The 57,325-nt window shown below is 58.7% G+C and carries 52 protein-coding genes and 1 pseudogene (1 of these 53 cut by a window edge); 33 read left to right on the forward strand and 20 right to left on the reverse strand.

Features of this window, described 5'->3' with window-relative positions:
* Positions 1–106 precede the first annotated feature (106 nt).
* The 7 genes from HWY30_RS02855 to HWY30_RS02885 all read left to right on the forward strand — a co-directional run bounded on the left by HWY30_RS02855 (position 107) and on the right by HWY30_RS02885 (position 6,700).
* Entirely contained in the window at positions 107–499 is a 393-nt protein-coding gene (locus HWY30_RS02855; protein ID WP_244144763.1) for a zinc-binding dehydrogenase, read from the forward strand.
* Positions 500–644: 145 nt separating this feature from the next.
* The gene (locus tag HWY30_RS41405) at positions 645–794 is read left to right on the forward strand and encodes an aldehyde dehydrogenase family protein (RefSeq protein WP_244144776.1); all 150 of its coding nucleotides are present in this window, start codon (positions 645–647) and stop codon (positions 792–794) included.
* A 511-nt stretch (positions 795–1,305) separates the two neighbouring features.
* Positions 1,306–2,688: an MmgE/PrpD family protein gene (locus tag HWY30_RS02865; protein ID WP_090812219.1), complete on the forward strand. Its 1,383-nt coding sequence runs from the start codon at positions 1,306–1,308 to the stop codon at positions 2,686–2,688.
* A gap of 270 nt (positions 2,689–2,958) precedes the next feature.
* The gene (locus HWY30_RS02870; protein ID WP_090812220.1) at positions 2,959–3,801 is read left to right on the forward strand and encodes a hypothetical protein; all 843 of its coding nucleotides are present in this window, start codon (positions 2,959–2,961) and stop codon (positions 3,799–3,801) included.
* 89 nt (positions 3,802–3,890) lie between these two features.
* Entirely contained in the window at positions 3,891–4,550 is a 660-nt protein-coding gene (locus HWY30_RS02875) for an aspartate/glutamate racemase family protein (RefSeq protein ID WP_090812221.1), read from the forward strand.
* A gap of 220 nt (positions 4,551–4,770) precedes the next feature.
* A complete protein-coding gene (locus HWY30_RS02880; protein WP_090812222.1) occupies positions 4,771–5,568 on the forward strand; it encodes an HpcH/HpaI aldolase family protein in 798 nt (265 codons plus the stop codon).
* Between the two features lie 166 nt (positions 5,569–5,734).
* A complete protein-coding gene (locus HWY30_RS02885) occupies positions 5,735–6,700 on the forward strand; it encodes a 2-hydroxyacid dehydrogenase (protein WP_090812223.1) in 966 nt (321 codons plus the stop codon).
* A 118-nt stretch (positions 6,701–6,818) separates the two neighbouring features.
* Here HWY30_RS02885 and HWY30_RS02890 read toward each other — a convergent pair whose 3' ends face one another.
* Together HWY30_RS02890 and HWY30_RS02895 are read right to left on the reverse strand one after the other, a co-directional pair.
* Positions 6,819–7,748: a LysR substrate-binding domain-containing protein gene (locus HWY30_RS02890; RefSeq protein ID WP_090812224.1), complete on the reverse strand. Its 930-nt coding sequence runs from the start codon at positions 7,746–7,748 to the stop codon at positions 6,819–6,821.
* Positions 7,749–8,113: 365 nt separating this feature from the next.
* Positions 8,114–8,263 carry a hypothetical protein gene (locus tag HWY30_RS02895; protein ID WP_167368830.1) on the reverse strand — a complete coding sequence of 50 codons (150 nt, stop codon included), beginning with the start codon at positions 8,261–8,263 and terminating at the stop codon, positions 8,114–8,116.
* Positions 8,264–8,580: 317 nt separating this feature from the next.
* Here HWY30_RS02895 and HWY30_RS02900 point away from each other — a divergent pair, with 317 nt between their 5' ends.
* A complete protein-coding gene (locus tag HWY30_RS02900) occupies positions 8,581–10,020 on the forward strand; it encodes an aldehyde dehydrogenase family protein (RefSeq protein WP_090812226.1) in 1,440 nt (479 codons plus the stop codon).
* Positions 10,021–10,278: 258 nt separating this feature from the next.
* Here HWY30_RS02900 and otnI read toward each other — a convergent pair whose 3' ends face one another.
* From otnI to HWY30_RS02950, 10 genes are all read right to left on the reverse strand, one after another.
* Complete coding sequence (gene otnI, locus HWY30_RS02905) at positions 10,279–11,067, reverse strand: 2-oxo-tetronate isomerase (protein WP_090812597.1); 789 nt, start codon at positions 11,065–11,067, stop codon at positions 10,279–10,281.
* 35 nt (positions 11,068–11,102) lie between these two features.
* Positions 11,103–11,744: a 3-oxo-tetronate 4-phosphate decarboxylase gene (otnC, locus tag HWY30_RS02910; protein WP_090812227.1), complete on the reverse strand. Its 642-nt coding sequence runs from the start codon at positions 11,742–11,744 to the stop codon at positions 11,103–11,105.
* Entirely contained in the window at positions 11,744–13,036 is a 1,293-nt protein-coding gene (otnK, locus tag HWY30_RS02915; RefSeq protein WP_090812228.1) for a 3-oxo-tetronate kinase, read from the reverse strand. Before otnK ends, otnC begins: the two co-directional genes overlap by 1 nt.
* Before the next feature lie 469 nt (positions 13,037–13,505).
* Complete coding sequence (locus HWY30_RS02920; protein WP_090812229.1) at positions 13,506–14,387, reverse strand: NAD(P)-binding domain-containing protein; 882 nt, start codon at positions 14,385–14,387, stop codon at positions 13,506–13,508.
* Positions 14,384–15,301, reverse strand: a complete 918-nt coding sequence (locus HWY30_RS02925; protein WP_090812230.1) for an NAD(P)-dependent oxidoreductase — start codon at positions 15,299–15,301, stop codon at positions 14,384–14,386. Before HWY30_RS02925 ends, HWY30_RS02920 begins: the two co-directional genes overlap by 4 nt.
* A gap of 389 nt (positions 15,302–15,690) precedes the next feature.
* Positions 15,691–17,172, reverse strand: a complete 1,482-nt coding sequence (locus tag HWY30_RS02930) for an aldehyde dehydrogenase (RefSeq protein WP_090812231.1) — start codon at positions 17,170–17,172, stop codon at positions 15,691–15,693.
* Positions 17,173–17,825: 653 nt separating this feature from the next.
* On the reverse strand, positions 17,826–18,878 hold the full coding sequence (locus HWY30_RS02935; protein ID WP_090812232.1) for an NAD(P)-dependent alcohol dehydrogenase: 1,053 nt from the start codon (positions 18,876–18,878) through the stop codon (positions 17,826–17,828).
* A 418-nt stretch (positions 18,879–19,296) separates the two neighbouring features.
* Positions 19,297–20,073, reverse strand: coding sequence for a glucose 1-dehydrogenase (locus HWY30_RS02940; protein ID WP_090812233.1), 777 nt, complete (start codon positions 20,071–20,073; stop codon positions 19,297–19,299).
* A 218-nt stretch (positions 20,074–20,291) separates the two neighbouring features.
* Positions 20,292–21,122 carry an SMP-30/gluconolactonase/LRE family protein gene (locus tag HWY30_RS02945; protein ID WP_090812234.1) on the reverse strand — a complete coding sequence of 277 codons (831 nt, stop codon included), beginning with the start codon at positions 21,120–21,122 and terminating at the stop codon, positions 20,292–20,294.
* 315 nt (positions 21,123–21,437) lie between these two features.
* Positions 21,438–21,728 carry a putative quinol monooxygenase gene (locus HWY30_RS02950; protein ID WP_090812235.1) on the reverse strand — a complete coding sequence of 97 codons (291 nt, stop codon included), beginning with the start codon at positions 21,726–21,728 and terminating at the stop codon, positions 21,438–21,440.
* A 353-nt stretch (positions 21,729–22,081) separates the two neighbouring features.
* On the opposite strand from HWY30_RS02950, the gene HWY30_RS02955 reads away from it, so the two are divergent.
* The 8 genes from HWY30_RS02955 (at position 22,082) to HWY30_RS02990 (ending at position 32,148) form a co-directional block, all read left to right on the forward strand.
* Positions 22,082–23,755, forward strand: a complete 1,674-nt coding sequence (locus tag HWY30_RS02955) for a GMC family oxidoreductase (protein WP_090812236.1) — start codon at positions 22,082–22,084, stop codon at positions 23,753–23,755.
* Positions 23,756–23,845: 90 nt separating this feature from the next.
* Positions 23,846–25,324: an NAD-dependent succinate-semialdehyde dehydrogenase gene (locus tag HWY30_RS02960; RefSeq protein WP_090812598.1), complete on the forward strand. Its 1,479-nt coding sequence runs from the start codon at positions 23,846–23,848 to the stop codon at positions 25,322–25,324.
* Positions 25,325–25,400: 76 nt separating this feature from the next.
* On the forward strand, positions 25,401–26,369 hold the full coding sequence (locus HWY30_RS02965) for a sugar ABC transporter substrate-binding protein (protein ID WP_090812237.1): 969 nt from the start codon (positions 25,401–25,403) through the stop codon (positions 26,367–26,369).
* A gap of 145 nt (positions 26,370–26,514) precedes the next feature.
* Positions 26,515–27,483 (forward strand): sugar ABC transporter substrate-binding protein, encoded by a 969-nt coding sequence (locus tag HWY30_RS02970; RefSeq protein ID WP_090812599.1) that lies wholly within the window; start codon positions 26,515–26,517, stop codon positions 27,481–27,483.
* Positions 27,484–27,519: 36 nt separating this feature from the next.
* Entirely contained in the window at positions 27,520–29,055 is a 1,536-nt protein-coding gene (locus tag HWY30_RS02975) for a sugar ABC transporter ATP-binding protein (RefSeq protein ID WP_090812238.1), read from the forward strand.
* Between the two features lie 11 nt (positions 29,056–29,066).
* A complete protein-coding gene (locus HWY30_RS02980; protein WP_244144764.1) occupies positions 29,067–30,308 on the forward strand; it encodes an ABC transporter permease in 1,242 nt (413 codons plus the stop codon).
* 167 nt (positions 30,309–30,475) lie between these two features.
* Positions 30,476–30,679 (forward strand): hypothetical protein, encoded by a 204-nt coding sequence (locus HWY30_RS02985; protein WP_090812600.1) that lies wholly within the window; start codon positions 30,476–30,478, stop codon positions 30,677–30,679.
* A 143-nt stretch (positions 30,680–30,822) separates the two neighbouring features.
* Positions 30,823–32,148, forward strand: coding sequence for an MFS transporter (locus HWY30_RS02990; RefSeq protein WP_090812240.1), 1,326 nt, complete (start codon positions 30,823–30,825; stop codon positions 32,146–32,148).
* 133 nt (positions 32,149–32,281) lie between these two features.
* Here the strand turns inward: HWY30_RS02990 and HWY30_RS02995 are convergent, their stop codons facing one another.
* Both HWY30_RS02995 and HWY30_RS03000 read right to left on the reverse strand, forming a co-directional pair.
* Positions 32,282–33,160: an amidohydrolase family protein gene (locus HWY30_RS02995; protein WP_090812241.1), complete on the reverse strand. Its 879-nt coding sequence runs from the start codon at positions 33,158–33,160 to the stop codon at positions 32,282–32,284.
* Between the two features lie 252 nt (positions 33,161–33,412).
* Positions 33,413–34,330 carry a LysR family transcriptional regulator gene (locus tag HWY30_RS03000; protein WP_090812242.1) on the reverse strand — a complete coding sequence of 306 codons (918 nt, stop codon included), beginning with the start codon at positions 34,328–34,330 and terminating at the stop codon, positions 33,413–33,415.
* A 169-nt stretch (positions 34,331–34,499) separates the two neighbouring features.
* Here HWY30_RS03000 and HWY30_RS03005 point away from each other — a divergent pair, with 169 nt between their 5' ends.
* Together HWY30_RS03005 and HWY30_RS03010 are read left to right on the forward strand one after the other, a co-directional pair.
* Positions 34,500–35,885 (forward strand): MmgE/PrpD family protein, encoded by a 1,386-nt coding sequence (locus HWY30_RS03005; RefSeq protein ID WP_090812243.1) that lies wholly within the window; start codon positions 34,500–34,502, stop codon positions 35,883–35,885.
* Positions 35,886–35,990: 105 nt separating this feature from the next.
* Positions 35,991–36,755 (forward strand): SDR family NAD(P)-dependent oxidoreductase, encoded by a 765-nt coding sequence (locus HWY30_RS03010; protein WP_090812244.1) that lies wholly within the window; start codon positions 35,991–35,993, stop codon positions 36,753–36,755.
* Positions 36,756–36,958: 203 nt separating this feature from the next.
* Here HWY30_RS03010 and HWY30_RS03015 read toward each other — a convergent pair whose 3' ends face one another.
* The 4 genes and pseudogenes from HWY30_RS03015 to HWY30_RS03035 form a co-directional block, all read right to left on the reverse strand.
* Positions 36,959–38,401: an arabinose transporter gene (locus HWY30_RS03015; protein ID WP_244144765.1), complete on the reverse strand. Its 1,443-nt coding sequence runs from the start codon at positions 38,399–38,401 to the stop codon at positions 36,959–36,961.
* Positions 38,402–38,522: 121 nt separating this feature from the next.
* Positions 38,523–39,221 (reverse strand): carboxymuconolactone decarboxylase family protein, encoded by a 699-nt coding sequence (locus HWY30_RS03025; protein WP_244144766.1) that lies wholly within the window; start codon positions 39,219–39,221, stop codon positions 38,523–38,525.
* Positions 39,222–39,312: 91 nt separating this feature from the next.
* Positions 39,313–39,711, reverse strand: a pseudogene (locus HWY30_RS03030) ((R)-mandelonitrile lyase).
* Positions 39,712–39,794: 83 nt separating this feature from the next.
* Entirely contained in the window at positions 39,795–40,205 is a 411-nt protein-coding gene (locus tag HWY30_RS03035; protein WP_090812246.1) for a (R)-mandelonitrile lyase, read from the reverse strand.
* A 124-nt stretch (positions 40,206–40,329) separates the two neighbouring features.
* Between HWY30_RS03035 and HWY30_RS03040 the strand changes: the two genes are divergently transcribed.
* The 3 genes from HWY30_RS03040 (at position 40,330) to HWY30_RS03050 (ending at position 43,112) form a co-directional block, all read left to right on the forward strand.
* Positions 40,330–41,232 (forward strand): LysR family transcriptional regulator, encoded by a 903-nt coding sequence (locus HWY30_RS03040; protein WP_090812247.1) that lies wholly within the window; start codon positions 40,330–40,332, stop codon positions 41,230–41,232.
* A 677-nt stretch (positions 41,233–41,909) separates the two neighbouring features.
* A complete protein-coding gene (locus HWY30_RS03045; RefSeq protein ID WP_090812248.1) occupies positions 41,910–42,188 on the forward strand; it encodes an HU family DNA-binding protein in 279 nt (92 codons plus the stop codon).
* Positions 42,189–42,404: 216 nt separating this feature from the next.
* The gene (locus HWY30_RS03050; RefSeq protein ID WP_425199355.1) at positions 42,405–43,112 is read left to right on the forward strand and encodes an IS6 family transposase; all 708 of its coding nucleotides are present in this window, start codon (positions 42,405–42,407) and stop codon (positions 43,110–43,112) included.
* Between the two features lie 201 nt (positions 43,113–43,313).
* On the opposite strand, the gene HWY30_RS03055 is transcribed toward HWY30_RS03050, so the two are convergent.
* On the reverse strand, positions 43,314–44,228 hold the full coding sequence (locus HWY30_RS03055; RefSeq protein ID WP_090812250.1) for a LysR family transcriptional regulator: 915 nt from the start codon (positions 44,226–44,228) through the stop codon (positions 43,314–43,316).
* A 160-nt stretch (positions 44,229–44,388) separates the two neighbouring features.
* Between HWY30_RS03055 and HWY30_RS03060 the strand changes: the two genes are divergently transcribed.
* The 12 genes from HWY30_RS03060 (at position 44,389) to HWY30_RS03115 (ending at position 56,449) form a co-directional block, all read left to right on the forward strand.
* Positions 44,389–44,769, forward strand: coding sequence for a nuclear transport factor 2 family protein (locus tag HWY30_RS03060; RefSeq protein WP_090812251.1), 381 nt, complete (start codon positions 44,389–44,391; stop codon positions 44,767–44,769).
* Between the two features lie 28 nt (positions 44,770–44,797).
* Complete coding sequence (locus HWY30_RS03065) at positions 44,798–45,889, forward strand: mandelate racemase/muconate lactonizing enzyme family protein (protein ID WP_090812252.1); 1,092 nt, start codon at positions 44,798–44,800, stop codon at positions 45,887–45,889.
* A 40-nt stretch (positions 45,890–45,929) separates the two neighbouring features.
* Positions 45,930–47,219 carry an MFS transporter gene (locus HWY30_RS03070; RefSeq protein ID WP_090812253.1) on the forward strand — a complete coding sequence of 430 codons (1,290 nt, stop codon included), beginning with the start codon at positions 45,930–45,932 and terminating at the stop codon, positions 47,217–47,219.
* 559 nt (positions 47,220–47,778) lie between these two features.
* Positions 47,779–49,221 (forward strand): ABC transporter substrate-binding protein, encoded by a 1,443-nt coding sequence (locus HWY30_RS03075; protein ID WP_143037336.1) that lies wholly within the window; start codon positions 47,779–47,781, stop codon positions 49,219–49,221.
* Positions 49,222–49,232: 11 nt separating this feature from the next.
* Positions 49,233–50,114, forward strand: a complete 882-nt coding sequence (locus HWY30_RS03080; RefSeq protein ID WP_167368831.1) for an ABC transporter permease — start codon at positions 49,233–49,235, stop codon at positions 50,112–50,114.
* Position 50,115: 1 nt separating this feature from the next.
* Positions 50,116–50,913: an ABC transporter ATP-binding protein gene (locus tag HWY30_RS03085; protein WP_090812256.1), complete on the forward strand. Its 798-nt coding sequence runs from the start codon at positions 50,116–50,118 to the stop codon at positions 50,911–50,913.
* Positions 50,910–51,782, forward strand: a complete 873-nt coding sequence (locus HWY30_RS03090; protein ID WP_090812257.1) for an ABC transporter permease — start codon at positions 50,910–50,912, stop codon at positions 51,780–51,782. The genes HWY30_RS03085 and HWY30_RS03090 overlap by 4 nt, the downstream gene beginning before the upstream one ends.
* 39 nt (positions 51,783–51,821) lie before the next feature.
* Positions 51,822–52,172 (forward strand): RidA family protein, encoded by a 351-nt coding sequence (locus tag HWY30_RS03095; protein ID WP_090812258.1) that lies wholly within the window; start codon positions 51,822–51,824, stop codon positions 52,170–52,172.
* A gap of 366 nt (positions 52,173–52,538) precedes the next feature.
* Entirely contained in the window at positions 52,539–53,990 is a 1,452-nt protein-coding gene (gene hydA, locus HWY30_RS03100) for a dihydropyrimidinase (RefSeq protein ID WP_090812602.1), read from the forward strand.
* Positions 53,991–54,042: 52 nt separating this feature from the next.
* The gene (locus HWY30_RS03105) at positions 54,043–55,020 is read left to right on the forward strand and encodes a fumarylacetoacetate hydrolase family protein (protein WP_090812259.1); all 978 of its coding nucleotides are present in this window, start codon (positions 54,043–54,045) and stop codon (positions 55,018–55,020) included.
* A gap of 30 nt (positions 55,021–55,050) precedes the next feature.
* Positions 55,051–55,272 (forward strand): hypothetical protein, encoded by a 222-nt coding sequence (locus tag HWY30_RS03110; RefSeq protein ID WP_143037337.1) that lies wholly within the window; start codon positions 55,051–55,053, stop codon positions 55,270–55,272.
* Between the two features lie 58 nt (positions 55,273–55,330).
* The gene (locus HWY30_RS03115; RefSeq protein ID WP_090812260.1) at positions 55,331–56,449 is read left to right on the forward strand and encodes a porin; all 1,119 of its coding nucleotides are present in this window, start codon (positions 55,331–55,333) and stop codon (positions 56,447–56,449) included.
* On the opposite strand, the gene HWY30_RS03120 is transcribed toward HWY30_RS03115, so the two are convergent.
* On the reverse strand, positions 56,446–57,325 hold the 3' portion of the coding sequence (locus tag HWY30_RS03120) for an IclR family transcriptional regulator (RefSeq protein WP_090812261.1). It continues 47 nt past the right edge of the window; the window shows 880 of its 927 coding nt (coding positions 48–927); its start codon lies beyond the right edge, outside the window; the stop codon is at positions 56,446–56,448. The genes HWY30_RS03115 and HWY30_RS03120 overlap by 4 nt on opposite strands.

The raw sequence follows: 57,325 nt of genomic DNA on the forward strand, positions 1-57,325 counted from the left end.
GATATCGAGATACCAGTCGCTTTTCACAACGATGTTCCTGGCTTCGCACGATTACCAACGGTCATCGTAGTTCTTCCGTTCGCAATGGACGGAAACGCGCAACCAGTTGGCGGTTATCGATCCTCGCGACGGCCGGGTTACCGACGCCATTCGTGAAATCACACGCGGTAAAGGCGCAAGTGTCGCGCTTGAGACGTCCGGCGCGGCGGCGGCGAACCGGGATGCTCTCGATTCGGTAAGCCCGTGGGGCACGGTGTGCCTCGTCGGAATCGGCTGCGAATTCACTTTCTCATTGGCTAAGTATTTGCGGACTCAATTGCGCATCCTGACATCGTGGACCATGTCGATTCAGGGACAGCGAGCTTGTGCCGACTTCGTTGTGGACCGGGGAATTAATCTGGACGCGCTGTTCACAGACCGCTGGCGATTAGACCAGGCGGAAGAGGCCTACCAAGCCTTTAACCAACAAAGCGGCGGCAAGGGCGTGTTCTTGATGTAGTGCGTGACCGCGCCCGAAGCTAGGAGTCGTTGCTGAAAGAACAGGATAGAAGGAAACACATGAGTACTGCGCCTATAGAAGCGGTCAAACGCTAACCGAAGTTGGGCCAGCTTATTGCAGGTCAGATGAAATACGATGGCGGTCGATCGACCATGGAGCGCTCGCCGCGGCGAGCGCGGGCTTTGATAACTGGCGTAAAACTTCGGCTTTCGAGCGCAGCAAACTCTTGCGCAGGGTCGCGGAGCGCATGCGCGAGAAAGCTGACGAACTCGCTGAATTGTTGGTCTTTGCATAGGCGTTGCAGTGGCTGCCACGTCGCTGCAACTGGCGCACTGGCGTCTACGCGCCGAATCCCGCCGCCCTCACATACGGCCGCGCGAGGTTGCGTGCCGGTGTTTCGGCTGGACGAAACCCGCTCGAGTCCCGGTCGGGGAAATGTACCGTAGTGTCGCGTGGCTCTATGTCGGGTCAATTGCGAGGCGTAGCGGGACGTCCAGGCAGATCAACGCACCGTACGTCTTTTCCCGAATCTCTGACGACCATTTTGCCGGATATTGAGCTGCGGTACGTTAGCGAAACTTACCATCCTGTAGATGAAAACGAACTGTACTTAAGCGGGCCCCACGCGCAAAATTAATAACACGTAAGGATGCAGGGAGAGGGAAGGCTGGGCAACAGGCCGGCAAGCAGAGCTCGCTTTCAGTCCCACTTCCGGCTCTTTCTAGCTGTGAGCGATACCCCAACTGATGGCCGCACACCGACTTTAAAGCATATCCGCTGCATCGATTCTTTCCGAGCAATTCTTTATGAACGACGACGTGGACCTCTGCCATCACTTTGCTAGGTTTGTAGCCAATACTCGCTATGAGGATCTGCCCGAAGACGCTATCGAGGGCGCAAAAAAGACGATTCTCGATACCTTGGGCGTGACGTTGGCTGCCAGCGGCATGGAGCCGGCAGTGCGCGCGTTGGTCGAGTTGCTGCAGCAAAGCGGTGGAACCGAAGAGAGCACGGTCCTCGGTTTCGGCGGCAAGTTGCCGGCGATCTCAGCAGCTTTCGCTAACGGCTCCATGGCTCACTGCCTGGACTTTGACGACCAGACTCCGTGGGGCGCCCACGCGGCCAGTTCAATTGTCCCGTCTGTCTTTGCAATCGCCGAGCGCATGGGTGGGGTGTCGGGGCGCAGGCTCATCACGGCGGTAGCCATTGGCCAGGACCTCTTTGCGCGGCTGCGTTGCAATGTTGGCTGGAACCAGAACTGGAATCTGTCGTCGATGATCGGCGCATTTTCCGCAACGGCATCTGCGGCCTACATCCTTGAACTATCCGCCGAGCAGACTGCTCACGCGCTCGGTATTGCGAGCCAGCAGTCGTGCGGAACGATGGAAGTCATCTTTGCCACGGGCAGTGACCTGCGGGGAATGTACGCCGGGTTCACTGCGAAAGGTGCCGTGATTGCAGCTCTGCTCGCGCAGAAGGGTATCACTGGCATCAACACGCTGTTCGAAGGAAAGGCCGGGATCTTCAATGTCTATTTTGGCGGAAAGTACGACCGCGAGAAGATGCTTGATGGTTTGGGCGAGCGGTTCCTGGGAGGCACGACGCTGTATAAGGCATGGCCGGCAGTCGGGAATTCTCATACCTATATCCACGCGACCATCGAGTTGATGAAGGAAAAGGGGATCGTGGCGAAGGACATCGAGACGATCCGAACCTTCGTTGGGGATTTCACGTACACCATGTGCACGCCGCTCGAAGTTCGCCGCGCGCCAAGCACGCTTGTCGACGCAAAGATGAGCTTGCCATTCATCGTTGGCATCGCCGCTAGCAAGGGAAAGATGGGCATCGCGGATTTCAGTGAAACGGCCCTGAAGGATCCCGACGTGCTGGCAATGGCGGCGAAGGTTGTGCCAATGCGAGACCCGGATCAGAACTGGACGTTCAAGCTGCCCGACGGTCGAATCGAGATCGTTACACGAGATGGCCGGGTGTTTGAACGGCTTGGGGACAAGGTTCCCGGTAGCTCCGAGGCGCCGCTTACCTGGGAACAGCTCTCCGAGAAGTTCGTCAGTTGCGCTTCCGTTGCGAAAGTTCCGCGGTCCAAGGCCGGCATCAGGAAGGCTCAGGAGTTGGTGCGGCAATTAGAGAATGTCGGTGATGCCACCGACGTACTTCGAGCACTTAGTTAGGAGATTGGGTGGACTGCCCCGCAGAACGACTGCCTGTGGGCAGAATACTAAAGCGAAGGTGACGTGAGATGTGATGCATCGCTGCGAAAAGCGCTCGTCGAGTGAGCTGATGTGATCGCTTCAATGCAAGTATCAGTCAACGAAATCGCAAGATATCTTTCCCAAACCTATAGGATGGCGAACGACGTTCGCCTATGGATTGTTTTATATAGCGCCGGTGGGCGCATCTCGCAATAAAGCGCGGACAGATAGTGATCTAAGGAGAGTCAGATGCGAGTTTCAGAGGCTTCGTCGACGGATTTTGGCAGAATTGGCAGCAACATGCGAGAAGGTGTTCTCGAACAAAAATTTCTTCTGCAGGGCAAGCCCGGTTCTCCGAATAATTACCTCATAAACGTGGGTCGCACGGGTGCAGGCGGCTGGACGGCGCCGAGTCACCGCCACAATTTTGATCAGGTTCGCTACGTGATCAAAGGCAGCTTTCCCTACGGGGAAGGAAAGAGCATGCCCGAAGGTTGGGTCGGCTACTTCCCCGAGAGCGTGTACTACGGACCGCAAGACCGCCCCGAAGGGCTGGAGATGATGGTCTGCCAGTTTGGTGGTGCGGCCGGCTACGGCTTCGCAAGCGTGGAAGAGCGTGAGGCGGCAAACCAGGCACTGAAGAGCAAAGGTGAATTCAAGGATGGCATCTTCACCTGGTACGACGAGTCGGGCAAGAAACATAACCAGGACGGCTTCGAGGCTTGTTTCGAAGCAGTGATGGGGCGCAAGCTGGAATACGCCAAGCCTCGCTACGCTGATCTCATACTTATGAACCCGGCCAACTACGCCTGGATTCCCGAAGATACGCGGGGAGTTTTTTCAAAATGGCTCGGCTCGTTCACGGAACGCAACACACGGATCGGCTTCGTGAAGATTGAAGCCGGAGCGTCGTTCCCCGCCGGGATGCAGTCGTCGATTGAACTGCTTTTCCTGAGCAAGGGGAAGATCGACTTCGAAGGCAACGCTTACGGCCTTCACAGTGCATTCGAATTCGAGGCGAACGAAGGTCCGGTGCCGCTCAAAGCGGTGGAGGAGACCGAGTTCTTCCGTCTGGTGCTTCCGAAGTTCTGATGCCGATCCAGGGCGCGCGGCTGGGCCGCACGCTCAACAGAAACTCGTGTTGTCGCCAATATCCTCCCTTCTACCCAGAGTCGAAAGCTATGACTACGATTGCGGTGATTCATACTGGACCGGTCACGGTCCAGCCGATTAAAGAGCAAATCAGCGAGCAAATTCCTGATGCGCGTGTTATCAACATCATGGACGATAGCCTGCTCAACGATGTCCGCGCAGCTGGGCATCTCACGCCTGAAGTTGCGAGCAGGATCCATTCGTACATGGCCAATGCGCAAGCGATGCGCGTTGACATCATCCTGAACGCCTGTTCTTCCGTGGGTGAAGCTGTGGACTCGGTTCGCGACTTCGTCAGTACGCCGATCGTGAAGATCGATGAAGCGATGGCAGAAGAGGCAAGTTCGATCGGTCGTCGCGTGGGTGTCGTGGCAACTGTCTCGACGACGCTCGAACCCACTGTTCGGCTGATTAAACAAAAGGCGGTAGAGCTCGGCCGCACGGTGGAGGTCACCGAGCGGATTGCGGAGGGCGCCTTCGAGGCTTTGCTCAGCGGAAACACCGCGCAACACGATGAGATCGTCAAGAGCACTATCTCGAACCTGGCAGAGCAGGTCGACGTAGTCGTTCTGGCTCAAGTTTCGATGGCGCGACTCGTTCCGTTATTGAAGGGCGTACGGGTTCCGGTGCTTGCCAGCCCACGCAGGGGAGTTGCAGCTCTGAAACGTGCGCTCGGTAAAGCGCGTTAATTGCGAGCACGGAAGATACTCGGAAGTAGTCGATTCGTATCTGGTTTAGAGCCAGTCCTACGTTTCAAATGGCTGGAGTTCTGATCGAACGCAGTTGGTGTTATCGGGCACACTGAAAGGCGACGGCGGATAGCGAGCGTTTGATGCAGTTCTCCGCTCCATTAAGTGCGAACTGGTTTTGTAGTCGATTTTTTTTTGTGTCAGAGAATGAGGAGACGAAATGAAAGTAGCCGCGCGGGATTTGGTTCGCAACGTCGTTAAGGAAAAGCTGGCGCGCGATGAAGTAGCTCTTTCCATGACCGTTAGATTGGTCAGAACGGCCGAGATTGTCACCATCGCAAAGACGGCAGGGTTCGATACGTTTTACATCGACCTGGAGCACAGCTCCCTGTCGATCGAGACCGCCAGTCAAATTTGCATGGCGGCGATGAACGCGGGCATCGCACCGTTTGTTCGGTTACCGAATCTCGCTTCGGACGTCATTGCCCGGATCCTGGACGGTGGCGCGCTCGGCGTGATTGCGCCGCATGTTGAGTCTGCTGAGCAAGCGAAGCATGTCGTCCGTGCGGCGAAATTCCCGCCGTTGGGCGAACGCTCGCATGGTGGTGTGCTGCCGCATATGGGTTTCCGTTCCTTCCCGACTTCCGAAGTCGGCGAAGCCGTGAATGCGGCGACCATGGTTGTCATCATGATCGAGACGAAGGAGGCGCTTGCCGCAGTCGACGAGATTGCCGCGATTGACGGCGTCGACCTTCTTTTCATCGGGACCAATGATCTGTGCGCATCGCTGGGCATCCCAGGCCAGTTTGAGCACGAGATGGTCCGCGACGCCTACGCGAAAGGCATGGCTGCCTGCCGTAAGTATGGCAAGCATCTCGGTGTCGGCGGTCTCAATGCCCATCCGAAACTCGTCGCCGAGTTCGTTGAAATGGGTGCTCGATACGTCTCCACCGGCACGGACATTTCGTTCCTGGTGAGCGGAGCGAGCGCCAAGGCAGCGGTGATGCGCGACCTCTGAGCGCCGATCCTCACGGCCGCGAGACGGAAGGCCGGCGAGCGGTCGTGCTTGCAAGTGGTTCCGGCCGCGTCTCGTGCCCTTTAGATCGAGTCTGTCTACGAGCGCACGCATGCGTTTTCGTTGGTCGCGCAACCTGCAGCGCTGCCATATCTCGAGGATATTTCCAATGAAGAAAGTCGTAGTTTACAAGCCACTGCCCGAGGAAACGATTGAATACCTGCGCTCTCACGCAGAAGTCACGATCGTCGACCCGAAGCAGCCGGGCGTGCTGATTGAAGCGCTCAAAGACGCGGATGGGGCGATCGGAACCGGCGTAAAGATGAACGCCGAAACTCTCGATGGTGCCCCCCGTCTCAAGGTGCTCTCGACCGTATCGGTTGGCTTCGATGCCTTCGACGTCAATTATTTGAATGGACGTGGCATCCTGCTGACCCATACCCCGGATGTTCTCACCGAATCCACCGCCGATACGGCATTTTCGCTGGTTCTTCTTACGGCGCGGCGCCTTGCGGAACTCGCGGCCTATGTGAAGGCCGGCAAGTGGACGAAGAAGATCGGTGAGGACCTGTTTGGCGTGGACGTGCACCATAAGACGCTGGGCATTGTCGGACTCGGCCGTATCGGAACATCGGTGGCTCGACGCGCTTCTTTGGGCTTTCAGATGAACGTTCTGTACGTCGATCAAGGCGTCAACGAGCGCGCCGAGCGCGAGTATGGGGCGAAGAAGGTCGGCGTGGACGAACTCCTCGAATCGTCCGACTTCGTTCTGCTGCAAGCGCCGTTGACCAAAGAGACGCGAAACCTGATCAGCACGCCCCAACTGAAGGCGATGAAACGCAGCGCATTCCTCATCAATGCGTCGCGTGGACCGATCGTCGACGAACCGGCGCTCGTCGAGGCGCTGAAAGACGGCACGATCGCGGGCGCTGGACTTGATGTGTACGTGGACGAGCCACTGTCGGTTGATTCACCGCTGCTGAAGATGGACAACGTCGTGACGTTGCCTCACATTGGTTCAGCGACACACGAAACCCGGCATGCGATGAACAGAAATGCTGCGGAAAATCTTATCGGTGCGCTGAACGGCACCTTGAAAGCGAATATGGTGAACCCGGAAGTATTGAAGCGCTGACGCACCGAACGTTCGCCGGGCCAGGCAGGTATTTGCCCGTCCCGGCGAACATCGACGCAGCAGCGAAAAGTTGCTGCCTCTGAGACGTCAGCCGCCCCTCGGAGGTCCGTCAGTCGGACTACTTTGACAGGTTCTTTACGATGTCTATCATCTTGTCGAGGACAGGATCGTTCTGTCTGCTCGGCCACCCGAAGATGAACTGGGTCGAATAGTTGAGATTTGTTAGCGGGACAATCGTCAAATCCGTCGGATATGCGAAGTTCTTGCCCATGACTGCGAGTCCGATGCCCATGCCAACCGAGATGAGGTTGAGCTGGGACGCGATGGTGCTGACCTCTTGCACGATATTCGGCTCAAATCCCGCTGCCTGGCAGAAGGAATAAAGCTGTCCGTAGCTGAGACTGCTGCTGGACTTGGGCACCACGACGAACCACTCGCCGGCCAGATCTTCCAGCGTGACTGATTTCCTGCGCGCCAATCGGTGATCGTTCGGAACGGCGACACCCAGATTGCCCGTTTGAATGCATATCGAATCCAGAACGATGCCTTCGCGCTCCATGTTGATTTCGGTGCGCCGCTTTCCTGGATGCGGACTTGGTCCCAGGTGCATGAAGCCGGCATCAATCTTTCCCTCAGCGAGAGCTTTCGGCTGTAGCGAGGTCGACATTTCAACGAGTGAAAGGCTGACTTCTGGGTAGGTCTCGCGGAACTGTTTGACCGCCGCCCGGAAGATTGAATGCATCAAAGTCAGAGAACCATAGCCGATTCGGAGTGTTCCGGTCATGCCGTGTCCGACGCGTTTGGTAAGGACTATCGCTTCGTTCAAATCGTCCATAACGCGTACGAGTTGAGGTAGCAGCGTGCGTCCAGCGGCCGTAAGCTTGACTGTATGCGAGACCCGTTCAAAAAGCAGTGTTCCGAGCTCTCCTTCGAGATCGGCGATGATCTGCGATATCGCCGGGCGCGTGATGTGCAGACGCACAGCCGCACGGCCGAAATGCTCTTCCTCCGCCGCAGCGATGAAGTAGCGAAGATGTCGAAGTTCCATCCTTCGGGTGTCTCCTCTCAACAGCTGCCGAACGCGTAAGCTGTCCGGCCTATAGCGTATTCCGACGCTAATTTGTCTATCATTGTATCGTCGGTTAGCGACGCTTACCAATTCACCATAATAGCTGACTTGACCCAACGGCGGTGCGATTTCAAACTTGTATCATCGTCGCTACCGATGCTGAGACACGAAACTGGATCCTTCAGGGGAAACCGAAAATGTTTTCTGTTCGCGTCCCGGGCCGGCTTCGTTCAACGGACGGCAGCGTTGTAAGGATATTCACGAATTCTCGACCGGATAGGGCGGCGCCTATCAAGCGGTTGTAACTCGTAGCGCGGGAGACATCAGTGAGCCTTTCAGGAAGATCATTGCGCACCCTTGTTGATAAATGGATTGGAGCGACCGACGGCATACGCGTTACTCAGTTTAGCCATGGTCGCGGCGAGCAATGCAGGTTTGTGCGTGTCGAAGGTGCGTCGGCCGAGTCCCTCATAGCGCTCATCTTCTTTCGCCACGATGACGGCAGCTGGTGTGTCTTTCCACCCGAGCGCAGGCGGCCTGCGATGAATCTGGGCGTTTGAGCGCGAATAGCGCGCTCAATCAATCGGAAGAGGCACAGGAGACCCCGTCGACGGTTGCGCAGCGGCGCGGGCACACGGGGCGACTGAGCAGGTTGATGGCGCGCAGGAACCGTGACAGCCCTCGTCAGTACCCGTGAGAGAGACGTCGCACGCGCGGTCCGCTCGGACGCGCGGCGGCAAACAGATTTTGTTTTCGGTCAAATAGAAGCGCTCAGCGAAATATGGGCCGATTGAATTAACAGGAGACTGATATGCGATCGTACGAAAAGTGTTACATAAACGGAGAATGGGTTTCTCCTCTTAGTCGCAAGGATTGGACGTTGGTCAACCCGGCTACCGAGGAGCCGTTCGCGACCGTTGCGCTGGCAGGAGCCGACGACGTCGACCTGGCTGTAAAGGCTGCACGGGCTGCCTTCAAGTCTTTCAGCAAAACGTCGCGGGCAGAGCGCATCGATTTGCTGGAACGGATCATTGACCGCTTTGTTAGCTGTGAAAACGAGCTCGCAGAAGTCGTAACGCTCGAACTAGGCACACCTGTCTCGCAGAAGATTCATGTCCCCGCAGCGCTTGGATCCTTCAAGCAGGCGTTGGCCACCCTCAGGGAATACGAGTTCGAGTACCGCCTCGGACCTAACACTGTTCGTCGCGAGCCGATCGGTGTTTGCGGACTCATCACTGCGTGGAACTGGCCGCTTCAGCTTCTTGCAACCAAGCTCGCTTATGCTCTGGCGGCCGGTTGTACGGTGGTCCTGAAGCCGAGCGAATTCACGCCCCTCAGTGCGATTCACCTCACAGAGGTGCTTCATGACGCGGGCGTGCCCAAGGGTGTCTTCAACCTGGTGCTGGGTGACGGTCCAATTGTGGGCAATGCGATCAGCAAGCATATGGACATCGATATGGTCTCGTTCACTGGTTCGACGAGAGCCGGTGTGTTGATCGCTCAGGCGGCAGCTCCGTCGGTCAAGCGCGTTGCTCAGGAGTTGGGCGGGAAATCCGCGAACGTGATTCTTGATGACGCAGACCTCAAGGCCGCAGCGAAATGGAACGTGGCTCGCGCTTTTTCGAACAGCGGTCAATCTTGCCACGCGCCGACGCGGATCCTGGTACATGAGAGCCAGGTCGAAGAAGTGTTGGCATTGCTCGAGCAGGAAGCGAAGGCGGTCAAAGTGGGAAATCCACTCGACGCGGAGGTGACCATGGGCCCCGTGGTCAACAAGCTGCAGTTCGACCGAGTGCAGGAATACATTGAGATCGGCATTGGAGAGGGTGCCACCGTCCGCGTTGGCGGCGTCGGTCGACCGCAAGGACTGGAGCGTGGCTACTTCGTCAAGCCGACCATCTTCTCTAATGTGACGCCGAACATGCGCATCGCACAGGAAGAGATTTTCGGTCCAGTGCTCGCCGTTATTCCGTATCGCACCGAAGAAGAAGCCATTGAAATTGCAAATGGAACGCCTTACGGCCTGGGCGCGTATGTCTTCTCGTCGAACCGGGAACGGGGCGTGTCTGTCGGTTCCCAGCTTCAGGCAGGCCGTGTCTTCCTGAACGGTGCTGTGAGCAACACCGAGGCGCCGATGGGCGGGTACAAGCGCTCGGGAAATGGACGCGAGATGGGTGTCTTCGGCTTGGAGGAATACCTGGAGACGAAGGCGATGATTGGCTTTGATGAGGAGAAAGCGACTGCGGGGTGATTTGAGTTTCCAGCCGGCTAAGCTGCTTACCGTTGAGCGGGCCGGCTGTTCATCCAGGCTGTCGCCCTGTGCTGAAACACGCGGTATTTCGCCACCGTGGCTCCGTCGCACTGCTTGTGAGCGCGACCGGTCTAGCACCAACTTTGCCCAAATGTTTGTGTTGCATGCGTTAGGTCCACTTCGGTAATTTCGTGCCGTCTCGGGGGCGACGCGCAAACCGCCCCTGAATCCGGCTGTTCATGCGGCTGGCTACGTGCGTTACAGGTACGGCTTGAGCCAGTCGAGCCCTTCGGACGTGGCCGCCTTCGGCCGATATTCGCAGCCGATCCAGCCGTCGTAACCGAGCGAATCAATCAGGTCGAACAGATACGGATAGTTCAGCTCGCCGATATCAGGCTCGTGCCGCTCCGGCACGCCTGCAATCTGAATGTGTCCGATGCCCGCGTTCGGGCGCTTCATGTCGCGCTTCAGCTTGACCGCGACATCGCCTTCAACAACCTGGCAGTGGTAGATATCAAACTGCACCTTCAGATTCGGCGCGCCGATTTCATCGCAGATGGTCTGGGCGTCGTCCTGACGGTTCAGGAAGAACCCGGGAATATCGCGGGTGTTGATTGGTTCTATCACGACGGTGATGCCCGGGCCTTGCGCTTTCTTGGCAGCGTATTCGAGGTTTCTCAGATAGACGGCGCGATGCGCGTCCCTTGATTGGTCGGGCGCGATGAGGCCGGCCATCACGTGCAACTTGTTGTTGCCCAGGATAGCGGCGTACTCGAGCGCCTTTTGCACGCTTTGCCTGAATTCTTCCTCGCGGCCTGGCAGAGAGGCGATGCCGCGCTCGCCCGCTGCCCAATCGCCGGGCGGGGCGTTGAAAAGCGCTTGGACCAACCCGTTGTCGGTCAGTCGTTCTTTGATGTCTTTGGCTGCAAAGTCGTACGGAAACAGGAATTCGACCGCTTTGAAGCCGTCTTTTGCAGCGGCGGCAAAGCGGTCCAAGAACGGGTGTGCCGTGTACATCATCGTCAGATTGGCGGCAAAGCGTGGCATGACCATTTTCTCCTTTGAGGCGTTCTGCCGCGTGCTTACCAGCGCGCGCCGAATGTCTTGCGTAAGTCATCTATCGCCTCGTCCGGCAAAGGCTCGGGCCTCGGCATCGTCGAGAGATAGAGTTGCGCCGTCTCTTCGAGTTCTTCCAGCGCATAGCTCGCCTGCGATACCGTCTTTTCCCACACTACCGGTCCGAGCCGTTCCAGCAGCACGGCGCGCACCTTCGACGCCAGTGCCGCCACTTCCTCCGCGACGGCGGGATCGCCCGGTCGGCGATAGCGGATCAGCGGCACATGGCCGACCTTCATCACGTAGTACGGCGTGATAGGCGGCAGCACGTCGCTGCTCTTCCACGCGCCAGCAAGCGTCAGCGCGACGAGATGCGTCGAATGGGTATGCACGACGCCGTGCGCATCCGGGTCGTTCTCGTAGATGCGCCGGTGCAGCGCAAGCGTCTTTGACGGGCGTCCGCCCGACACGTGGTTGCCCGGCAGGTCGACCTTCGCGATGTCATTCGGGTCGAGACGGCCCAGGCACGTGTCGGTCGGCGTGATGAGCCAGCCGTCGTTGAGCCGCGCGCTGATGTTGCCCGCGCTGCCGACCGTACACCGGCGCTCGTAAAGGTTCTTGCCAATGACACAAATCTCCTCGCGGATCCGGCTTTCGTGCCACGCCATTACTTCCCCCCGTTAAGCGCCTTCAGCGCCTTGGCGAAGAAATCGACCGTTCCGAAATTGCCGGACTTCAGCGCCAGTCCAAGCGGAAATCCGTCCTCGGCGCCGATAGATTGCGTCGCCGGTACGCCGGGGTCTATCTGCGGCCCGATGCGCAGCGAGCGCACATTGAGCGCCTGCACGACGGCGCCTGACGTCTCGCCGCCAGCAACGACGAATTTGCGCACGCCGACATCGCGCAGGTTGCGTGCGATAGAGGCGAGTGCGTCCTCCACGAGGTGTCCCGCTTTCTCAGCGCCCAGTTCCTTCTGCACTGCCTTCACCTCGTCGGGCGACGACGTGGCGTAAATCAGCACGGTTCGATCGTGGCTGCGCGCGAATTCAACGGCGTTCTCGACGACCGGTTCGCCGCGAGACAACGCAATCGGGTCGATGCGGAAGCTCGGCCTTGAGGCGCGCCACTCTGTCACCTGTGCGTTGGTGGCCTTGGACGTGCTGCCCGCTAGCACGACCGACTTGCCCTCGATTTTCGGCAGGTCGTCGGCGTGTCCCGCGTACACGAGCAGATCCGCCGAGTGGAAGTTCTGCGGCAGACCGAGCGCGATGCCCGAGCCGCCTGTGACCAGCGTGAGATCGCGGCACGCTTTACCCAGCGTGTACAGATCGGCGTCGGACATGGCGTCGGCGATGGCAAGCCGTACGCCACCTTCCTTCAATTCCTCGATGCGTGCGCGGATTGCATCGGCGCCCTTGGCGATGGTGTCGTAGCGGATCAAGCCGACCTTCGATTTCGTCTGACGCTGCAGCACGCTCACGAGGTTGGGATCGGTCATTGGCGTGAGCGGATGGTTCTCCATGCCCGATTTGTTCAGCAGCACGTCACCGACGAACAGGTTGCCGCGAAAGATCGTACGGCCGTTCTCGGGAAACGCAGGGCAGGCGATTGCGAAATCGTCCTCGCGTCTGGAAGATAAGGCGTCGAGCAGCGCATCCGCGACCGGGCCGATGTTGCCTTTGTCCGTGGAATCGTACGTCGAGCAATACTTGAAGAAGAACTGGCGGCAGCCCTGCGCACGTAGCCATTCAAGCGCCTTCAGCGACTGGCGCACAGCGTCATCGGCGGGAATCGTGCGTGACTTCAGCGCGACGACGAGCGCATCGGCGTCGATGGACGTGCCCGCAGCGGGCACGCCGATGGTCTGAACCGTGCGCATGCCGCCGCGCACGAGCATGCTGGCGAGATCGGTCGCGCCGGTGAAATCGTCTGCAATGCAGCCGAGGAGTGCCTGCGCCATTACTTCGCTCCCTTCGGGACCTTATTCCCGGAAAAATTTATAGACCGCACAGCTGCGCCGGCCGCCGTGGCCAGCGGCGAGCTTGCATCACGAATAGCTGATGCGCCGCTGCTGACAGCAGCAATCGTGTCGTGACCCGCGAGCTAGCTGAAGCACGCGCCCTGCGTTTCGCTCGAGCGCGTACATCCGGTTCGCACAGCACGCGGGAGGGCTCGCAACGCCGGCATTGACGGCGTGAGAGTTCGAGATAGGGTTCGCAGGCAGCTTTGGCACGATCCGTCTTGTCTGCCACGCGATGTTCTCGTTCGGATAACAAATTCAGAGGTGTGGTGCTACCGGACGGTCGCGGCGACGTCTTAAAGTGTCTCGTTGACACAGGAGCCGGTGTCACAATCTGTTTGACCGCGCGAGGTTCGGAGCGTGCGCGCAGCCGGTTTTCTCTACTAGGTTGCCGATGTCGACTGCATCATTAACCCGCACCCGGTGCCGGCAAACCCGAATCAATCTCCCAGATCCCGGCCAGTCTATCGACAGTGACCGACTCGCCAAGCCGATTCGAAGCAGCATCCAGGGTGGAGCGCGCCATTGTTGCGATGAGCATCGGTGCTCCATAACGCATAGCTACCACCGATGCCTTCGTCAGGTCGTTTGCCCAGCTGCCCAGGGTGACATTGGCCGTTCGCTCGTTCGCTGCGAGAGCCGGAAGAACCCGTGCGGACGCGCTGTTGTAACCGGAACTCTTGTTCAATACAATCGCCATGTCAGCAATCGTGAGCCCGTTCCTGGCACCCATCGCAGCGCATTCATAGGTAATGAGACGGTTACACGCAGCAATTGCCGCAACGACCAGGCGCATGGCGTGACCGCTACCTGCGTCGCCGCAGGGGATGACTTTCGGGCAGACCGCTTCAAGAATGCTTCGCACGGAGTCGAGGACGGTTGCCGACCCTCCGAAGAAGATGGCCGATGCCTCCGAAACTGCTGCGGTGTCTTCCGTGTGTAGAGGCGCATCGACGAGAGTGATTCCGACTTCACTCAACTGCTTGGCAAGCGACCTGGTATCGTCCGGATCGCCTTGGCCCATGTCGATAAGGATTCGTTTGTCTGCGGTGCCTGCCTCGAGCCAATCCGGCCTTCGAAGCATCGCCTCTCGCACCTCATCGGAGCCTGAACACAGGACGATGATGTCCGCGCCTTTAGCCAGACTGGTAGCGTTATTTACCTGTTCTGCGCCATCGCAATGCAGAGAGCCGTTGTCGGTGTCGAGAATGCGAACAGAGTGCGATCTCGCCAATTGGCGAGCTACAAACGAGGCGGTCTCACCGCTTCCTGCCAGTCCAATCGTAGTCATTTTGCCTCCCGGAACTCTGCGTTTGTCGCCGCATCGACAAACTTTGTGTCGGCCATCGACTCGATGACGCCAATCATTTGCTCGAGTTGCGCCTCCTTACCTAGCGAATTCAATCCGATCTGCAGGATCGACCGCGCCACGCCCCCGATCGGCATCGGGACCCGCTGCTCTGCGGCCAATCCGATTGCTTGATGGATGTCTTTGACCTGGAGCGCGAGCCAGAACTTAGTGGACTGGCGACCTTGGGCGATAGCGGGCAACATGCCTTGGGAGGTGTAATTTCGTGCCGTCGTGGCGTTAATCGCCTCCGTCATAACTTCGAGGGGAAGACCGAATTTCCGTCCCATCGCGACAACTTCAAGTGTTGCAAGACGGCAGCTGACATTCATCATGTTGTTCACAGTCTTCATCGTCTGACCGTTACCGACCCGTTCTCCGCAATGGAAGACGTTCGGACTGATCGACTGCAAGACCGGCAAAGCCCTCTGAAAAGCTTCCTTAGGACCGGATGCAATAATGGAGATCGTTCCCGCAATTGCCGTGGCCATCGCTCCGGAGACAGGAGCGTCAAACAACAGAACTCCCTTCTCCTCAAGCTGTCGGGCGAACCCTCTGGTCTCCGCTGGAACACCGCTAGTTTGGTCGACGACTATCTTGCCGGACGAAAGCCCTTGCGCCACACCGTTCGGGCCAAAGAGCACCGCTTCAACGTCCGAGCTTCTGGGCAGACAAAGCAACACCACATCGCTGTTACGCGCGAGTTCCGCAGGTGTCGCCGCCGCTGTCGCGCCGAGTTCGACGAAGGCATCCACAGCCTTTTGATTCAGGTCGAACACGCTCAATGGAAACTTGCCGATCAGATGACGGGCGAGCGCGCCACCCATGGCGCCCAACCCGATATACCCGACTCGCATGTATCTCCTCCTTGCTTCTACTGCCGATGCTGTCCTCGGCGGACTGTCGCACCAAAAAGCGACGTTACGCTATCGTGCGCTTTGCAGCGGTGTACGTCGAGTCGCATTTTCTCCGCATACCGGTAAGCCGCACTTACCAGGGCAGCGTGCAGGGCCCTTTGTCGAGATTGGCGCCGCCTTCTAAAGGCGTCCGAGTCGCGTGAGCGCAGCGGCAGGAGTCTGGCGCCCGTTGCAACCTGTCGCTGTTCTGGGCGTGACGGGAGGCATAGTTGCCATATAACGCGTCGGACAGGTGCCATACAGGGGGCAGAAAAAAGCCCGCAGAACTGCGGGCCAACCTAAAGACGGGACGATTCATCGATGATGGTCGGCTCTCAGACGTTAGCCTTCTAACGCTGAAGAAATGGATTGACTGGCGGCTTCTCGGACGTCGAAAGAAAGACACTTTTCGTTTCGAGAAACTCGTGAACGGCTTCTACCCCGTTCTCACGGCCGAGGCCCGACATTTTCATCCCGCCGAACGGCATCATGAAGCTGTATGCCCGATATGTATTGACCCAGACGGTTCCGGCTTTGAGCGCCTTCGTCATGCGCATCGCTCGACCGATACTCCCGGTCCAGACGCCAGCTACCAGACCGTATATGACGCCATTGCCCAATTCGACAGCGTGTTGCTCGTCGTCAAAGCCGATGATAGAGAGCACGGGACCAAAGACTTCCTCTTGCGCGATGCGCATGGCATTAGTCACATCAGTGAAGATAGTGGGCTCAACGAATTGGCCCCCCGTTAGTCCGGGGCCAACGGCCGGCTTGCCGCCGAGGATACAACGAGCGCCGTCGGCTCTTGCGATTTCAATATAGTCCAGCACTTTGGCGTATTGCGAGGGCGTAGTGATTGGGCCCACGTTCGTCGTCGGCTGCATCGGGTCGCCAAGCCGCACGTCTCGCGCAAGGGCGACCAGTCGCTCAGTGAAGTTCTCCTTGATTGAGTTCTGCACGAGAAGCCGGGAGCCGGCAATGCACATCTGGCCCGCGGCCCCAAAAATTCCTGATACGACGCCGACCGCTGCAGAGTCAAGATCCGCATCCTGGAAAACGATATTCGGCGACTTGCCTCCCAATTCCATCGCGACGCGCTTCATCCCCCGCGCTGCAGTTTCATAAATTCGTGCGCCGGTAACGTCTGACCCGGTGAAGGTGATTTTGGCGACGTCCTTGTGCTCGACCAGCGCAGCGCCGACTTCGTTGCCATAGCCCGTGACGACATTCAAAACCCCGTCGGGGAGTCCCGCTTCCCTGGTGAGAGCCGCAAATTCGAGCGAGCTTGCTGACGCGAACTCCGAAGGCTTGACAACGACCGTGCACCCGGCTGCCAGCGCGGGAGCGCACTTCAGAGACAGGAATTGAAGTGGGGAATTCCACGCTGTCAGCGCTGCTACCACGCCCACCGGCTCATGCGTGGTGAAAGCGAAGACGTCCGCTTTTTCCACCGGCATGACCGCGCCTTCAATCTTGTCGGCCAGTCCGCCGTAGTAGTACCAGTACTCAGGGATCGTCTTGAGTTGACCCTGCATTTCCGTGAGGACTTTGCCGTTGTCCCGGGTCTCTATCTCGGCCAGGTTGCTGGCATTCTGAACGACGAGGTCGCCGATGCGCCGCATCACCTTGCCGCGCTCGGTGGCAGTCATCTTGCCCCACGGACCATCGTCCATTGCGCGCTTGGCAGCCTCGACTGCGCGTGCCGAATCTTCGGCGGTACTGCGGGGAATTCGTGCCCACGACTCGCCGGTGTACGGATTGACAGTGTCGATCCACTCGCCTTTCGCCGGGTCTTCGGGTTTCCCGTCGATCCAGAGTTGATACTTCTTCATCCGTCTATCTCCATGGGTCAGCTTTCGCATCAGACGCCGCCCCACCTGGTCACAGCGCGGACGGAACCCATGGAGTTCGGTGGGTACGCGGCGAACTGGTCTTGCTGGGCGTCGGATGTACGAGTTTGGCGATGCACGTATGAACGTGCTTTGTGAGGAACGCGTCGCTATTGGGATTTTCTACAGGACTTGCGCCAGAGTCGAGTCGGATTTGCTTCTCGAAAGGAAAGTTGGGCTAACCGATATCGGGACGCTGCAGAACGAACTAAGTATCAGTACCGCGCGGCTCGCTGCCCCAATGCCGGGAGGCGACGTTGAGGCATTCCTGCTGCAATCTACTGCGCTTTTCTCACCCGCGAGGCGGAAGCCGTCTGCCGCTACTTATCACCATAACGGAGAGAACGAGACGAGCGGCGCAGCCGATAAATCCCGCCCCGATCGAGTAGCGGCCGGGCAGCGTACTGACTGGCTCAGTTCCCACCATTGGATAGCTGAATCGACGCAACCATCAAGCTGCCGTTGCCCTCCGGCTTGCCCGATACACCGTTCGAAAGCCAGGTTGGCCGCCATTGCACGGGAGCGCATCGTTGTTTCCCCCCGTGGGACAGGTATGACATCCGGGTTCTGCCCCGATACTTCCGAGCAATGGAAGCCTACGCCGGCACTTTGAGTGAAGCCATGTCAATCACGAAGCGATAGCGCACATCGGCTCGCTTCATCCGTTCCCATGCTTCGTTAATCTGGTCCATGCGAATCATCTCGCAGTCCGGGAGGATGTTCTTGCGCCCGCAGAAGTCGAGCATCTCCTGAGTTTCCGGGATGCCCCCAATTGGCGAGCCAGCGATGCGTCGACGACCGACAATGAGCGGAACCGTGGTCGGTTCGGCAAGCGGGCCCACCTGACCGACCAGAACGATAGTGCCGTCTACGTCGAGCAGCGGCAGGTACGGATTCAGGTCATGACGAACCGGAATGGTGTCGATGATAAGGTCGAAACTGGATGCGGCTTTTTCCATTGCTTCGTTGTCGGTGGAGAGCAGAAGCGCGTCGGCTCCAAGTTTCCTGGCATCGGCGGCCTTGTCAGGCGTGCGGCTCACGACCGTCACGGTCGCACCGAGAGCCGACGCGAGCTTGACCGCCATATGTCCGAGGCCGCCCAGACCGATGACGCCGACCCGGCTGCCGGGACCGACCGTCCATGTGCGCAAGGGGGAGTACGTAGTGATGCCCGCGCAGAGCAGTGGGGCGACGCGGGATAGATCAAGGCTGTCAGGCACGCGAAGCACGAAGTCCTCGCGGACCACGACATGTTTCGAATAACCTCCCTTCGTCGGCTCATTCGTAACGCGATCGAATCCGCAGTATGTTTGCGTATTTCCTTCACGACACAGCTGCTCCAGGCCCTTGCGGCATTGGTCACAAGTCATGCAGCTATCCACCATACAGCCGACCGCGACGTGGTCACCAACCTTGTAGCGCTTGGCCTGCGGCGCCACATCAATGACGCGGCCTACAATCTCGTGACCCGGCACCAGCGGATAGTTGGACCAGCCCCAGTCGTTACGAGCCTGATGCAGGTCCGAGTGACAGACTCCACAGTAGAGGATCTCAATAGCAACATCGTTGAAGCGCAGTTCGCGTCGTTCGAAGTCGTAGGGTTCGAGAGGCGATTTCGGGGTTTGAACAGCGTAGCCTCGGGTCTTCATCTTGAATCCTCTTGAGAAGAATGAGAGAAAGCAGAATCGTGCAGCAATTGGCTTGCGTGCGGATATGGACGTCTAGCACTTCGAGGACGTGGCGTCGTTCGCGGACGCCGACCGTTCGAATGCCGGAATAGCAGGTTGTATGAAAAGACCAGAGGAATTAAGCGTGACCTGGCGCATAGTCCTATGACCTGTGCTCACGATTCCCAAGCAACCCACGAGATAGCGCTGAACAGCAAGCCGCTCTCCCTTGGGCGCAGGCCTCTCGGGCCGCCAGTGATGGGAACTCGAGACAAAGAGCGCAGCATAGCGGATTGACGCATCAGCGCGTTTTGTCCCGTGGCGAAGTAGGTGGCCGCGCACGTCAAGGGAGGCATCGTTCACGCAGGACGTCGATGGCGCGTGCGCGGTGGTTTGACGCTTACAGGCCCGCTGTCTGTCCGCCATCGATCACGACAGCGTGGCCAATTGCAAATCCGGCTACGTCGGAGCACAGCCAGAGGACCGTGTTGGCAATCTCCTCCGGCCGGCCGAGGCGACCGATCGGCTCTTGCGCGATCATCCGCTTGCGGTTTTCCTCGGTACCCTGGGTGAAACGACCGATCATCGGCGTATCGATGATGCCCGGACACACAGCATTGATGCGGACGCCGTCCTTCCCATACTCAAGAGCGGCGGACTTCGTCAGGCCGATAACGCCATGCTTGGCGGCACAGTAGGCACCCTGACCACGGATGCCAACAACGCCCGCGCCAGAGGACGTGTTCACGATTGAACCACCGCCGTTCTTGAGCATAATCGGAATCTGATACTTCATGCAGTAAAAGACCCCGCCGAGATTGACGCGCAGATTGCGTTCGAACACCTCGTCACTAATGTCGGCTGTGTAGGCGAGCGGTTGCTCGATGCCCGCGTTGTTGAAAGCGAAGTCGAGTCGACCGAACTTATCGATGGTCGCGGCAAGAGCCGCCTGAACATCTTCCGGCTTCGAGACGTCGCATCTCACAGGAAGTGCGCGCACGCCTTGCTGCTCGACCATCCGTGCAGTCGCGTTGGCACCTTCTTCCGACAGGTCCACCACGACGACATCCGCACCCTCCTGCGCGAAAGCTAACGCCGTTGCTTGCCCGATCCCGTTTGCTGCACCGGTAACGAAAGCCACTTTGCCTTCATAGTTCCACTTGCGATGAGTCGTCATTGATTCCTATCTCCATTAAGTTGCGCGCCTGGAAAGGCAGGCAATGTTCTCCAGAACTTGTGCTAAACGAGCTGTCGCATTACGCCGACAGGTTCGGCCGAGAGGCACTGAGACCGGTGCTCAATGCGAACTCGGAAACGTTGCGGTCATTCACGGCGCTGGTTGAGGCGCTGAGCGAATCGCTATATTTTCCAAACTTTCGGCCCGAGCGCTGTACTCTAGTCGGCTAATTCGGCCTTGTAGATAGCACTGCGTGGCTGTCGCGCTTGCAGTTGTTCATCTGTTCCAAGGTACACGCAGCAAAACAGCATGTTTCCGTTACTCCCGCCGATTGCGCACGAAACGGCATTCCCTTCGAATTTAATGCGGTCTGTGATCTCGCCGCCCTCGAGTACACGGATGAACTCACCCGTGTTATAGCAACCTGCCCAGATGGCTCCGTGCTTGTCCACGCAGATTCCATCAGGCTGCCTGCCGTCCAGATCGGCGAAAAGGCGGCGATTAGATAACTCGCCATTTACGGACCTGTCATAGGCGGTGAGCTTCCCGCGCCATGTCTCAGCTACGACCAGCGTGCGTCCGTCATCCTTGATTACTGTTCCGTTGGGGAATTCAAGTCCGGCGGCGGCCACCCGAATAGAACCGTCGGGCTCAACGACGTGCATCTCGGTCACTTCTATCGGCGCTCCGCCGAAGAGGTCATACCCGAAGTTGCCTACATAAACTCGACCCACGTCATCTACGACGAGGTCGTTGAGGTCGCCAGCTGCCACATCAGTCAGGTCTGCGTAGACAGACAAGGCGCCCTCGGACACCATCATCAGTTTTTTCTCGGCGCAGGACACGACAATGGGAGTTTTGTCCGGCAGAAAGCCGATTCCGGCTGGCCGGCCTGGCACGTTGCAGACCACGCTACGGATGCCGTCTTCAGAAACGGTATAGAGCTTGAAATCAAAGACGTCCGAGACCCAAAGGCGATTGTCGTGCCACCGAGGCGACTCCAAGAAAACGAAGCCGTCAGCGACGAGCGTCGCCTGATGCTCTTTCATGAATATTCTCTTGTAATGGAAATGACGCTGTGAAGTGTCTCCTTCCCAATTAGCTTATTGCTTCGACCGTCGTTAGGTCTAGTTCGTTTTTGTTGCCGCGACGGTAAGCTAGGCTGACAACGGCTTCGGGGAAGATCGGGATTTCTGCCGATGGAAGTTAAAAAACTTATCTAAGTAGCTCACGAGATGGCTTTGACCGCATCAAGACCAGCAATCAATAGGTCAGAACAGCGAAGGCCGCGACCGTTTTCGTAATACGCCGACCTGTCGACCGGTTCGTATGTGCCTTCGGCGCGCTCGATAGCCCGCGCGACGCTATTTTCCCTTCCTTAAAACGTAAATCTTGTTGCTCTCGACCCAACCGTCAGTCTTCTCGAGGTAGGCGGCGACGTGCGGGGAGTTGCAGTGCGCATTAAAGGTTTCCTCGTTCTCCCACCGCTCGATGAAGACGAAGCAACCGGGTTCCTGCGTATCGCAAAACATGTCGTATTGAAGCATTCCATTCTCTTTGTGAGTGGGTGCAAGCAAGCCTTGAAGTGCCTCTGCCAGTTTCTCCTCACACCCGGGCTTTGCAACGGAGATGGCAATCGCGGATACCTCGGACATACTGTTCTCCTGTCGATATCAAAAAAGAAAGGCGAGGATATACGCGGGAACTTGATAAAGAAAGGGCTCTTGACCAGCCGGTGTCAGACGACACGGTATGCCGAGCGAAAAAGGTAGTGTTCCAGGATTGGGTTTTACCCTTAAGTGGGTCGTGTCTCAAACGGCCCGCCAACCCGCTGCCGGCGGGCAGAAGGCGCTGTGAAGGGCCACTACAGGCAGTTCCAGAGAAAAGCAAATGCGCGTTTAGAGTTGCTTACCTTTAAGACCAGAAAAACCAACTAGCCTAACCGTCGACACCGAAATAACCTTGAACAAACGGAGACACTCACTTCCTGGATCAGCAGCTCATTGGCATGGACATCTACGATTACATCATCATCGGAGCCGGATCGGCCGGCTGCGCACTCGCTCGGGGTCTCAGTGACAACCCTGATAACAAGGTGTTGCTGTTGGAAGCTGGGCCGCCCGCTGACAAATTCTGGGTCAATACTCCTGCCGGTATGGCAAAGCTGTACTTCCACAAAGAACTGAACTGGAATTACTTCACGGACCCGATGCCCGCACTTCGCAATCGGAAGATGTACTGGCCTCGCGGCAAGACCCTGGGCGGCTCCAGTTCGATCAACGGGATGATTTTCATTCGCGGCCACCGCAACGATTTCGATAGCTGGAGAGACCTCGGGAACCCTGGCTGGGGCTATGACGATCTCTTGCCGTACTTCAAGAAGATGGAGCACAACGAACGGGGTGCGGACGAATATCGTGGCACCGGTGGTCCGTTGTGGGTCAGCGATCCGGTAACGAAAGTCCACAGCTCGGATGATTTTATCGAAGCTACAGAGCGTTTGGGCATTGCTCGCACGGAAGATCTCAACGGCGCGGTGCACGACGGCGTCGGGTTCATGCAGCATACGATCCGTGGGGGACGCCGCTACTCCGCCTACACCGCATTCGTCGAACCCATTCGCAACCGACCCAACCTTACCGTTATGACCGGTGCTGCAGTGCAGCGCATCGTGTTGAAGGGCAACGTTGCAACAGGCGTAGAAATTCTCATCAAGGGAGAACGTCGGACCTTTGATGCAGCCAGGGAAGTAATTTTGTCGGCCGGATCGCTCAATTCTCCGCAAGTGCTCATGCTCTCCGGCATTGGGCCGGGCGATGAACTACAACGTCACCGCATCAGGACACTTGTTGATCTGCCAGGGGTAGGGCTCAACCTGCAAGATCATTTCTACGTGCATGGAAGCTATCGCTCGACCCCGGACAGTTCCTACAACCAGGAGTTGGGGGGCATCCGGAAGTATCTCGAAGGGGCGCGTTATCTGTTGACCCACAAGGGCTACCTGGCGCTAGGCTCGTCTCAGGTTGGGGCCTTCGTGAAAAGCCGTGCGGAAGAACCCTACGCAGACCTCCAGATCAGTTTCAGGCCGATGACCTTCACTTACTACCCAGGTGGTGAGTGTGAAGTTGAACGCAAGCCCGGCATGGGTGTCTCTGTTTATCTCCTGCGTCCGCGTGCTACGGGCACCGTGACGTTGCGCTCTTCAAATCCGGGCGACCCAGCAGTATTCAAACCGAACTTCCTGACTAACGACGAGGACAACCGGGCCATGATCGCGGGCGTGAAGCTGATTCGGCAAATCATGTCGACAGAGCCGATTGCGTCGCGCGTCGTCGAAGAACAGATTCCTGGTCCTCTGGTGAAAACGGACCAGCAGATTTTCGACTGGATGGAGATGACTGGGAATTCAGCGCACCACCAGGCCGGCACCTGCAAGATGGGACGCGACAAGCTCGCGGTAGTGGATGAGCGTTTGCGCGTGCGAGGGGTCGAGCGTTTGCGCGTGGCTGACGCGTCCATCATGCCGCATCTCACTTCCGGCAACACGAATGCTCCGACGATCATGATCGGTGTGAAGGCGGCGGATATGATTTTGAAGGACGCCATCCCTCGTCGTGTCATCGGTCAGGCGGCAGCGCCCGCCCGACGTGCCACGAACGAGAGCGTTTCCGTGGGCAACTAAATGAGCGTCGGCTGACGGTAGATAGATAACATTGCGACCGCGAGTATGCGCGGTGCGCTTGGTCAACTTAAGTGAACAGGGATGTCATCGATGTCAACTGCAAGTCATCAGAGCGCTGAAAACAAGGTGCAAACGGAATACCCTCGCGTCGGCCTTTACATTGACGGCGAGTGGATCTACGACCGGGAAACGGCAGTCGAGGTAAGAAACCCGGCCACCGAAGAAGTGTTGAGTAAAGTCCCGAAGGCGACCAGCGATGACCTCGCACGTGCTCTGGATGCAGCGGCGCGGGGTTTCCTGGCCTGGCGTGACACGCCGCCTCAGGAACGCGTCAAGGTCATTCAGAAAGCCACGGCACTGATGCGCGAGCGACTCGAGCTCATTGCTACAACGATCACGCTGGAAAATGGAAAACTTTATTCCGACGCCTATGCGGAAGCTGACCGCTCGATGAACTTCTTCGAGTGGAACGCGGCGCAGTCATTGCGTGATTACGGGTTGATCGTTCCCGGCGAATCGCAAATGCAGAAGTTCATTCTGCGACAGCCAATTGGCCCGGTGGCAGCCTTCACGCCCTGGAACGTGCCTATCAGTTCTGCAGCACGCAAGGTAAGCGCGGCACTGTCGGCGGGGTGCTCCGTGATTCTGAAAGCTGCGGAGGAAACGCCTGCTACCGCGTGCCTGCTGGTGAAGGCCTTTGAGGACGCAGGTCTGCCGCCCGGCGTATTGAATCTCGTGTTTGGCAACCCAGCGGAAATCTCCTCGACCCTCATTGCTTCTCCTGTGATTCGGCTTGTGACGTTCACCGGCTCGGTCGCGGTCGGAAAGCATCTGACGCAACTGGCGGCGGCGGCCATGAAGCCTGTCCTCATGGAGTTGGGCGGCCATGCTCCGGTACTCGTGTGCGAAGGCGTAGATGGTGCGGCCGTCGGACGACTGGCTGCGCGCGGGAAGACGAATGCCAGTGGCCAGATCTGCGCATCTCCTTCCCGATTTATCGTTCATAGCAGCGTGTACGACGATTTCGTGGACGCTTTCGCTGGCGCGGTGGGAGGGGTGCGAGTTGGCGACGGGTTCAGCAAGACCGCGCAAATGGGGCCTGTTGCAAGTGCGCGCCGACTTTCTGCTATGCAGGCGCTTGTAGCAGACGCCAGGCAGCGCGGCGCCCGGGTTGCCGCCGGGGGCGCCCGTATCGGAGATAGGGGCTACTTTTTCGAGCCGACCGTCCTGGCTGACGTACCCGTTGACGCTGATGCAATGACTGTCGAGCCTTTCGGTCCGCTGGCCGCATGCGTGCGTGTGGACGACCTGGCCGAGGCTATTGCACTTGCAAACAGCTTGTCGGTCGGTCTGGCAGCGTACGCATTCACCAACTCCTTGCAGGACGCTGAACGGATCAGCCGCGAACTTGAGTGTGGAGTCTTGTCCATCAACCACTTCGGCACGCCTGACGCGGATACGCCATTTGGCGGAGTCAAGGACAGTGGAATCGGACGCGAAGGGGGCCCGTCGACACTGGACGCATACATGGTCACAAAGACGGTATTGCAAAAGACGGTACGTATCTGACGAAGCTTTAAAAAAGACCCGTTCAAAACGAGCAAAAACTGCTGGACCAACTAATGAACAGATTGGAGACAAAGCGATGAGCGCGTTTGGAAGGAACCTTCTCGGCTTGGGAGTGGCGAGCCTGTTACTAGCGGCGGCCGGTGTGGCAGGAGCGAAGGAAATTACGGTCGGCTATGTCGCTGCAGGTCTGCAGTATCCGTTCAATGTTGCTGTGGCAAAGGGGTTCGAGGATGCGGCAAAAGCAGCAGGCGCTAAGGCCATCATCCTCGACCCCAAAACCAGCGTCGAAAAGCAGGGCAACGCAATTGACGACCTGATCTCGCAGAAAGTGGATGGAATTGCGTTCCTTCCACTGGATGGTGTGGTCGCGCAAAGCTGGGCAGATCGCGTTGCCGCTCACGGAATCCCGCTCGTCTCCGTTGCAACTGAGTTGGGTGACCCTCAGAAACGAGCAATCAAGGATGTCTACCCGAAGCTCGCTGCGCTTGTCGCAAGCGATGAGGTGCATACGGGCTATAACGCTGGCGAAATCGCTGCGAAGCTGCTTCCAAAGGGCCGTGTTGCCAATATCGCCATCGTGGAAGGGGCACCCGGCTACCCGCAGGTATGGCAGCGCACAAAGGGTTTCAAAGACGGCCTGGATAAGGCAGGAGCGAAGTATCGAATCGTTGCCTCGCAGCCTACGGACTGGACCGCCGAAAAGGGCGAGGCCGTCTGTCAGAACATCCTGAGCGCTGATCCGGATGTCGACCTCTTCTACAACCAGGCCGACGACATGGTCATCGGTTGCGCCCGCGCCGTACATGCAGCTGGCTCGAAGGCAAAGCTCGTCGGTTGGGGCGGCTCGCGGCTTGGAATCAACGCGATCAAAATGGGTGACGTCGACGGCACGGTCTGTGTCGAGCCCGAAAAAATGGGCCAGCAAGCGTTCAAGGCACTTTACGCTGCTGTAACGAACCCGCAGACGCCAAAGGGCAAGTTCATTGAAATCGACACCCCTGGCGTAACAAAAGGAAACGTATCAACTTGCATCCCCCAGTGGTGACAGTGACTCAGGCATCTTAATCATCGCCCCTTCGGGCGGTCGGTTCGAGAAAACAGCAGGGCACACAGAGAGACGGCCGCATGACTCGTACAAGGAAGCTTGGACAGATCTGCGGCCAACAAAGAAACTAAATATGGAGACAGTCATGAAGAAGTATCTCAGGAAACTGGCATTGTTTGGCGTCGCCGCCGCTATGGCGCTTGTGACAGATGCCGCCACAGCCAAGGACATCACGCTCGGCTACGTCGCCGCAGGCATGCAGTATCCCTTCAATGTCGCCGCAGCGAAAGGATTCGAGGCGGCAGCAAAGGCGGCTGGCGTCAAAACAATTGTGCTTGACGCGAAAACGAGTGTCGAAAAACAGGGAAATGCGGTTGACGACCTCATTGCTCAGAAGGTCGACGGAATCGCTATTCTGCCGATTGACGCGGTGGTTGCCCAATCCTGGGTCGACCGTGCCGCGTCACATAACATCCCGTTTGTAGCAGTCGCGACCCAGATCGGTGATCCGCAAAAGCATGCAATCAAAGACGTTTACCCAAAGCTAAGCGCACTGGTCGCAAGCGATGAGGTTCACGCCGGATACGACGCGGCTCAGATTGCAGCGACCTTGCTCCCGAAGGGGCGGACCGCGAAGATCGCGATCGTCGAGGGAGCGCCTGGCTATCCGACGGTATGGCAGGTGACAAAAGGTTTCAAGGAAGGGCTTGATAAGGCGGGCATCAAGTATGAAATCGTCGCCTCGCAACCCACCGACTGGACTCCTGAGAAAGGGGAGTCCGTGTGCCAGAACATTCTGTCTGCACACCCGGATGTTGACCTTTTCTTCAATCAGGCTGACGACATGGTCATCGGCTGCGCTCGAGCCGTGCGCGCGGCCGGATCACACGCAAAACTTGTCAGTCGAGGCGGATCGCGGCTTGGCATAAACGCCATCAAGGCAGGCGATGTCGATGGTACGGTCTGCATCCAGCCTGGGAAAATGGGCCAGCTCGCCTTCAAGGCGCTGTACGCGGCGGTGACTAACCCTGGCGCGCCCAAAGCACAGTTTGTCGATGTTGACACCCCTCAAGTCACGAAAGCCAGCCTGTCCCAATGCGTGCCTGAGTGGTAAGCAAGGGTGATGTCAACTGAAGTAGGAGGCAGCCAAATGGAAAATGAAATCCCGCTCTTGCAGTTGCAGGGCGTGACGAAGACATTCCCGAATGGCCTGACCGCGCTGCGCGGAGTCAACCTGAACGTCTCGCGCGGCACGGTTCACGGGCTGCTCGGCGCGAACGGCGCTGGCAAATCGACGCTAATCAAGATCCTTTCGGGCTCCTTTCCCGCTACGGGCGGACGAATCGTCTGGAAGGGGACTCCAGTTGAATACTCGAGTCCGAAAGCGGCGAACGACATGGGGATTGCTACGATTCATCAGCATATTCCCCTGGTGCCGACGCTTTCGGTCCTCGAAAACGTATTCCTGGGCGAGGAAAGCCGGTGGCGCCGTAGCACGATCATTCGGGAGCGTTTCTCTGATCTATGTCGGCGAGTCGGGTATTGGCTCCATCCAGACCGGCTCGTGAGCGACCTGTCCATCGGCCAACGCCAGATGGTCGCAATTCTGCAGGCGCTTGGAACGGGAGCCGACCTGATCGTGATGGACGAGCCGACGGCGTCCCTCGCTGCAAGTGAACGCGAGGTCGTCTACCAGATCGTGCGGCACCTTTCTCGCGTTGAAGATAAAGCGATTCTGTTCGTGTCGCACTTTCTGGACGAGGTCATGGCGCTCACAGACCGGGTCACCATCCTGCGTGACGGGCAAGCAGTCGTTGACGCAGAGACCAGTGAACTCGACGAGTCGCGTCTCGCAGAAGCTATCGTTGGCCGGCAGATCGTCGCACTTGAACGAGCGACAACGCAGCCGGTCGATTTGAGTGCGCCTGTATTGCTGGAGCTTAAAGACGTCGCGTCTCCCGGCAAACTGGAAACTATCTCGTTGAAAGTACGCGCGGGTGAGGTCATTGGAATCGCGGGGCTGCTTGGGTCGGGCCGTAGTGAGCTTCTGCATGCGATTTTTGGCGCCGACCCAGATGCCGCAGGTGACGTGCTAGTTGAGGGCCGACCGATTCGAAGGTCGACTGCTGCAGCAGTGAAGGCAGGACTCGGTTTAGTTCCTGAAGACCGTATGAAGCAAGGTCTTGTCCCTGGGTTCGAGATTTGGCGCAACACAACCCTTCCGGCGCTGGACGGCGTCTTGCGAGGACGCTGGCTGCCGGACCCGGCGCAAGAGCGCCGGCGTGGCGCCGAGGCCATCCGCCGCCTGTCAATCAAGGCGAATTCGCCGGACATCCTTGTGACCGAGCTCAGTGGCGGCAATGCGCAGAAAGTAACCATTGCCAAGTGGCTCTTCAGCGATGTGAAGGTGTTCTTGCTGGACGAGCCGACCGCTGGCATCGACATCGGAGCGAAAACGGACGTTTTGTTGCTTGTGCGTGAGTTGGCGGCAGCGGGTAAGGCGGTCATCATCGTTTCGTCCGAATTCGAGGAGCTCCTGGCAGTGAGCAGCCGAATCCTGGTTATGCGCGACGGGCGTTGCATTGCTGAGCGCGCTGGCCACGAGACGTCCGAGCATGAACTGGTGTTGTTGGCGGGCGGCAAGAGTGCGAACCCGGCTAGCGAGCAACCCGCAGCGCAATCTTGAAAGAGAGAGTAATGATGAACCTGACTACTTCAACCCATTCCGGACCGTCGAGTGGTGGCAATGAATCCCCGGGCGGGCCGACGAACGGCGTTTCTAAAATGGCACAGGGACAAATGACTGATTGGCGGCGATTGTTCAGCCTCCGCGAGATGGGCGTTTACTATGCGCTTATCCTGCTGGTATTGATTATCTCTGGTGTCACGGCCTATACCGGCAGGCCCAGTTATCTGAGCGCGGTGAACATCTCTAACGTCCTCTATCAGGCGTCACTGGTCGCCATCATTGCGGTCGCGATGACAGTGATCCTGATTACTGGCAACTTCGACCTTTCGGTCGCGTCCGTGGCGGCTCTTTCGGCAGCGGTGCTCGTGGGTCTGGCAGATTCGCTCGGGTTCTGGCCGGCAGCGCTCGTTGCGATGCTTGTCTCGATCCTGGCTGGCCTGTTGAACGGCGCGATCGTCCAGTACCTGGGAATCAATGCGTTCATTGTTACGTTGGGAACGTTGACCGCGATCCGTGGCGTGGTTCAGATCTACACCGATGGCCGGTCTTTGTCGGTTGATACGCCCGAGGCGTTGCAGGCTATGCGGACGTTCGAATCGGGGCGCCTGCCAATCGCCATTCCGCTTATCCTCATTGGCGCGGCGCTGCTGCTGGCGGGTTGCTGGTTCCTGCTGCGAGCACGTCGCGAAGCACGCATTATCCCTGCGACATCCTTTGGCATGATTGCCGGCGGAATTTGCTGCCTTGCTCTCGTGTGGGCCGGTGGATGGTCACTCGCAATGCCCAAACCTGTCGTGTATATGGCGATCTTCACGGCGATTGTCTGGTTTATCCTGAGCATGACGACCATCGGTCGACGCGTCTACGCGGTGGGTGGTAATCCCGAGGCTGCGCGCTTGTCGGGGATTAACGTCAAGCGTTACAAGATGGCTGGTTTCATCCTCTGCAGTGCGGCGGCGGGTTTCGGCGGTGTGTTGTTCGGCAGTCGCCTGGGAGCGGTCAACCCAACAGCAATGCAAGGCGCAGAACTGACCGTGATCGCCTCGGCAATTCTCGGCGGGACTTCGCTGTTTGGCGGCGCTGGTTCCGTTATCAAAACCCTTGCAGGCGCGCTGCTCCTGTTTACCCTGACCAACGGGTTCAACATCCTCAACCTGGGTGCGAACTATCAGGGCGTCATCGAGGGAACGGTTGTTGTCACGGCGGCCGCCATCTATACAGTCGGCGGATCACGCCGGCGTAAGCGCTAACATCTACATGATAGGACCATGCGCTGTCGTTTGACCGTAATGGTCGACAGACGGCACGTCGAGTCCTCCGAGTACTGGAAGTCAGGGACTGTGCGGACCCAGCTCACATCGACGCGTATCAACGCGATCGAACCCGTCCTGCATCGCGCCCTGTTCAGGAGATGCTCATGGCCAGTCATGATTTCAGCGGACCCGGTGTCCTGACGGCAGCTGACAGGGAGATCATTTCACAGGGGCTCAACGCGCTGTTACGCGAACGGTCCCTCGCCTACGAAATCGCATTGAAAGTGGCGCTTTCCCGTGGCCACGCTCACCCCGACGTGGGTGACTTCGGGCTACCCGACATCCTTCGTCTGAGCCGAATGATTTAGCGGGGCGCCGTTGCGGAGCCCGGGTTGCGTGGCGGTTCTCAGTGAATTGCTGCGCCTCGGCGCGTGGCCGGCGGGTTCTTGCGCTGTGCTGGCAATGACTTGCTGCTGGTTGTGCCAATACAAAGCTTGTATGGAGGAGTGACGTGGCAAAGCAAAGTACGGTGCGAACGCTCTCAGCCGGTTCCATCGGCAATTTTGGAGAAATCTACGACTTCGCAGTTTTCGGATTCTCCGTTCCGATTCTTGCGGCCCATTTCTTCCCTGGTAGCGACCGTACCGCGGCGCTTCTAAGTACCTTCGCTGTCTACGCCGTAGCTTTCTTCGCCCGGCCGGTGGGGGGATTGATGTTTGGCGTGATCGCGGACAAAATCGGGCGCGTAAAGGTCATGGCGACGACCGTCTGGCTGATGGCGCTTGGGACCGCCGTAATCGGCCTTCTGCCGACTTACGCCAGGATTGGAATTGCCGCCCCCGTTCTTCTGGTCGTGTGCCGGATTGCTCAAGGCCTTGCCCTCGGTGGTGAGACGACGGGCACCACCAGCTTCATCCTCGAGTCAGCACCGGATGACCGTAGAGGCGGCTGGATTGGTCTGACCTTGATCTTTTCGCATCTACCCAATGCTCTGGTCGCTGGACTCCTGATTGGCCTTCAGCTTGCGGCAGGTGCGACCGCGTATGCCGACTGGGTCTGGCGCGTCCCATTCCTTGCCGGTGGACTTATCGGTATCGTTGGCTTCTGGCTGCGGCGCAATCTCGACGAGCCGGATGAATTCAAGCAGGCAACCCGCAAGACGCATTCGAAGAATCCCCTTCGTACAGCGATCCGGGAAGGGGGTCTGAAGGGTATGCTGAACGTAGCGATGATTCAGCCGATTCAGACCGTGGGCTCGTATCTGCTGCTGGGATTCATGTACACGTTTCTCGTTCGTGTGGCGAAGCTCGACCCGACATCCGCGCTTTTCACGAACGCCGCCTCGGTCGTTGTGCTGTCGTTCATGATTCCGCTCGGAGGAATGTTGAGCGACCGGTTCGGTCGTAAGCCCATACTCACTTTCGGGGCAGCATGGTTGGCTTTTGCTGCCTATCCTGGCGTTTATCTGGCGGCAACGGGTACGATTACGGGCGCGCTTCTTGGCCAGCTCCTCCTGGTTGTTGGAGTTGGGCTGTATGGAGGTGCATGCTTCGTCGCCGCGCCCGAGTTTTTCCCGACGTCATTCCGCGCGACGGGACACGCGATTTCGTATCAAGTCACCGTGGCAGTGTTCGGAGGGACGACGCCTCTGATCGGGACACTTCTGGTCCAGGCGTTTGGGTCGCCGCTTGCCCCTGCTTATTACGTTGCGGCAGTCGCGGTTGCTTGTCTCATCTTGACTCAGTTCGTGCCCGAGACGAAAGGCGTGAGTTTGCGTACCGCCACCAGTTCGACGTCCGGTGAGCGCTCCACTGGCGCCGTACATGAAGCGAGATAAATTCCTCCCGGCACGCGCTTCGCTCGAAGTGAAGCGGGCTCCGGCCCATCTGGGATTTTGGCGTTTTCCACGTCTATCGGCGGCTGAGCTGGAGCCAGTTCGACCGCACGTGGACAGCGTTTTCGAGCAGCGTTTAAGCGTCGAGACGGTAGATTCTGATGGCGTTATCGCGAAAGATTTTGCGCCGGTCAGCATTCGGAAGTAGCTGAGTCGCATGGTCGACAACGTCGACCCATTCCCGGTAGCTCGCGGCCAGTTCAAGCACCGGCCAGTCTCCGCCGAAAAGCACGCGGTCGACACCGAAGTATTCGATGACGTGGTGAATGAACGGTAACACCTGTTCGGCATTCCAGGTCGCATGATCTGCCTGCGTCAGCAAGCCGGAGACCTTGCACACAACGTTCGGCAACGCTGCCAACTGCCGAATCTGTCTGCGCCAGAAATCCTGCCGGCGACTATCTTTGATCTCCGGTTTGCCCATGTGATCCAGAACGAACGAGACCGAAGGGCATCGTTCGACCATCTCGATGGTGTGTTCGAACTGGTGCGGATCAATGCAGATATCAAAGGAGAGGTCGTACTTCGGCAGCAGGTTGATGGCACCCAGAAAGTCGCGATCCAAGATGGTTGCTGAGTCTTGCATGTTCTGAATGAGGCGTCTCACGCCGCGTACTCGATGCAGGCTTGCAACCCGAGCCATCTCAGGCTCGATGGCGAGTCCTTTCTCGAGCGGCAGGCTGGCGACACACGCCATGATTCGAGAGTCGTTCTCCGCACTCGACGCTACCCATTCTGCCTCATCGAGATACTGCGGCATGTCGACATCCGCTTCGATGAAGACGAATCCCTGAACGTGATAAGGCTTCGAGTAGCTTGACAGGTCGTCTACTGTCCAATTGCGTTGGAGTTTCGTCGCGCCGGTCGCCCACGAAGAGCCGCTAGACCAGGAGTAGCCGAAACGCTGGCGATCGAGCAGATGAATATGGGAGTCGATGATAGGAAAATTAATCATTTGAACACTCGTCCCGATGAAGGCAGCCGCGCCGTGCCGCTACTCAGCAGTGAGCAGGTCGCGCATCCCGCGTACGAAAGCGTAGCAGAGGCTACGAGCGGGATTGATTAATAAATATGAACCACTCTCAACATCTGTTGAGCTAAGGACTGTCGTCACCGCTTTTTGCAGCGCGCACTGGCGGCTTGGTCGTGTTCTCTGAAACGCACCTGGCCGGGAATCATGGACCGCTGTCGAGTGTAAAAAATCGCATCACTGACCGAGATCGTCTTTACCTGCCAGCCAGGCAATCAAATGCTCACGGAAGCCCTGGGCGGCTGGGGATACAGTGCGGGCCGAGGAGTGATAGAGGCAGACCTGGCGCGTCACCGCGGGTTGAACAATCGGACGCATCACGAGGCCGAACCGCCGCCCAAGGAGACCGACATAGGCAGGTGCAATCACCAACCCGAGCCCCTCTGCAGCCATGCCGAGTGCGGTGCTGATGTTGTCGACGATGTCGACCGGCGTAATCCGGTCGTTCTCGTGATATTCGCCGTGCGTCAGCGATATCGTGCGTTCGTAATCCCGCCCGGCAACAACCAGTGGGCAGTGTCTCAGTTCAGCCCATGAAATCTCTCTGCGTTCGACCATGGGGTGAGTCGGATCGAACCATACAACCCATGGGCTTTTGAAAAGGTCCAAACGCATGACGCCTTCGCTTACTGTCTGATCGGGACCAACAGCCAGGTCCACTGCGGCGCTGTTGACCATATCAATGAGACTTTCTACTGACGTGTCCCGGATACGGACGAGAACCTTGGGTTTGCGGTTCGTGTACGCCTTCACTGCGGCAGGCAGAACCGTACTCGCCAGAACGAGAGGTGCCGCAACGCGGACGATACCGGCCGCGCGATTGCGAATGTCGTCTACTGCTGCTTGCGCAAGCTCCATGCGCGTCAGCACGCTCCTGGCAGAAGGATGAAATTCCCGGCCAGCTGGCGATAGGGAAACGCTGCGCGTTGTACGGTCGAAGAGCCGAAATCCGATTGAAGACTCCAATTCACTGACGAGTTGACTCACCGCCGACGCAGACAAACTTAGCCGCTCTCCTGCTTTGGCGAAACTTCTGACATCAGCAACCGCAATGAAAGCGCACAGTTGTCTTGGCGTAAATCGTGGAGATGGCATGGTGCAATCGATGCGTTGGCAATTACTAAGCGATTTTTAAGAATACTTCACGATTGATCGCTTGTTCATCCGTGTATCTACTATCAGACTGATACTCAGTTGAATTTTCCTGAGACGCCAATCACACGCAGTTCCAGCACCCTCCTTAACTTTGTATTCAATCTTAACCATGCCGACTAGCCCCGACCTTTGCCAATTATTTGCCAACCACGTCGCCGAGACTCGCTTCGAAGATCTGTCCAAAGAAGCAGTTGAAGCAGCGGAGAAATCGATCCTCGACATAATCGGTGTGACGCTCGCCGGCAGTGGCATGGAGCCCGCAGTACGAGGGGTGGCCGACGTTGTGCTGGATGCAGGTGGGCGACAGGAAGCCTCCGTGCTCGGTTTCGCCGGGAAGGTGCCGGCACAGTCGGCGGCATTCCTGAACGGAGTCATGGCTCATTGCCTCGATTTCGACGATCAAACGCCTTGGGGTGCGCATCCGGACAGCTCCGTCGTTCCGGCCGTTCTTGCACTCGCCGAACGCAGGGGGAAGGTCTCCGGGCGAGAGCTGATTACCAGCGTAGCGTTGGGACAGGATCTTTTCGTGCGTTTGCGCTGCAACGTAGGTTGGCGCCAGGACTGGAATCTGTCTTCAGTCGTCGGAGCGTTTTCTGGGGCTGCTGCGGCAGCCTGTATTCAGGGACTGAGCCGCGACCAGATTGCGCATGCACTTGGGATTGCCAGCATGCAGTCAAGCGGGACAATGCAGGTCATCTTTGGTATAGGCAGCGACCTGCGCGGGATGTACGCCGGATTCACAGCGCAAGGCGCTGTCATGTCAGTGCTTCTGGCGCAAAAGGGCATAACAGGTATCGCAGAACTGTTTGAGGGAAAAGCTGGCATCTTCAACGTCTACTTCGGTGGGAAGTACGAGCGGGACAAGATGGTGGAGGGTTTGGGGAAAGAGTACCTGGGCGCCTCGATGTTGTACAAGGCCTGGCCGGCGGTTGGGAACGTACATACCTACATCCACGCCACGATCGAATTGATAAAAGAGCACGGATTGAAAGCGAGTGACATCGAGCAGATCAAGGTCTTCGTGGGAGATTTTCACCAGCGAATGTGTTATCCGCTGGATCTGCGTCGCGCACCGGCGACGCTGGTCGATGCGAAGTTCAGTCTTCCGTTCTGTGTGGCACTGGCCGCCGCGCGTGGACAGATTCGCATCTCGGACTTCAGTGCCGCAGCGCTACATGACCATGAGGTTCTTAGCATCGCGCAAAAGGTGGTACCTGTAGAGGACAGTAGCCTCGACTGGAAGGTGAAGATTCCTGACGGCCGCATGGAGATCATGACTCGCGATGGTCGCAGCTTTGCCCGTGTTGGAAACAACGTACCCGGCAGTTCGGAAGCACCGATGTCATGGGACGCGATTGCTGCGAAGTTTCGCGACTGTGCATCAGTCGCGGCGGTTCCGGTGTCGGCAGACAGGATCACCGAGGCGGTGGACTTGGCACGTAATCTCGAGGCACTTGAGGATGCAACCGTCCTTCTGAAGACTTTGACCTCGTGAGGACGTCGCCTTCCGCCGCACGGCGAATTGAATACAGTTGGTGTTCAACGTTCGACTTGTAATCGCACGCTTTATATAAGCTTTGTTACCACGAGGTACACACTCATGAATCGATTCGAAGGCAAGGTAGTCTTGATCACGGGCGCGGCTAGCGGAATTGGAGCTGCGTGTGTCCGAAGGCTCTGGGAAGAGGGCGCGTCAGTCGGAGTCGCAGATCACAACAACGGCGGCCTTGACAAGCTGGTAACAGAGTTGAGCGATGAAGCTCGCGTCTATGGTGCGACGCTCGACGTATCCGACGGTGAACAGGTGGAATCGTTCGTTGCGGGGGCGAAGAGGAAGTTTGGAAACCTCCACGGCTTGATCAATTGCGCAGGCATCAAAGGGGTAGGTAATGTGCTCGATTGTGAAGCGGAAAACTGGAGAAAGGTGATGTCCGTCAATCTGGATGGAACCTTTCTCATGTGCCAGGCTTTTTCACGCGCTGTCCAGCATGACAAAACTTCACGAGCTATCGTGAACGTCTCGTCCGGGGCAGGCATCATGGGCGTTCCGAATCGGCTGCCGTACGTCGCTTCAAAGTTCGCAGTCTCTGGTATCACGCGGACTATGGGAGCAGAACTTGGTCCCTACGGCATTCGGGTCAACGCAATTGCCCCCGGGATGATTCGAACGCCTTTTACTGCCTATATGTTCGACGATCCGGAAAAAGCAAAACGCATTCGGGCGGCTCACGCGATTGGTCGCGAGGGGCAGCCTGAAGAGATTGCGGCGGTAGCAACGTTTCTGCTCACGGACGATGCCAGCTTTATGACAGGTGCGGTTATTTCTGTCGACGGTGGCCAGACGGCGTGCATTCCAGCCGTCTGAATGTTGTGATTTCAGCGGGGATGGGTTTCGAGGTTGGGCCTAGGGGCGACACTTCCGTTTGTGGGTTTCAATGGTAATGCCGCCGCAGGCGAAGCTGCTTCGGCTGGCGCTACGCAACGTGCTGGCAAGTCTACACGCCAACTTTTGGCGACAGGACAGGCCCGCTTCAAGCCCGCGGAGCACTAACCGGCCGTGTTGTGCAACTACGCCGCTTCGCGATGCTTACTCTTATGAAGCAGGTGAATCGCCACACCGGCGGTGCAGGCAACGATCACCGCGCTCACCATGAAGACCGCACGCAGTCCTGCGTGCCCGCCGACCCACCCGAGGGCCGGGCTTCCTACTGCCATCGTCAGATCCAGGAACGCGGTGTAGAGGCCCATCGCCATGCCGCGATTATTCCGCGTTATGCCGCTGACTGCCTCGACGCCGAGTCCCGGATAAACGAGTGAATAGCCGAGACCGGCAACGGCCGCTCCTGCAGACGCGACCAAAGCCGTTGTCGCCAGCGACATGAGCAGCAGACCTATCGCCTCGACGATGACGAACACAGTTGCGACTTTCGCCCCTCCGAACCGGTCGGGAAGATGGCCTCCCATCGCGCGCGACGCGATCAGTGCGGCGCCAAAGGCACTAAAGGCCATCCACACAGGCTGCCAGTGCATGTCTGTGAAGAACAGCGAACTGAACGCCAGGATTGCGCAGTAGCCGATACTGGCGAGCGCCGCGCCGAGGCCGGGCAGCCACACGGCTTTCATGATCGTATTGAAGGACGCATGTTCGCCGTGTGCTTGCGGCGCGACTGCAGGCATGCGGACGAGATAGCCCAGAACGATCAACGGCAATAGCGCTGTGACAAGAGCGATCGATAAAAATCCGAACGAGGTGTAAAGGATGGTCCCAATGGGCCCGCCCAGCGCCATGGCTGCGAACATGGCCGTTCCCACCCAGGCGATCACTTTCCCGGCATGTTGCCTGTGGACGAGCCCCAGTCCCCAAGCGACGCCCCCAGTAATGATGAAACTTTCCGCACCGCCGAGAACCGCACGACCAATAAGGAGGATCGCAACGGAGAGCTCCGGCACCTTCACGAAGGCGAGAGAGAACAAGTACAGCTGCCCTGCAGCGGCCGCGGCAATGAGACCGACGAGCACCCCGCGCTTTGCACCGCGTCTGTCAGAATAAGTTCCCGCCCAGACTCGCGAGACGAGCGACGCGGCAAATTGCGCTCCAGCCACGAGGCCGACAACCAATGGACCGAAGCCCAGATCGTTGTTCACGTGTAAGGGAAGTACTGGAAGCGCTACGCCGATGATGATGAAACCGGCGAGCACCGCGGTCATTACCGGCATCAGCGTTGCGGCAACGGATTGCCCGTGAGCTTCCGCCAAGGGTGACTGAGCCATACGATGCACCTCTACATTCGGTATCCGGGTTTCTTGCAAAGCGTTTGAGCGCGTGCCTCGATGTCCGGACGATAGACATCGTCCTTCCATCGGTCCGGTGGGAATTTCCTCAAAACCGACTGAGACAGACTCTCCTCCAAAGCCGAGGATGTCCATGACATCATGGGCGATTGCATCGGCGAGGCGTTGCTTCTGTTCTTCTGTCTTCCCGGACCACGCCTTAACGATGACATGCGGCATTGCGTGTTTCTCCAGAAATTGATAACGAAGGACCGTGCGAAACCACACATCGCGCAGCCAGGCCTATACGCCGGTACTGCAGGAAGCAGGCGAACGCCGCTCACGAGCTCGATTGCATGGCTCACGCCGGGCGTTTTGAAAACACATCCTTGAACACCGGCATCGCTGAAAAAACGTTCGGCCATCCGACGTAGAACGCTAGGTGTGTCAGCACTTCGGACGCTTCGTCTTTGCTCAGCCCGTTGTCCATCGCGCGGTTCAGGTGATAGGGAATCTGTGCGACCTGACCATTCGCGACGAGCGCACTCACCGTCACCAAACTACGGTCGCGCGGCGCAAGCCCCGGACGAAGCCACAGGTCGCGGAACAGCGAATCCGTCGTGTACTCGACCACGCCAGGCGCGACTGCTCCGAAGTTCTCGCCGACCATCTGTGCGCGTTGCTTCTCAGCCGCTTCGTCCAACGGCAGCAGCGTCACGTCGGCAGGCGCAAGCTGATCGGGGCCGATGCTGCGTTCATCGAAGATGTGCCTGGCGACGCCCGAAGCGGCCGTTGCGGTGGCCCACCCCGAGTAAAAAGCCAGGTGTGCAATCATTTCCGAAATCTCGGCGGGCTTCACGCCGTTGTTGAGCGCGAGCCTGAAATGAAGCGGCATTTCGACGGTCTGACCGCGAGCGATCAGCACCGAGAGAGTCACGATGCTCCGGTCGCGCGGCGAGAGTTGCGGCCGCTTCCACAGACCGTCGAACACAGTCTGCGTCGTGTAGCGCTCGAAAGCGGGAGAAACCGACTTGAGGTCGGCGAGGGATGGGGCTTGCATGGATTCAGTCCTTTGCGTATGGGCACAGGCGGACGCGAGGATCGCAAGACCCGCCGCTGCAATATGTCGGGACAAGTGGCGCATTTGCCTGTTACGGCCCGGTGTATTGCTGATCCGTGACTTGTTCGAGCCAGTCGACGTTTTTGCTATCAAGCGACTCCTGAAGCGCGATATGCGTCATGCCCGTGGTGGCGGTCGCACCGTGCCAGTGTTTGACTCCAGCGGGGATCGACACGATGTCGCCGGCTACGATCTGCTGCCGCTCGCGGCCCGATTGCTGGATCCAGCCCCGACCGGAGGTGACGATCAACGTCTGCCCGAGCGGGTGCGTGTGCCAGGCAGTGCGGGCGCCCGGTTCGAACGTGACCATTCCGCCCGACAGGCGCGAAGGCGACTGCGGTTAAAAGAGCGGATCGATGCGCACCTGACCAGCAAAGCGCGGCGTGCCACCCTGGGCGGACGGTTGCGACCCGCTGTGCGCGACCGTTATGCCCGCCGGCTCGGCAACGGCGGCATACGCCGCTAGCGGAGCCCATATCAGCGCTGAAAAGACCAAGGCTGCCGCGAGCTTCCTCATTTCTGATCGCCGCTACCGAGGTATTGCTCGTCCGTCATTTTCTCCAGCCAATTGACGTTCTTGCCGTCGAGCGCTTCCTGAATGGCGATATGCGTCATCGCGGTCGTCGATGTCGCGCCGTGCCAGTGCTTGTGACCAGGCGGACACCAGATGACGTCGCCCGCACGAATCTCGACACGCGCCTCGCCTTCGCATTGCGTCCAGCCGCAACCCGTCGTGACGAGCAGCGTCTGCCCGAGCGGGTGCGTGTGCCATGCGGTACGCGCGCCGGGCTCGAAGGTGACGCTTGCGCATGAAACCCGCGCGGGCGGCGGCGGAGCGTTCAGTGGATCGATCCGCACTTTGCCCGTGAACCATTCTTCGGGGCCTTTCATTGAGGGCTGCGAGCCCGCGCGCTTGAGTTCCATAACGTTTCTTCCTCACAAAATTGGCGACGCATGCGTCGTGCTGCCTGACCATAATCTAACGCCTGGCCATTCATGCGACTAGATGGCAAAATTGGCATGGGCCTATGCTTTGGTGCATTAATCGATGGAAGACTTCAACGATCTCATGGCGTTCATGGCAGTTGCGCGTGAGCGCAATTTCACTCGGGCGGCCGCCCAGTTGGGCGTCTCGCAGTCCGCGTTGAGCCGCACGGTGCGGGCTCTGGAGGAGCGCATGGGCGTGCCGCTGCTTACGCGCACGACCCGCAGCGTGTCGCCGACGGAGACAGGGGAGCGATTGCTTTCGTCGATCGGCCCACGGTTCGAGGAAATCCAGGCGGAACTCGAATCTTTGCGCGCGATGACAGACCGGCCGGCAGGAACCGTCCGGATCACCGCCACGGATTACGCGGCGAACGCCTACGTGTGGCCGCGGGTGCAGACGCTGCTCCGCCAATATCCAGAGATCAAGATCGAACTCGTGAACGACTACGGGCTTTCAGATCTGGTCGCAAATCGCTGTGACATCGGCGTGCGTCTCGGCGATCAAGTAGCCAAAGACATGATCGCAGTGCGTATTGCACCGGATATGACGATGGCGATCGTGGGATCTCCCGCCTATCTGCAGACCGCAACACGAGCCAGGACGCCGCAGGATTTGACGCGGCACAACTGCATCAATCTGCGACTGCCGACAAGAGACTCCCTCCTGGCGTGGGAGCTAAGCAAAGGTCGGCGTGAGTTACAGGTTCGCGTTGAGGGACAGCTCACATTCAATAACGTTTATCAGATGGTCGAGGCAGCGCTCGCCGGCTTCGGGCTCGCATACGTTCCGAGAGATCTTGTAGAGCCGCATGTTGAAGCGGAACGTCTTGTCTGGGTTTTGGAAGAGTGGTTTCCCACTTTCGTCGGGCACCATGTCTATTATCCGAGCCGCCGCAAATCATCGAGGGCGGTGGAACTCGTCGTGGACGCATTGAAGTCTGGTTACCGAAGGCGAGCACCGTGACAGGCACAGATCTCGTTTTCATGCAATCGAAGAGTGGGTCCGCAACTGCCGCTCTGTCCCATAGCTCCTTGGGCAAGCGAGCGATCGGGCTACAAGAGCTACACAGCTGTCAAATTTGACATAATTAAGTTGATCACTTTTCGTGAACTTTTTAGTTAAAATTGTGCGCTCCGGATCCGATTCTGTTTTTCCTGTTGAGCCAACCTACCGCGGGCGGAGCCTGAACAGCGCGGCGCTGCCCGCCAGCACGCGGCAGCGCCCGTCGCAGGCTAACGGACATGCCGGGCAGGGCGCGCATTCGGGTGTGTGCGTCACCGCTGACAAGCTCAGAACAACGGGAAGCAACGCTCAGCCTGTCCCGGCTACTCGGCGGCGCGCACCATTGGGAAAAGTGAACTGTCGGCTAGCCGGCTATCGAACGCTTCGCTTACGGAACTCCGACCATTTTCGGGAAAAATGCATTTGCGGATGCCTCCTCGAGCCTGCTGGCACCACGTGACGGCCGATCTGGCGGGAGGCTGGAGGCGAAAACGTGAACTTTGACGGCAGTGCCACCCGTGAGCGACGTTGGGATGCATCAAGGACAGTTCGGTGGCGCCGCTCTGAAGCCGGTTGCGCACCGGTCAGGGGATCGGGTAGGGTGGCGATATTCAAACCCAACATTTAAGGACATCACCATGATCAAGCAGGACCTCGTCGACGCCGTCGCCGCAAAAGCCGGCACCAGCAAGGCGTTGGCCGCTGAAACGCTCGACGCGCTGCTCCGCACCATCACAGCGGCGGTCACGAAAGGCGACACGGTGCAGTTGATCGGCTTCGGGTCGTTTTCCACAGGTGAACGTGCCGCGCGGACTGGGCGGAATCCAGCCACCGGTGCGGAAATCCAGATTGCCGCCGCGAAGACCGTCAAGTTCACGGCCGGCAAGGCGTTCAAGGATGCAGTGAACGGCGCCTGACCAGGCGAATCAATTCCCCGGGTTCACTGGTCGTCCGCGCTCGCTGCGTCCACGTTGCAGCGCCGCTTCTCACAATCTCACAACATTACAGAGACGTAGATGATCGTGCGATAGAGGGCTGTCGCGACCTACGGAAAATGGCTCTGGTGCAAATAGCGCGGGGGCGAATCGGTTAAGGTGTCCGGCTGAACGAATTGAGAACCGACGATGAGCAAGCTGAAGAGCCTTGACGAACTGTTCGCAGGCCGTCACTTTGACCGCGATGTGATCATTCTGTGTGTTCGCTGGTACCTGCGCTACAAGCTTAGCCTGCGCGATCTGGTCGAAATGATGGCGGAACGTGGTCTGTCGCTGGCGCACACGACGAACCTGCGCTGGGTGCGGCGCTTTGCGCCGGAGTTCATCAAACGGTGGAACCGCTTTGGCAGGCCCACCGGGCAATGGTGGCGTGTCGACGAGACTTACCTCAAGCTGCGCGGCAAGTGGGTCTATCTTTATCGAGCGGTGGATCGGGTGGGGCAGACAGTAGACTTCATGCTCAGCGCCAGGCGCGACGTGAAGGCGGCAAAAGCCCTTTTCAGGAAGGCAATCGAACATCAAGGCCAGCCACCGAAGACCATCACGCTTGATGGTTATGCAGCCTCGCACCGCGCCGTGCGCGAGATGAAGGCCGATGGCTTGCTGCCTGAGGACACAAAGGTCCGATCCTCGAAATATCTCAATAATTTGGTCGAGCAGGACCACCGCAACATCAAGTCCCGGACGAAAGTCATGTTCGGCTTCAAACGTTTCAGGAACGCAGCGATTACTCTCTCAGGTATTGAATTGGTCCATCGTATTCGCAAGGGCCAATTCAGCCTCGCGAAGCTCGGCCTCAAAGATACCGCTGCACCCGCAGTCTGGGGGGCCGTCCTGTCTGCTTGATGAGGTATCCTTTCTATAACAAAAATCTCGTCCAGACCGCCTATTTGCACCAGAGCCAGCCTTTATCGGTAGGCGTGGCCAACGGACAAAGGATCGACTGACACCGGACGGATGACATCGCGTCATGTAATGCGCAGCCGTCCTTCCTGATAACGACGCCTGCATCACCGGTTCACACTCGGTCAGCGCATCAGACCTTCTTCACGCAATAATGCGTCCCGCAGCGACCTCATGCTGTACGACGGAGAGGAGAACCTCGGTGAATGCTTCCGCATGGCGTGACAAAGGCCTGTCAAGGGAATGGAGTAGCCGGCCGCTGATATGCGTGGTCGGTTTAAACGGCCGTACCGTTAGTCCGGCGGGAAGGCCGCCGATGGTTGTAAATGCATCCATGATGGCGAGGCCCGCCCCTGCCTGGACTAGGGCGCAGGCCATCCACGACTGCGCCACCTCAACGGCGATCGTGCGGCGGATGGAAGCGGCGCGAAACGCTTCTTCGATCAGCGCGCCAATAGGTTGATGGCGATTGAAAGAAATGAGCGGGAAGGGGGCGATCTCCTGAGGTCCAACAAACGCATGACCGGCCAGCACATGCGTCTGAGGCAGGACGCAGACGAGTTCCGCGGTGCATAAGTGGCGAGCCTGCGTATGTGCATCCTCGACCGGCGTCAGGACGACACCAAGATCAACCCGGTGATCGGCGACTGCCTCTACGACTTCCTGATTGGATATCGTTTCGACGATCACGTGCACATTCGCATATTGCGTGCGAAAGGCTGCGATCGCTTGCGTCACCAACGTGTTGCCCAGCACGGGCGTTGCCGCAAGCGTGAGCATGCCGGTTTTCAGGCTCTGCAGGTCCTCGGCCCGCCGGCTGACGGCTTCCATCGCCGCCGTGGCACGGACGATCTCCGGCAAGAGCAGGCGCGCATCGAGCGTCGGCACGAGTCTTCCGCGCTCGCGGACGAAGAGCGGGAAACCGAGACGCTCCTCCGCCTGCTGCAATGTCTTGCTGACCGCCGGTTGCGATATGTGCAGGCGCTCCGCCGTGGCGGTGACACTGCGGGTTTCGATTGCGAACCGCAGCAGTTCCAACATCCGGAAACTGAGGTTCATAACCTGTTACTCATGGAAACCTTCCTTTTTATCATTTGACGTTAAGGAGTATGGCTCGCATTGTAGGCGCCATTGAAAAGCGACGAAGGAGGCGTTTTAAGTGACGACTAATCAGCCATTATCGGGCTCGGTCCCGTCTGCATCTGCAGGAGGGACGCCCATGAGCTCCGACACAGTGATCGAGGAAGGTTTGTCCCTTCTCGATGCCTGGGCCGAGGCATTCAATACCCGAGAGCCGGCACGTGTCGCCGCCCTGTATGCGGAAGACGCCTTTCTGCACGGCACCTCGCAAGCCCGGTTGCGCGTCGGTATGGCGGAAATCCGCGCTTACTTCCGTGGCACGGCGACCGTGGAATTCGGTGAACGGCATTTCGTCGGCCTTTCCGACGGCAACTTGCTGAGCGTCGGCAACTACCGCTTTTCAAGGACGCAGGACGACGGCCGGGAGATCGGGGCACCTGCCCGTTTCACCTTCCTCTTCCAGCGAAGGGAAGGCGTCTGGAAGATATTGCATCACCACTCCTCAGCGGAACCCAGCTGAGACTTCTTCGCAGCGAGATGAGCATCCCATGAGAATTACTTCAGTCGAAACCATTCTGCTTCAGATTCCTTATGACATCGGTGGTGGCCCGAAGGCGATCGCCGGACATCCCGCGACCATGCTCAACATCTTGCTGGTCCGCATTCAGACCGACGCTGGGATCACCGGCTGGGGTGAAGCCTTCGGTCATGCCGTCGCTCCCGCCACCAAGCTGGTGATCGATAACATGATCGCGCCGATGCTGATCGGCCGGGACCCCACCGATATCACCGCCCTGATGTCCGAGGTCAATCGCAACCTGCATCTGTTCGGACGCAACGGTCCGCTGGTCTACGGCGTCTCTGGCGTAGACATCGCGCTTTGGGACATCGCTGGCAAGCGCGCGCGCCTGCCGCTGCACGCCATGATCGGCGGCGCCGTGCGTAAGGAATTGCCGGTCTATGCAAGTCTGCTGCGCTATGGCGAGACGAGCGCGCTGGAAAAGAACCTACGGCTTGCTGCCGAACAGGGCTACCGCTACATCAAGCTCCACGAGGTCAACCCAGACCTTATCGAAATGTCGCGCGATGTCCTCGGCCCGGACATCGAGATGATGGTCGACACCAATTGCCCCTGGACGCCCGCCCAGGCTTGCGCGATGGTCGAGCGGTTGCGTCCGCTCAACATTTACTGGCTGGAAGAGCCGATCTGGCCGCCGGAGGATCACGCCGCCATGGCGCGACTGCGCGCCAAGGGCATGCCTCTGTCGGCAGGTGAAAACGCCGGCGGTCTCCACGACTTCAGAAAGATGTTCGAAGTCGGGGCGGTCGATATCGCCCAGCCTAGCGTCACCAAGATCGGTGGCATCACCGAGGCGCTGAAAATCAATGCCGTGGCCGAGAGTTTCGGCGTCCGCGTCGTTCCCCATTGCGCCTATTTCGGCCCCGGCTATCTCGCGTCGCTGCATATCGCCGCGTGCCTGGAGCAGGAGGCGCCGCTGGAGCGGCTGTACATGAATCTGGAAACAGCGCCGTTCAGTCCGTTCACGCTGCCGCGGCACGGGAAGACCTCCGTGCCGCAGGAACCCGGCCTGGGCTGCGATCCTGATGAGGCGCTAATCGCGCGCTACCGCGTCAATTGAACGTCACCTAGAAAAACAATTATTTTAAAGGAGGAGATAGATGAATCCCGCCACACAAACGATCCCCCGCAAACGATGGACACGGGTCCTGCTATGTCTGCTGGGCCTGTACATCATCAACTTTATCGACCGTAACAACCTCGGCTTTGCCGTCATCGGCGGCATGAACCGGGATCTCGGTATCGGCACGGCAGCAAGCGGCCTTGCCGGCGGCCTGTTCTTCCTCGGCTATACCATTCTTCAGGTGCCTAGCGGGATTCTGGTCGAGAAATACGATGCCAACCGCCTCATCATGCTACTGGCGATCGCATGGGGCGTGGTCGCGATGGCGACCGGCTTGGTGCGTAACGGCGCGGAACTGCTGATACTGCGATTTCTGCTTGGCGTGATCGATGGCGGCGTTTGGACGATGATCCTCGTTGTTCTCGCGCGTTGGTTCCCCGAGAACGAGCGCAGCACGTCGAACGGCGTCTGGCTGCTGTGCCTGCCGCTGTCGTTCATCATCATGGGCCCCCTGTCGGGCGTGCTGCTCAGCCATTTCGACTGGCGCATGCTGTTTGTGTTGCAGGGCTTGCCGGCCGTCGTTCTCGGAGTAGTCTACTATTTGACCGCCGCCAGCCGTCCGCAGGAGGCAGCGTGGCTATCCCGCGAGGAGCGCGACTATATTCTTGCCGGGCAGCAGAAACCCGGGAAGAAGGCTTCCGCGCAAGACTACAAGAACGCGATCCTGAATCCGCAGGTTCTGCTGATGAGTGCGGTGTACGGCTTCTGGCTGATCGGCGCGACAGGCATGTTCATGTGGATTCCGGCGATCGTCAAGACGCTTTCTGGCGCCGGCATCACCTATACCAGCTACGTCTCGACGCTTCCGTATATCGCGGCAATGGTCGGACTGCTGGTCGCGGGCCGGATCTCCGACAAGACAATGCACAAGAACCGCGTCGTCGCCATCGTGCTGCTCGGGTTTGGCGTCTTCCTGCTTCTGTCGGTGCTGGCGCATAACTATCTCCTTTCGCTCGCGTTTCTGGTTCTCAGCGGGACGTTCCTCTTTGCGGCGCATGCGCCTTTCTGGGCCATTGCCGCGGAGAACTTTCCGCCGCAGCTGCGCGGCAGCGCGATGGGCATGATTTCTTTACTGGGCAATCTCGGTGCCTTCGTCGGGCCCTATACAGTTGGCTACATCAATGAGAAGACCGGGTCTTTCTCGAGTGGCATGCTTCTCCTGGTGGCTAGCCTCGGCATCGCTGCGGTCCTGGCGACCCGGATCCGTATGATCGGGATAGCTCAGCAATTTGAGGCGCAGTTGTACGAAAAATCGGGGGAAGCATGAGCGCTCGTTGGACCGCGGAGTATCCGCTGGCTATCCCAAGGCGTCGCCAATGCCCGATCAATTCACTCCGTCCTAATGGCGGGGAGCTACGTCGAGTGGAGTTATGAGTCTACCAAAAGGCTGATCATGCGCCGCGCGACCCGTATCTGCAGGAACGCCAGTTCCTCCGGAATGGGCAACATGAAAAAAGCCTCGCAGAATTAAAACGCCCAAACATAGCGGGAAGAAATCCGGCAGTCCAACCGGTCGGGACTGGCCACATGCCACGACGGTTGCGAAGGAGCCCGGGTGCTTTGCCCTGCAATTCGCACAACGCCATTCCTGCTTCGAAGTCCTGCTGGAAAAAGAGCTGCTCGGGTTTTTTTGAGCGGACCAGGTCACGTATCAGCGTAAGCCCATCAGCATCACCTCAGGCGCGCTGTCGCTGGCATTTCATTTCATCTTTGAAAAACTATAAGTCATTGAAAGATAGAAATATTTTTTTGTCTTTCCAATGCGCGGGAACGGCGTCTCGCGGCGATTATTGACGCGATATCTTGATTGTCAGTCGTGTAGCACCATGACTGCTGCGGGCCGGGTGAACCGTGCCGCTTGCCGAGTCTTTCCGCAACACCCACCTGAATTGCATTCCTTTATTTTTTCAGCGGCCAACGGGTTTTTGACTATAAGGAAGTTGACGATGTCGAAATCAGATCTTTTCCATCCCTTCAAGCGGGCAAGCGTGGCGACCGCGCTGGTCAGTCTGGGACTCATGACGAGCATCTCGGCATTTGCCGCGGACCGCTTCGTGCCCGCGCCGCCTGAAGCAGGGACGAGCATCCCCCAGCAGCAGGTGAAGTTCGGAATGCGTCCATTTGCCGACAATACGTTCTACGTCATTGCGATGCAGAAGGGCTGGTTCAAGGATGTCGGCATCGCGATCGACCCCGCACCCCAAGGGCTCAAGGTCAACGACACCAACGCAACTGCGCTGCTGCTCAACGGGCAGGTGGATGTGATCAGCGAAAACTGTCCCAACATGCTGCCGACCTACAAATCGGCACGGACGCTCAAATGCGTCGGTTTCACGGACAACTTCCTCGGCAACGCGATCCTGGCCAATCCGCGCTTGCACCTCAAATCGTTCAAGGACTATACCGCGCAGGGCATGAGCTTTGATGCCGCGCTCCACGCCGCACTGGCTCCGCTCGAGGGCAAGACGCTAGTAGGTCCGCCGCAAGTGACCGACCGGCCGTTCGAAATTCTCGCCTCGAGCATGGCCAAGGTGAACTGGAACCTGCAGGTGCTCGATGATTCGAAATCGGTGGTACTCGCCCGTGCCGGTCGCGAAGACTTCGTCAACCCCGACGGGGCGCCGATCGTCTACTCGCTCGAGCAGGCAGGATGGACCGATGTGCTTGATGTGGGCGACATGAACAAGTACGCACCTGCTGGAGCGGGCTCGCCGGTCGAGCATCTGGTGACGGTCGTCGGCGTTGGCGCCAACGGAAACTTTGTGAATAGCCACCCGAACGCGATGCTGCGCTTCATGTCGGTGGTGTGGCGTACCCTCGACGCGGTCAAGAAGGATCCGTCGCTGTTCGCGTTGCAGGCGCCGTATCTGAACAGCGTGGCCGGCACCTCGTTGAATGCGAAGGACGTACAGAATGCAGTGGAGCGGCTCGATCCGTTCTCGACGTATGACTATAACGCCACGTATTTCACTGACGAAAAAAATGTGTACTTCTACAAGAACGCGTGGTCAGCCATCATCGACGACATTGCCGCCAGCGGGATCATCCGCAAGGGCTCAGTCACGCCGGAAGATATCGTCTGGGCCGCGCCGATCTGGCAGCAGATGAAGGACTATCAAACCAGGACCGATGCCCTTTTGAAGACGCTTGATGGCGAAAGTCTCCCGGCTGACAAGGCCAATCTTCTCAAGCAGGCACATCAGTACTACACATGGTTCGATTTCCTGGATGCCTATCGTTTCGCAAGTGCCGCAAGCAGCAAGGCATAAGGAGTATTGCGATGTTTCGTAGTACGGCATCAGAAGTGACAAGGGCAGGCAACCGGACGCGACTCCCGCGTCCGCGACTCTCGAGTTCCGCGTTCTGGCGACGCTTCGACCCGCTGGCGCTTCTCGGGATCGTCCTCGTGGTGTTGGCCTGGCATATCGCCAGTTGCTTCGTGGCGGAGTCGATTTTACCCTCGCCGTTGAACGTCGCCAGACGCATCGCTGCAGACTTCTGGGTGGCGCGAGAGCTGACCTACTATGGGCTGGGTAACACAGGACTTTTCGGCAGTCTGGTGTTTACCGGTGTCAATGTCCTCGTTGCCGTCTTCGCCGGCTCGCTGATCGGCATCACGATTGGCTTGCTAGCGGCCCGCTCGAAATGGCTGGGGCCGCTGGTTCAGCCGGTGATGATGACCGTTGGCACCGTGCCGACGCTGGTCATCGCACCATTCTTCCTGATCTGGTTCGGCGTGGGGCGGGGTAGCTCGATCCTGCTGGTCCTCGTGTATTGCGCCGTGATCCTCTATGTGTTTGCCCAGCGCGCTGCCGACAACCTGGATCCCGTATTCGAGGATTACGCACGCACGCTCGGCGCGAGCCCACGGCGTGCGATTCGCGATGTGCTGATCCCAGGTACGGTGCCGCAGATTCTCGGTGGCATCCGCATCGCGTTGGCGGGTGCGTGGGGCATTGAAGCGATCGTGGAACTGCTTGGCGCGCAACAGGGAATCGGCAAGATTGTTTCAGTACTCGCCCAGTCGATCGACATAGAAGGCATTTTTGCCGCGCTGGTGATGTTGGCGATTGTGGCGATCGCATGTGATGTATTGACCGCCTGGGTAATCGAGCGTTTGGCCCCGTGGAGCCCCGCTGCAGCCCGGCATAAGGAGTGGTGAAATGGCTTCGCTTATTGATGGCTCGACGATTACGGCCAGCAACGTGTCACAGCGCTTCAGGCGCGCCGACGGGCAACTGGTGAATGCGCTCGCTTCGGTCAGTTTCACCATCCCGGAGGGCCAGTTCGTCTGCCTGGTGGGCCCGTCGGGCTGCGGCAAAAGCACCTTGCTGCAAGTCATGTCGGGCTTGCTCGCCGCCACCGACGGCACGTTGGAGGTAGGCAATAAACGCGTGACCCAGCCCGCCCCCGAGCGCGGCGTGGTGTTTCAGAAGGACAGCGTATTTCCGTGGCTGCGCGTGATCGACAATGTGGAGTACGGCCTGAAGTGCGCTGGCGTTGCCAAGGGGAGGCGCCGCGAGATCGCTGAACATTACCTCGAACGAGTGGGCTTGAGCCACGTCAGCCGTGCGTGGCCACGCGAGCTGTCGGGCGGCATGCTCAAGCGGGTGGCGATCGCGACGGTCTTCGCCAACGGGGCGAATGTCCTGATGCTCGACGAACCATTCGGCGCCCTCGACTACGTGACGCGTCGGCAACTGCAGGAGGTGTTGCTCACGTTGTGGGGCGAGACGACCGGAAGCGGCCATCGCCGCACGGTTATTTTCGTCACCCACGACGTCGATGAGGCATTGCTGCTGGCCGACCGCGTACTGGTGTTGCGTGGCGGCCGGCTGGTGGACGACCTCGCGGTTGCCGCGCCGCGTCCGCGCAATACCGACAGCCTGTTGCGTGCCGATCTCGTACAAGCCAAACATACCTTGTTGAATCACCTCGGCCTCGAGCGGAGCCATGCATGAACCGTCAACTTTCGCGTGGCGGCCAACTGGTTGTCTCCATACTTGTGCTGCTCGCCATGGCGGGCGGATGGCAGGTGCTGTCACTGATCTATACAGCCGAAGCCGCACCGGGTGAACCGTTGGTGCCCGGCTGGCAGGTGCTATTCACGCAGACGTTCCAGTCGCTGTCCGATTACTGGCCCGGCGGTCTTGGTGTGCCATCGGTGGCCGAAGGCGCACCGCGCAGCTACACGGCCGCTACGCTCGCGGTCCTGCTGCATTCCTGGGACACCATGCTGCGCCTCTATACCGGGTTCGTGTGCGGTGCGGTGGGTGGAGCGATCCTCGGACTCGCGGTGTCGTGGTCGAACTGGTCGCGACGGCTGGTGAACTTGCCCTTGCAGTTCTTGCGCACCTTGCCTCTGCTCGCCATGGTGCCGCTGTTCGAATTGTGGTTCGGTACTAACTTCGCAGGCAAAGTTCTCTTCGTCGCCTATGGAGTCGGCGTGATCTTCTTTGCCGGGGTGGTCAACGCTGTGAGCAATGTACCGCAGTTGTATATCGACTATGCACGCACGCTCGGCGCCTCCCGCTTACGCCTGTACCGGACGGTGATCATTCCCGCGATCCTGCCCGAACTGCGTTCTTCGATCCTGCTCAGCCTGGGCACCGCCTGGGCTGCCGTGCTGGGGGCCGAGTATCTCGGCGCCCAGTCCGGCATCGGTTACGTCATCGAGTATGCGAGCCAGTTCGGTTATGTGGATCGCATGTTCCTGATCGCGCTCGTGATCGTTGTCTACGCATCGATCAGCTATGCGCTGTTCAACTGGCTGGCGTCGAGGTTGCTCGTGTGGACCCCGGGAGCCCAGCCACGCCGACGTGCCGCTTAACGCGGTCGTTTTCAACCCCCAGCTACTTCAAGGTACGACATGATTGAACGCATAGATTCCGGCAAACGCTTGAGCAAGGTCGTGATCGCCAACGGATTTGCTTTCCTCTCGGGCTTTACTGCCAATGGAGTCACCCCGGGCGACGTCCAGGCGCAGACCGCTGACGTGCTGGCGCAAATCGACGAGTTGCTGTCCAAAGCCGGTACGTCAAAGTCAAAAGTGGTGCGCATTAACATCTGGCTCGACGACATGCGCGATTTCGACGCCATGAACGAGGTCTATGAGAGTTGGATCGATCCGCAATGTCCGCCGGCGCGTGCGACTGTGGAATCACGGCTGGCGATAGAAGGGACGCTCGTGGAGATCATGGCCACGGCGGTTGTCGACTGACGTTCGCGGTGATCGCAGCCGCGTGTTGCGGCAAGCCCGCGTATGCATCACAGGAGTCAAAGGGGCCACGTCGCCCCTTTTTGCTTTTCTATCGCTGCCGTCCGTCTTTCAAGCGCGCCGCGCGCCGTGCTTGAGATTCCACCTATTAGCAGCGCTAACACATGGTTTTCAAACGATTTTTTATGTCCATTCCGACGCCCGGGATTTCCTTCGCGCCGCCCGTATGAACGGCTATTTTTGATCTCTGGCACATGCCGGAGAACGGTTGGCGCTGAACGCCCTGCCGTTGCCGGTTCAAGAGAGTTCCGCCCGATGAACCTGCCATTGGCAGGCTCGGTGCGGCAGCAATCACTACTGGAGAGCGTCATGCAAGCAACAGTCATCCGTGGCGGCACGGTTATCAATCATGATCGCGCGTTCAAGTCCGACGTGCTGTGCGTCGACGGGGTCATCGCCGCCGTCGGACCCGACCTCGAAGCGCCCGCCGGCGCGGAGATCGTCGACGCGGGCGGGCAGTACGTGATGCCAGGCGGCATCGACCCGCACACCCACATGCAGATGCCGTTCATGGGCTTCGTTACCATGGACGACTTCTATACGGGCACCGCAGCGGGCCTTGCGGGAGGCACCACCACCATCATCGATTTCGTCATACCCAGTCAGCAGCAGCCCCTGATGGAGGCTTACCGTACCTGGCGCGATTGGGCCACCAAGGCCGCGACTGATTACACGTTTCACGTGGCGGTGACCTGGTGGGATCAGAGCGTGCATGACGATATGGGTACGCTCGTGCGCGAAGAGGGCGTCAACAGTTTCAAGCACTTCATGGCCTACAAGGACAGCATCATGGCCGACGATGGTGTGCTCGCCAACAGCTTCCAGCGCTGCCTTGAACTCGGGGCAATGCCTACCGTGCACGCGGAATTCGGCGAGATGGTGTTCGTGTTGCAGCAAAAGCTGCTGGCAAGCGGCATCACCGGCCCTGAGGGTCATCCTTTGTCACGGCCGCCTGTGCTTGAAGGGGAGGCCGCGGAGCGCGCCATCGCCATCGCGAAAGTGTTCGATGTGCCGGTGTATATCGTGCACGTCTCGAGCAGCGATGGTGTGGATGCGATCGCGCGGGCTCGAGCTCGCGGGCAGAAAGTCTTCGGTGAAGCGTTGGCGGGTCATTTATGCGTGGACGATTCGGTCTATCGTAGCTCCGACTTCACATTTGCAGCAGGCCATGTGATGAGCCCGCCGTTTCGTGCGCCGGAGCACCAGACGGCGCTTTGGAAAGCATTGCAAAGCGGGACGCTGCAAACCACCGCTACCGACCATTGCTCCTTTTGCACAGCGCAAAAGGCTGCCGGTCTTGGCGACTTTACGAAAATACCGAACGGCTGCGGCGGCGTGGAAGAGCGCATGCTGGCGGTGTGGGATGAGGGTGTGAACCAACGCGGCCTAAGCCCAAGCGAGTTCGTTAAGATCACTTCGACCAACGCCGCACAGATGTTCAATCTTTACCCGCGCAAGGGACTGATTGCAGTGGGCGCCGACGCGGATCTGGTGGTATGGGATCCGCTGGGCACCAAAACGCTCTCGGCGAAAACTCAGTTCAGCAAGAGCGACTTCAACGTATTCGAGGGCCGCACTGTAACGGGCATTCCGACCCACACGATATCCGGCGGAGAACTTGTCTTCAAGCAAGGCGACTTGCGAGCCAGGGCCGGGGCAGGGCGTTACCTGAAGCGGCCGGCGTTCACCGCGGGCTTTGACGTGCTTGGTCGCTTCTCCCGAGCCGCCGGTGCTGCGACTAGTTCGGGCAACGCCAAATGACGGGCTGTGTGATGGTCAGCTTCGAGAATGTCCGACTCTTCCCAGGATCAGTATGAAACTCGCTTCGCTAAAGTCCGGCGGCCGGGACGGCACGCTCCTCGTGGTGTCGCGCGATCTGCAACGCGCGGTGGTGGCCGGGCCGGCCGCGCCGACGCTGCAGTTTGCGCTGGATCGATGGAATGAGGTGGCCCCTGGCCTTGATTTGCTGTACCGGCAGCTCAACGACGGTCAGTTGGAAGATGCCATTGCTTTCGACGTCCGCGCTTGCGCCGCGCCCCTGCCGCGCGCCTATCAATGGCTGGATGGCTCGGGTTTTCCGAATCACATGCGAGTTATCAATGGTGCCGCCAACGCGTCGGCGCCAATCGCACTGCCGGCATTTCCGTTGATGTATCAAGGTGCGTCGGATGACTTTATCGGCGCGCATGACCCGGTGCGCCTGCCTGCCGAAAGCGACGATATCGACTTCGAGGGCGAGGCCGCCGTGGTGCTCGACGATGTGCCAATGGGGGTCCTCGCGCAGGACGCGCTCAAGCATATCAAGCTGGTGATGCTGCTCAACGACATCAGCTTGCGTGCGTATGCGCCTCGCGAAACTGCGGGCGGCTTCGGCTTCATCAATGCGAAGGGCGAGACCAGTTTCACGCCGGTTGCCGTGACACCCGACGAACTCGGTAACGCGTGGCGCGATGGGCGCATCGAATTGCCCATGCGAGTGTCGCGCAATGGCGAGTGGTTCGGCCATCCTGGCGGTGAAGCCATGCACTTCACTTTTCCGATGCTGATCGAGCATGCGGCGCGCCGGCGCAACCTGAGAGCGGGTACGATCGTTGGTTCCGGCACGTTCTCCAACGCGCAGCGAGACGTGGGTTCGGCCACGATCATCGAGAGGCGCGCACTCGAAACCGCGGATGCCGGCACACCGCAGACGCCTTACTTGCAGTTTGGCGAGACGATTCGCATTGAGATGCTGGACAGTGCAGGGCAGTCGATTTTCGGTGCCATCGACCAAAAGGTCCTGAAGAGCTAAGACCTTTGACTAAAAGAGCACGGCGCGCAAATGAAAATGAATAGCCGGGGTTATGCCCCGGCTTTTTTATATTTTGGTCTACTGGGTGAATTTATCGATCGGGAAGAACACGAAGCACACCAGGTGCAACACGCGAAAAAGCCTGCCGCCGAAGCCCGAAATTTCGCTGAATTGTTCTTCTATATCACTGTTTTTAAATGGCTTATGGATCTTGTTCCATGGCGCAGAATTGCTCTATTGCTCAGGTTTTAGCGGGATAACTTAGGACGACTTCAAAGTCGTCACAAACTTCTATCCTGGAGCCTAATTCATGAAGCATCTGTTGTCGAAAGCATCGTTTCACATGATCGCATTGCTGGGATTGAGCACCGGCATTGCGCACGCGCAAAGCAGTGTGACCTTATACGGGGCGGCGGACGATGGACTGTCCTACGCCAACAATCAGGGTGGCAAAAGCAGTCTGCAGGCTGTCAGCGGTATGCCCACCGGTAGCCGCTGGGGGCTCACCGGTGTGGAAGATCTCGGCGGAGGTCTGCAGACGATCTTCACGCTGGAAAATGGCTTCGACCTGAACACGGGGGAGCTGGGTCAAGGCGGCAGATTGTTTGGACGACAAGCATTCATGGGCCTCGCCGGCAAATTCGGCACGCTGACTTTCGGCCGCCAATATGACCTGGTCGTCGACTATGTGCAGCCGCTGGCCGCCAACGGGACGTGGGGCGGCGCGTATTTCTCGCACGCGGAGGACGTCGACAACATTAACAATAGCTTCGTGGTCGACCGTAGCATCAAGTTCGCCAGCACCGACTACGGCGGCTTCCGCTTCTCCGGCATGTACAGCCTCGGCGGGGTGCCGGGACAGTATGGCGAGGATCAGGTCTGGAGCGTGGCTGCAGGCTACGACAGCGGTCCGCTGCATATCGGGGGGGCCTATCTCGACATTCACAATCCCGAGACCGCAGTGCAGGGCAACCAGAACACCCCCACCTTCACCAACGTGATCTACGGCAACTATGTTGCGGCGGCGACCAGCCAGAAGATTGCGGCACTCGGTGCCGCCTACACGATCGGCAAGCTCAAGATACTTGGCAATGTGTCGGGTGTGGTGTTCAAGGACGGCAGCGACGGTCAGGACGTCAGTTTCGGTACGGCCGAAGCCGGCGCAGGCTGGCAGATCACGCCCGCGACGCTAGTCGCTGCCGACTATGGCTATGTGGCGGGCAAGGTGGACGCCACGGGTCAGCATCCTCGCTACCATCAGTTCAATCTCTTTTCGAGCTATTCGCTTTCGAAGCGAACTACGGTGTATGCGCTGGCGGTGTATCAGCTCGCGGTGGGCGATGCGCAGCAGGCGCAGATCACGGGCTTCAACGCCTCCAGCACGAATCGGCAGGTCGCCCTGCGTGCTGGTCTGCAGCACGTGTTTTAGCGTGCAGCGGCGGGCAGCCCCGGCGAAGACAACACGTCGCCTGGCTGCCTGCCACCGAAGGCGGCCGTGATTTCTCGCGCCGCGAGTATCGTGCTGTTGCCGAGTTCTTCCAGGCGCTGCATCGTTACACGCAGCGTCGAACCCACCACGCTAAGGGCAGCTACCGGCATCGACAATTCATCAAAAATGGGCGCGGCTACGCAGCGTACCCCGAGAGAGGTCTCTTCATTGTCTATCGCATAGCCCACGCGGCGTACTTCCTGCAATTCACTATGCAATGCCGTCGGGCGGGCAATTGATTGATTGGTGAGTCGTTGTAAACCACCGCGCTGGACGAACGAGGCAATTTCCGCGTCTGACATCGCAGCGAGAACGGCTTTGCCCATAGCAGTGCATGCCAACGGCGTCCGATTTCCGGGTCTGGACGACGCGTGCATCATTTCACGACTTTGCATTTGCAGCAGTAACAGCATGTCGTGTTCGTCGACACAGCCGAGCTGGACGGTTTCGCCACTGGCGTCGCGCAGGCGGCGCATGGCTGGCGTAGCGAGTTCGGTCAATTGGCGGCGCCCTCCGAACACAGCTCCGACCGAGAAACACTGCGCGCCGACAAACCATAACGCCCTGTCGCGTTGAAAGCAGACAAAGCGCCTCTGCTCCAGGGTGGTCAACAATCGGTGTACGGTCGATGCCGGCAGGCCGGTTCGTTCGGACAGGTCAATTAATCTGTAACCCTGATCATCTTCGGCGAGGATTTCAAGCAGCGAAAGCGCGCGCAGCAAGACCTGGACGGAGCTCTTATCCTCACGAACGATGCTATGTACGTTCGCCTCAATTTTACGTCGAGTCTGTGTTCCGCGTTGCATTTCTTGAGAC

Origin of the sequence: Paraburkholderia tuberum STM678, assembly GCF_902833905.1 — a bacterium.
GTDB classification, from domain to species: Bacteria; Pseudomonadota; Gammaproteobacteria; order Burkholderiales; family Burkholderiaceae; genus Paraburkholderia; species Paraburkholderia tuberum.

What these genes read in the sequence shown, in the direction of transcription:
- HWY30_RS02865 (WP_090812219.1), top strand. Translation starts at nt 1,306, where the DNA reads ATGAACGACGACGTGGACCTCTGCCATCACTTTGCTAGGTTTGTAGCC.
- HWY30_RS02870 (WP_090812220.1), top strand. Translation starts at nt 2,959, where the DNA reads ATGCGAGTTTCAGAGGCTTCGTCGACGGATTTTGGCAGAATTGGCAGC.
- HWY30_RS02875 (WP_090812221.1), top strand. Translation starts at nt 3,891, where the DNA reads ATGACTACGATTGCGGTGATTCATACTGGACCGGTCACGGTCCAGCCG.
- HWY30_RS02880 (WP_090812222.1), top strand. Translation starts at nt 4,771, where the DNA reads ATGAAAGTAGCCGCGCGGGATTTGGTTCGCAACGTCGTTAAGGAAAAG.
- HWY30_RS02885 (WP_090812223.1), top strand. Translation starts at nt 5,735, where the DNA reads ATGAAGAAAGTCGTAGTTTACAAGCCACTGCCCGAGGAAACGATTGAA.
- HWY30_RS02890 (WP_090812224.1), bottom strand. Translation starts at nt 7,748, where the DNA reads ATGGAACTTCGACATCTTCGCTACTTCATCGCTGCGGCGGAGGAAGAG.
- HWY30_RS02900 (WP_090812226.1), top strand. Translation starts at nt 8,581, where the DNA reads ATGCGATCGTACGAAAAGTGTTACATAAACGGAGAATGGGTTTCTCCT.
- otnI (WP_090812597.1), bottom strand. Translation starts at nt 11,067, where the DNA reads ATGCCACGCTTTGCCGCCAATCTGACGATGATGTACACGGCACACCCG.
- otnC (WP_090812227.1), bottom strand. Translation starts at nt 11,744, where the DNA reads ATGGCGTGGCACGAAAGCCGGATCCGCGAGGAGATTTGTGTCATTGGC.
- otnK (WP_090812228.1), bottom strand. Translation starts at nt 13,036, where the DNA reads ATGGCGCAGGCACTCCTCGGCTGCATTGCAGACGATTTCACCGGCGCG.
- HWY30_RS02920 (WP_090812229.1), bottom strand. Translation starts at nt 14,387, where the DNA reads ATGACTACGATTGGACTGGCAGGAAGCGGTGAGACCGCCTCGTTTGTA.
- HWY30_RS02925 (WP_090812230.1), bottom strand. Translation starts at nt 15,301, where the DNA reads ATGCGAGTCGGGTATATCGGGTTGGGCGCCATGGGTGGCGCGCTCGCC.
- HWY30_RS02930 (WP_090812231.1), bottom strand. Translation starts at nt 17,172, where the DNA reads ATGAAGAAGTATCAACTCTGGATCGACGGGAAACCCGAAGACCCGGCG.
- HWY30_RS02935 (WP_090812232.1), bottom strand. Translation starts at nt 18,878, where the DNA reads ATGAAGACCCGAGGCTACGCTGTTCAAACCCCGAAATCGCCTCTCGAA.
- HWY30_RS02940 (WP_090812233.1), bottom strand. Translation starts at nt 20,073, where the DNA reads ATGACGACTCATCGCAAGTGGAACTATGAAGGCAAAGTGGCTTTCGTT.
- HWY30_RS02945 (WP_090812234.1), bottom strand. Translation starts at nt 21,122, where the DNA reads ATGAAAGAGCATCAGGCGACGCTCGTCGCTGACGGCTTCGTTTTCTTG.
- HWY30_RS02950 (WP_090812235.1), bottom strand. Translation starts at nt 21,728, where the DNA reads ATGTCCGAGGTATCCGCGATTGCCATCTCCGTTGCAAAGCCCGGGTGT.
- HWY30_RS02955 (WP_090812236.1), top strand. Translation starts at nt 22,082, where the DNA reads ATGGACATCTACGATTACATCATCATCGGAGCCGGATCGGCCGGCTGC.
- HWY30_RS02960 (WP_090812598.1), top strand. Translation starts at nt 23,846, where the DNA reads ATGTCAACTGCAAGTCATCAGAGCGCTGAAAACAAGGTGCAAACGGAA.
- HWY30_RS02965 (WP_090812237.1), top strand. Translation starts at nt 25,401, where the DNA reads ATGAGCGCGTTTGGAAGGAACCTTCTCGGCTTGGGAGTGGCGAGCCTG.
- HWY30_RS02970 (WP_090812599.1), top strand. Translation starts at nt 26,515, where the DNA reads ATGAAGAAGTATCTCAGGAAACTGGCATTGTTTGGCGTCGCCGCCGCT.
- HWY30_RS02975 (WP_090812238.1), top strand. Translation starts at nt 27,520, where the DNA reads ATGGAAAATGAAATCCCGCTCTTGCAGTTGCAGGGCGTGACGAAGACA.
- HWY30_RS02980 (WP_244144764.1), top strand. Translation starts at nt 29,067, where the DNA reads ATGATGAACCTGACTACTTCAACCCATTCCGGACCGTCGAGTGGTGGC.
- HWY30_RS02985 (WP_090812600.1), top strand. Translation starts at nt 30,476, where the DNA reads ATGGCCAGTCATGATTTCAGCGGACCCGGTGTCCTGACGGCAGCTGAC.
- HWY30_RS02995 (WP_090812241.1), bottom strand. Translation starts at nt 33,160, where the DNA reads ATGATTAATTTTCCTATCATCGACTCCCATATTCATCTGCTCGATCGC.
- HWY30_RS03000 (WP_090812242.1), bottom strand. Translation starts at nt 34,330, where the DNA reads ATGCCATCTCCACGATTTACGCCAAGACAACTGTGCGCTTTCATTGCG.
- HWY30_RS03005 (WP_090812243.1), top strand. Translation starts at nt 34,500, where the DNA reads ATGCCGACTAGCCCCGACCTTTGCCAATTATTTGCCAACCACGTCGCC.
- HWY30_RS03010 (WP_090812244.1), top strand. Translation starts at nt 35,991, where the DNA reads ATGAATCGATTCGAAGGCAAGGTAGTCTTGATCACGGGCGCGGCTAGC.
- HWY30_RS03015 (WP_244144765.1), bottom strand. Translation starts at nt 38,401, where the DNA reads ATGCCGCATGTCATCGTTAAGGCGTGGTCCGGGAAGACAGAAGAACAG.
- HWY30_RS03025 (WP_244144766.1), bottom strand. Translation starts at nt 39,221, where the DNA reads ATGCAAGCCCCATCCCTCGCCGACCTCAAGTCGGTTTCTCCCGCTTTC.
- HWY30_RS03035 (WP_090812246.1), bottom strand. Translation starts at nt 40,205, where the DNA reads ATGGAACTCAAGCGCGCGGGCTCGCAGCCCTCAATGAAAGGCCCCGAA.
- HWY30_RS03040 (WP_090812247.1), top strand. Translation starts at nt 40,330, where the DNA reads ATGGAAGACTTCAACGATCTCATGGCGTTCATGGCAGTTGCGCGTGAG.
- HWY30_RS03045 (WP_090812248.1), top strand. Translation starts at nt 41,910, where the DNA reads ATGATCAAGCAGGACCTCGTCGACGCCGTCGCCGCAAAAGCCGGCACC.
- HWY30_RS03055 (WP_090812250.1), bottom strand. Translation starts at nt 44,228, where the DNA reads ATGAACCTCAGTTTCCGGATGTTGGAACTGCTGCGGTTCGCAATCGAA.
- HWY30_RS03060 (WP_090812251.1), top strand. Translation starts at nt 44,389, where the DNA reads ATGAGCTCCGACACAGTGATCGAGGAAGGTTTGTCCCTTCTCGATGCC.
- HWY30_RS03065 (WP_090812252.1), top strand. Translation starts at nt 44,798, where the DNA reads ATGAGAATTACTTCAGTCGAAACCATTCTGCTTCAGATTCCTTATGAC.
- HWY30_RS03070 (WP_090812253.1), top strand. Translation starts at nt 45,930, where the DNA reads ATGAATCCCGCCACACAAACGATCCCCCGCAAACGATGGACACGGGTC.
- HWY30_RS03075 (WP_143037336.1), top strand. Translation starts at nt 47,779, where the DNA reads ATGACTGCTGCGGGCCGGGTGAACCGTGCCGCTTGCCGAGTCTTTCCG.
- HWY30_RS03080 (WP_167368831.1), top strand. Translation starts at nt 49,233, where the DNA reads ATGTTTCGTAGTACGGCATCAGAAGTGACAAGGGCAGGCAACCGGACG.
- HWY30_RS03085 (WP_090812256.1), top strand. Translation starts at nt 50,116, where the DNA reads ATGGCTTCGCTTATTGATGGCTCGACGATTACGGCCAGCAACGTGTCA.
- HWY30_RS03090 (WP_090812257.1), top strand. Translation starts at nt 50,910, where the DNA reads ATGAACCGTCAACTTTCGCGTGGCGGCCAACTGGTTGTCTCCATACTT.
- HWY30_RS03095 (WP_090812258.1), top strand. Translation starts at nt 51,822, where the DNA reads ATGATTGAACGCATAGATTCCGGCAAACGCTTGAGCAAGGTCGTGATC.
- hydA (WP_090812602.1), top strand. Translation starts at nt 52,539, where the DNA reads ATGCAAGCAACAGTCATCCGTGGCGGCACGGTTATCAATCATGATCGC.
- HWY30_RS03105 (WP_090812259.1), top strand. Translation starts at nt 54,043, where the DNA reads ATGAAACTCGCTTCGCTAAAGTCCGGCGGCCGGGACGGCACGCTCCTC.
- HWY30_RS03110 (WP_143037337.1), top strand. Translation starts at nt 55,051, where the DNA reads ATGAAAATGAATAGCCGGGGTTATGCCCCGGCTTTTTTATATTTTGGT.
- HWY30_RS03115 (WP_090812260.1), top strand. Translation starts at nt 55,331, where the DNA reads ATGAAGCATCTGTTGTCGAAAGCATCGTTTCACATGATCGCATTGCTG.